The following is a 55,820-nucleotide window of genomic DNA, read 5'->3' on the forward strand; positions in this document are numbered from 1 at the left end:
CGGTGGGGACGGCGCGGCGCGCCTTTGGTCAGCGTTCGACGGTGCGGTTCCAACGCGCGTTGAAGGCGGGACGGGTGGCGTTGATCTGGTCCCAGTCCAGGATCTTGGCGTTGGCCATGTAGCCCTGGAAGCGCGTGAGCGCTTCTTCGTTGCCGGCCGGCGGCTGAACGTTCTTATTGGACGGGAAATGGCCGCCCATTTCCAGTGCCTTGGCCTGGGCCTGGGCAGACAGCAGGTACAGGGCCAGTTTCTGGGACAGTTCGGGTTCGCTGTTCTTGGCGATGACGCATTCGCCGACCATCAGGATGACCGAGCCTTCTTTGGGCTGGACGTATTCCACGGGAATGTCGCGCTTTTTGAGGCGGGCGATGGCGGTGGGGGTCAGCGGGAAGATGGCGGCTTCGTTGGACTGGATCATTTCGGCCAGCTTGGCCGAGTTGGGGATGTACTCCAGCACGTTGGGGCCGATGGTGGCGGGCCACTGCTTGAAGCCGGGTTCGGTGTTCTGGTCGGTGCCGCCCTGGATGCGGTTGAACATCAGGAAGCCGTGCAGGCCGAAGGTGCTGCCGGACGCAGACTGGAAGACGACCTTGCCCTTGTATTTGGGGTCGGCCAGGTCCATCCACGAGGTGGGCGGGGCCCAGCCTTTGTCGGCGAACAGCCTGGTGTTGTAGCCCAGGCCGGTCATGCCGATGTCGATGCCGGCGGCCATGCGGTCTTTCATGACGGCGGTGGGGTACAGCTCTTTGAGCTCCGGGTCGTCGTTGAGCTGTTCGCACAGGCCCATGGAGATGGCGCGCGCCATGATGCCGTCGTCCAGGAACATGACGTGCATCTGCGGCTTGTCCTTGAAGGCCTGGGCCTTGGCCAGCACGTCGGTGGACGTGCCGGGCACGACGACGATCTTGACGTTGTTGGCCTTCTCGAAATCGGGGAATACGTACTGGGTGAAGGCGCGCTCCATGTCGCCGCCGTTCATGCCGACGTACAACGTCTTTTGCTGCGCCATGGCGCCGACCGACAACGCGGCCAATGCAGCGCCCAGCAGCCACTTCCCCTTGTGCAGGCGGCCCTTGCCGCCCTGTTTCTTGTCCATCATGGTGACTCCAGCGTTTGCTCACGAACAGGCCCCAACCGAGGCACGGCGCCGTGAGCGGCCCCCGTGTATCGTCCAATGCCGAAGGCATCGATGGGAATGGAAGACCGGCCGTGCACGACCAGTTCGGAAAGCACTTCGCCCACGGCGGGGCCGATCTGAAAGCCCGCGCCCGACAGGCCGAAGGCATGGAACAGGCCCGGCACGGTGGCACTGGGGCCCAGCACCGGGTTGTGGTCGGGCATGTTGCCTTCGACGCCGGTCCAGAAGCGGATGACCTGGGCGCCGCGCAGTGCGGGTAACAGGCGCTGCGCGTTGGCCAGGAGCGGGCCGGTGGCGTCGCGGCCGGGCCGGGCGTAGTCGGGGCCGGACGCGACCGCGCGGCCCCCGCCGATGACGCAGTTGCCGCGCGCCACCTGGCGTGCATAGATGCCGCCGCCCTGCATGCCCAGGCTGACGTCCATGAAGAGGGGCAGGGGCTCGGTCACCATCATGAGCGGATGGATCGAGGTTTCGGGCACGGTTTCGCCAAAGCCCTGGGCGAAGCGGCCGGCCCAGGCACCCGCGCAGTTCAGGAGAAAGCGCGCGCGCACTTCCAGTTCACCCGCGCGCAGCACGAAGCGGTCGCCATCATGAATGGCTTCGATGACGGCGGCGCCTTCGCGCACGTCCGCCCCCAGCGCGCGCGCCGCGCGGCCAAAGGCCGGCGACACCAGCCGCGGATTGGCGTGGCCGTCGTCGGGGCAGAGCGAGCCGCCCACGACCTGTTCACCCAGCCAGCCGAAGCGGCGCGCCAGCGCACGCCGGTCCAGCATCTGCAGGTTCATGCCAAAGCCGCGGGTCTGTTCGCGATAGGCGTGCAGGGCTTGCAGGTCGGCCTCGGAACAGGCGAGCTTCAAATGACCGGAGCGCACGTATTCGCCATCGATGCCGATCAGTTGCGGTAACTGGCCCCAGAGTTCGTGCGCGCGGCGGGCCAGGGGCATCTGTTCCAGCCCGCGGCCCTGGCGGCGCACGCCGCCGTAGTTCACGCCGCTGGCGCGGGCGCCGCACAGCGCGGCTTCCAGCAGCACCACTGGCAGGCCCAGGCGGCGCAGGAACAGCGCGGCGCTGCCGCCGACGATGCCGCCGCCGATGATGGCGACTTCGGTGTCGATGCGTTCGATCATGGCGCGGCCCGTCCGGAACGATCCAGGCAGACGATGTCCACCGGGATGGGCTTGACGGGCGGCTGGTTGCGCAAGCGGCCCACGCCGTCGGGCGGCGCGCCGCAGGCATGCGCCAGCACTTCGACGGCGCCCGCGCCGCACATGCGGCCCTGGCAGCGGCCCATGCCTACGCGGGTCAGCGCTTTCAGACGGTTCAATTCGCGCGCGCCGGTGGTGTGGATGGCGGCACGCATCGTGCCCGCGGTGATTTCCTCGCAGCGGCACACCACCGTGTCATCGGCGATGTCGGCCGCCCAGTCGTCGGGAAACGGAAACGCGCGTTCCAGCGCATCGCGCACGCGGCCGTTGGCGGCCAGGCGGGCTTCGAGTTGGCGCGCGCGGCCGCCGGGCTGTGGATAACCCGCATCCTCCAGCAATGCCAGCGCGGCGCGTTCGCCGGCCAGCTCGGCCGCGTCGGCGCCGCTGATGCCCGCGCCATCGCCCGCGACGTAGACGCCGGCAACGCTGCTGCGCCCGGCGGCATCGCGCCGCGGCGTCCAGTTGCGGTCGCGGGCGTGGAAGTCGAACTGGCAGCCCGCCAGGCTGGCCAGTTGCGTTTCGGACCGCAGGGACAAGCCGTAGCCCACCGCATCACAGTCGATACGGTGCTGATGTTCACCCTGTCGATAGACCAGGCCGGTGACCCGCGCGTCGCCTTCGGCCCGTACCGGCCGCACGCCGCTTTTCAACGGCACGCCATGCGCGCGCAACCACGCCAGGTAATACAGCCCCTTGGCCAACAGGTCTGGCGCGCGCAGCAGGCCGGGCAGGGCAGCCAGGCGGTCCGCAAAGCGCGAGGTATCGAGCACCGCGGCCACCTTCGCGCCGGCCTTGGCGTATTGGTAGGCCACCAGATACAGCAGCGGGCCGGTGCCCAGGAACACGACGCGCGAGCCGATGGCGCAGCCCTGGTGCTTCAGCGCCACCTGCGAGCCGCCCAGGGTATAGACGCCCGGCGTCAGCCAGCCGGGAAAGGGCAGCACGCGGTCGGTGGCGCCGGTAGCCAGGATCAGGTGCGTGTAGGGCACCGGCGCGCTGGCGCCGTCTTGCAGCACATCCAGCACCTTGCCTTCGGCGTTCCAGACCAGGCTGCCGGGCCGGTAGTCGATGCGCGGCAGCAGTTCGTCCATCTGGCGGTGCAGGGCATCGGCCTTGCGGTGTTCGAAGCCGTACAGCGCCTTCTTGGGCCGCGTAAAGCCCGGCGGCGGCTGGCGGTAGATCTGGCCGCCGGCGCGCGGCGCCTCGTCCAGCACCACGGGCCGCAAGCCCTGCGCGACCAGCGCCTGGGCCGCGCGCACGCCGGCCGGGCCGGCCCCCACGATCACGGGCAGGATGATGCTCATGGCGCGTCGCCCTCGGGCCAGGCCGCGGCCAGCGTGCCCGGCACCGCGGCCGGCAGCAGCGCGCTGCTGCGCAGGCGCATGTCCGGTTCGATATAGGTGGAGCAGGCGCGCAGGCGGGTGCCGTCTTCACGCTGCATCCAGCAATCCTGGCAGGCGCCCATCATGCAGAACCCGGCGCGCGGCGCGCCGCCGAATTCCGACAAGCGCAGGCGCTCGGCCTGGGTCAGCACCGCCGTCAGCACCGTGTCGCCGGCCAGAGCCACGCAAGGCTTGCCGTCCAGCGTGAACGCCACGGGGGGCCGGGCCGTCTCGGCCAGCCGTTTCAGTATTGCCATGGTTCCCGGGCCTCCCGTCCCGCGTCCGGCCTGGAATTCATTTCTGCCCCACCAGCACCCGGTCCAGCCCGTAGGCGCGATCCAGCAGCAGCATGGTCACCGCGGTCAGGCCGATGACCAGGGCCGACACGGCGGCCATCATCGGGTCGATCGATTCGGTGGCATACATGTACATGCGCACGGGCAGCGTGATGGTCGACGGCGCGGTGATGAACACCGACATGGTCAGTTCGTCGAAGCTGTTGATGAACGCCAGCAGCCAGCCGCCGGACACGCCGGGGATGATGAGCGGCAGCGTCACCTGGAAAAACACCGTGGCGCGGCTGGCGCCCAGCGACAGCGCCGCGTGCTCGATCGAACGGTCAAAGCCCACCAGCGCGCCGATCACCAGCCGCATCACGTAGGGCGTGATGACCACGACGTGGCTGAACACCAGCCACGGAAAACTGCCCGTCATGCCCAGCAGCGCAAAAAAGCGCAGCAGCGCCACGCCCAGCACCAGGTGTGGAATCATCAGCGGCGACAGGAACAGTCCATTGAGCGCATCGCGCCCCGGAAAGCGGTAGCGCGTGATGGCAATCGCCGCCGGCACCGCCAGGCACACGGCGATGCTGGCCGACAGGAACGCCAGCCACAGGCTGTTCTGGAAAGCCTGCATGAAATTGGGGTGCTCGAACACTGCGCGGAACCAGCGCAGCGAGAACTGCGTGGTCGGCACCGTCAGCGTCGACTCGGGCGTGAACGCCACCAGGCACACGATGACCAGCGGCGCCAGCACGAACGCCACCACCAGGAAATTGAACGCCAGCGCGATGGGACCGTTCTTCTGCATGATCGTGTCCCCTTCAGCCCAGGCTGCGGCGGTAAGAGCGTTCCACCACGCGGTTGTACGCCATCATGATGATCACGTTGACCACCAGCAGCACGATCGCGATGGCCGCGCCCAGCGGCCAGTTCAGCTCGGTCAGGAACTCGTCGTACACCACCGTGGCCACCATCTTCAGGCGGCGTCCGCCCAGCAGCGCGGGAATCGCGAACGAACTGGCCGACAGGCCGAACACGATCAGGCTGCCCGACAGAATGCCGGGCATCGCCTGCGGCAGCACGATGCGCAGCAGCGTCTGAAAGCGCGAGGCATTGAGCGACAGCGCGGCGTGTTCGACGGCCGGATCCAGCTTCTGCAACGACGTCCACACCGGAATCACCATGAACGGCAGCATCACGTGCACCAGGCCGATGATGACGGCAGTGGGCGTGTACAGCAGCGGCCCCAGGCCCACCGCCGCCGCCGCGCGGCCGATCACGCCGCCCGGCCCCAGCAGCATGCTCCAGCCGAACGCGCGCACCACCAGCGAGATCAGCAAAGGCGACAGCACCACCAACAGGAAGATCGAGCGCCACGGCTTGCCCATGCGCGACAGGATGTAGGCTTCGGGCGCGCCGATCAGCACGCAGATCAAGGTGGTGACGCCCGCGATCCAGAACGTGCGCCAGAAGATCTCAAGGAAATAGCTGTCGGTCACCACCGCCAGGTAGTGCTCGAACGTGTGCCCGGGCAGGATGCCCGCGCCGTAGTCGAACGGCCGGAACGACAGCACGAACGTCAGCGCCAGCGGGGTCAAGACCAGCGTCAGGAACACGATCGCCAGCGGAATCGAGCCCAGGATGGCCAGGAGACCATCGGTGCGCGGCTTGGGCGCGCTGGCGGCGCCGGGTTGGGTCAGCGTCGTCATGTCAGGCCTCTTCGGGCACGGCCGGCGCGCGCAGCACACGCAACACACCCTCGGCCCAGTCCAGCCCGATGGCGTCGCCATCTTCGTGCGGCCGGCGGCCGTCGTTGGGCGTCAGCACCGTCAGCGCCCCCACCGGCGAATCCAGGTCATACATCCACTGGCTGCCCAGGAAATAGCGCGTGCTGACCACACAGGCCAGCTTGCCTTGGCCGGCCGCCACGGGAACCAGCTTTTCGGGCCGCAACGACAGCTGCACGCTGTCGCCATGACGCAGGCCCGTGCCATCGACCAGCACACGCAGCGCGCCGGTTTCCACTTCGGCCTGCTCGCCGCATCGCGTCACGCGGCCCGGCAGCAGATTGGTCTTGCCCACGAAGCGCGAGATGAATTCGGTCTGCGGATGCTCATACATGCGGTACGGCGCATCCACCTGCGTCGCGCGGCCATCCTGCATCACCACCACCCGGTCGCTGATCGACAGGGCCTCGGCCTGGTCGTGCGTCACCATCACCGTGGTCGTGCCGATTTTCTTCTGAATACTGCGCAGCTCGAACTGCATGTCTTCGCGCAGCTTGGCGTCCAGGTTGGACAGCGGCTCGTCCAGCAGCAGCACCGGCGGGCGGATCACCAGCGCACGCGCCAGCGCCACCCGCTGACGCTGGCCGCCCGACAATTCGCGCGGAAAGCGGTCCGCGTGCTTGTCCAGCTTGACCAGGGCCAGCGCATCGCGCACCCGCTCCAGGCGCTCGGCGCGCTCCACCTTGCGCATCTTCAACCCGAAGGCCACGTTGTCCGCCACCGTCAGGTGCGGAAACAGCGCATAGCTCTGGAACACGATGCCCAGGCCGCGCGTGTTGGGCTTGGCATGCGTGATGTCGCGGCCATCCAGCGTGATCGCGCCCCGCGTCACGTCGGCAAAGCCCGCGATCATCTGCAGCGTGGTCGTCTTGCCGCAGCCCGACGGCCCCAGCAACGACACGAATTCCCCTTTCTCGACCGCCAGGTTCAGATCCGACACGACCCGCAGGTCGCCGTAATTCTTCGAGACGTTATCCAACCGCAAAAATGACATAGTCCAACCCCGTGGCCCGATATGGAGCGGTGCGCGGACCCGCCGGCCCAGCCGGACACCACCGCGCATTCGATGAGGCAGTCTAGGAGTCGCCGAAAAGGGCGGTCAATTAGGGTTTTCCGAAGAATCGAATTTTCTTAAAGTTATTTCCGTCTAACCGAATTTACTGATAAAAATACAGCTATATATTTTGATTATCGGAATTGGATAATGAAGAAATCAGAAACCAGCGAAGACGCCGGCGGCCAGGGCGTCCTGCAACGCGCCTTTGCCGTCCTGCGCGTACTGGCCGACGCCAAGGGCGAAAAACTGCGCCTGACCGACATCGCGGCCCGCACCGGCCAAGCCCAGGCCACCGTCCACCGCGTGCTGCAAGGGCTGGTGCAGGAAGGCATGGTCGAGCAACCCGCCCAAAGCAAGGGCTACCAACTCACCGTCGCCTTCTTCTCGCTGGCCGCCGCCGCCGGCAACCACCAGTCCACCCTGCGCTCGATCTACCGCCCCGCCATGCTGCGCCTGTGCGGCATGCTCAACGACACCGTCTTCCTGCTGGTACGCAGCGGCTTTGACGCCGTCTGCCTGGACCGCATCGACGGCGCCTTCCCGGTGCGTTCACATACCGGCGACATCGGCGGCCGCGTGCCCCTGGGCCTGGGCCAGGGCGGCCTCGTCCTGCTCGCCAACCTGCCCCCCGCCGAACGCGAAGAAGTCCTGCGCTTCAACATCCCGCGCCTGCACCACCTGGGCTTTGTCGACGAAATCTCGATGCGCGTCGGCATCAAGGAATGCCTGGAACTCCAATACGCCCGCAGCAAAGGGCAGGGCGTCTTCCCCAACATCGCCGGCCTCGCCGTCCCGGTCCACGACCCCAACGGCGTCACCGTCGCCGCCCTCAGCGTCGCCGCCCCCGTCGAACGCATCAGCGACGAACGCCTCCCCCTGATCGTAGAAATCCTGCGCCGCGAAGCCGCCGGCATCAGCGCCCAACTCAACCCCTTCGACCCCGCGCTACGCCGCCCCAGCCAGTTCCTGGGCACGGGCAACCGCGAATGAGGGCAAGCGAAGCAACGCCCCGCAAGCGCGCAGCGAACCGCGCCAGGACCCAGCACACTGCGTAAGCTCAGACCCGGCCGCCCGCGCGGCCGGTCTGAGCGGGCGACGCAACCCTCTCCCCCCCCGGCCTCGCAGCGCCCCATTTCTCCGCACCGGGCGGCCTACGAAGCAATCCCCGCCAGCAAAAAACAAAGGCCGAGCAAGTCGCGCTCAGCGACTCCCCCGGCCTAGACAGCCCAAAAGAACTCAGACCGGATAGGTCCCAGGCAGCAAGATGCTCCGATCCCCGACATCGATGCTGCGACGCCCGCACAGCGCCATCGTCGTATCCATTTCCTTGTACAGGATCTCAAGCACCCGACGCACGCCGTCCTGCCCATAGGCGCCCAGGCCGTACAGGAACGCCCGCCCGATCATCGCCCCCCGCGCGCCCAGCGCCACGGCCTTCAGGATGTCCTGGCCGGAACGCACCCCGCCATCCATCCAGACTTCGATCTTCGAGCCCACCGCATCCGCAATACCCGGCAATGCCGCGATCGACGACATCGCGCCGTCCAGCTGACGCCCGCCATGGTTGCTGACGATCAGCGCATCGGCCCCGCTGTTGGCCGCCAACTGCGCATCCTCGACATCAAGGATGCCCTTGATGATCAGCTTGCCGCCCCAGCGCTGCTTGATCCATTCCACATCGTCCCAGCTCAGGCGCGGATCGAACTGCTCGGCCGTCCAGGCCGACAGCGACGACAGGTCGCTCACGCCCTTGGCATGGCCCACGATGTTGCCGAACGTGCGGCGCTTGGTGCCCAGCATGCCCATGCACCAGCGCGGCTTGGTCGCCAGGTTGATCAGGTTGCGGATCGTGGGTTTGGGCGGCGTCGACAGCCCGTTCTTGATGTCCTTGTGGCGCTGCCCCAGGATCTGGAGGTCCAGCGTCAGCACCAGCGCCGTGCAGCCGGCCGCCTTGGCGCGGTCGATCAGGTTGGCCACGAACTCGCGGTCGCGCATCACGTAGAGCTGGAACCAGAACGGCTTGCCGGTGGCCGCGGCCACGTCTTCGAGCGAACAGATGCTCATCGTCGACAACGTGAACGGCACGCCGAATTCCGCCGCAGCCTTGGCCGCCAGGATCTCGCCGTCGGCATGCTGCATGCCCGTCAGGCCCGTCGGCGAAATGGCCAGCGGCATCACCACGTCGTGTCCCACCAGCGTCGTGCGCAGCGAGCGGCCTTCCATGTTCACGGCCACGCGCTGACGCAGCTTGATCTTCTGGAAATCGCTTTCGTTGGCACGGTACGTACCTTCCGTCCAGGCGCCCGAATCGGCGTAGTCGTAGAACATGCGCGGCACGCGCTTTTGCGCAATCGCGCGCAGGTCTTCGATGCAGGTGATCGTGGAGAGATTAGCGGTCATGGTTATTTTTCTGGGAGAAGAGGGACGCATTCCCAGAGCGGCCGGCCTGCTGCGCGAACGCCCCGCGCGCCAATGCGCATTCGCCGTTCGCGCAAGGCGGCGACGCCCTGCGGCGCCGCCCAGTATACGCGCCGGGGCCGGCAAGCGCCCCTTGCCGGCCCCGGTTTCCCCCTGCGTACGGGCCTCGCCCGGGCCCTGCTGCACGCTCGCCGCTAGCGCGGCCAGACCTTGCTGACCGCGCGGATCGTGGCCCATGCCACCCACCGCGGGCTGGTCAGGCGCGCCCCCGGCAGGCGCCGCAGCACATCCACCGCCAGGCCGCCCCGGCGGTGCCATTCCTTCTTGCGGGTCTGGCTGTCGGTCCAGCGCCCCTCCAGCCACGGGAATTCACGCCGTCCGGGCTTGTAGACCGGCGGCGTGTTGTAGATGAGGATGTACGCCAACCGCGGCTGGGGCGAGGTGTTGGCCCCCGTGAAATGCAGCGTGCGCGCATCGTGCACCGTGCAGCCGCCCGGCTGCAGCGGTTCGGCCACGGCCTGGTCGCGCGGAAAGTCGGCGCAGCATTCCAGCGGATGCAGGGTCTTGTCGCCGCCCGGTGAACGATGCTCCAGCACCTCCCCCTTGTTCGACCCGGGAATGAACTGCATGCAGCCGTTTTCCAGCGTGGCCGGCTGCAAGGCCAGCCAGATGCTCAGTTCGTTGTAGACGAAGTCGGGCGAGCGGAACGCCTCGTCCTGGTGCCACGGCGTTTCGGGACCATTCAGCGCCGGCTTGAGCAGCGCATGTTCGCCGTACAGCGCGGCATCCTCGCCCAGCAACTGGCGCGCCAGTTCCAGCGTGCGCTCGTGATAGCTGGTCTTCAGCAGCCCCGGGGCATAATGGCGCGGATCGTGCAAACTGGGAAACTTGGCCGGCTTGGATGGGTCATCACGGCTGATGAAGTCGTATTGAGCCCCCTCGTTGTATCCGGTCTTGTTCGCGAACAGTTCCAGCAGCGTACGCCGGATATATCCCACCTCGTCGGGTGGGCACATGTCCGGCAGGGCTAGGTAGCCCTGGCTTCGATAACGCGCTGTTTCTGCTTCCGACAACAAACTGGTCTCTTCCATAATGGCTTCTCCAAGCTTTGCTTGCGGGTGATCCCGTTGGCACGTTTTGACATGTGCTCTAACGTATCGCTTCGATGCCCAGAGGGCCTATCGACCATCCGCTGTAGCCGGAAGCGCCTAATGCTCCGGTGCGCCGCGGCGCATCATCCGAAGGAAATTTCCATGCAAGACCCTCATTCCGACAGCCATATCGAAACCGTCCACGTCACCGTCAGCGGCACCGTCCAGGGCGTGGGCTACCGCCATGCCGCGGTGCGGCGCGCGCACCTGCTGGGCGCCCGGGGATGGGTGCAGAACATGCTGGATGGCACGGTGCAAGCCCTGGTCCAGGGCACGCCCGACCAGGTGGATCACATGCTGGAATGGCTGCGCCGGGGCCCGCCGGGCGCCTATGTGGCCGAGATCATCACGCGCCGGGAATTCACCGACAAGCGCTACGCCCATTTCGAACAGCTGTAGACGCTGCCCGGCCGACGGCCCCGCCGTCATCCGAAAGCGGGGTGGAGAACGCGGGGAAAAAGGATGAGTCCGGCACGAGAGCCGCACCGGGACGGCGGCAAACGTGGGCGGTCAGCGATTGCGCAGCCAGCGCCCGCCAATCTGGTTGATGATCAGCCCCGCCAGCACGCCGCCCGCCCCCAGCCATTGCAGGGGTTGCAGTTGCTCGCCAAAGGCCGCCGACGCTGCCCACAGGCCCACCACCGGCACCAGCAACGAGAACGGCGCGATCTTGGCCGCAGGGTGGCGCGTCAGCAGTTGCGTCCATAGCGTGTAGGCCAGCAGCGTCGCCAACACCGCCAGGTACAGCACGGAAAGCGCCTCGCTCCAGCCGATGCCGGTGATCATGCCGACCACCGGTTCCCAGCCATCCGCCCATACCGCCAGCGCCAGGAAGGGCAGCACCGGCGCGGCGCTGCTCCAGGCAATGAAGGCAAAGGGGTCGTAGCCCGGCGACTTGCGGCTGGCCAGCCGCACGATCATGTTCGACACGGCCCACATGAAGGCGCCCCCCAGCGTCAGGGTGAAGCCCAGCATGGTCATCTGGCCCGGCCCCTCGCCACGGCCGGCGGCAATGACGGCCAGCCCCAGCGCGGCCACGCCCAGCCCGATCCAGTGGTGGCGCCGTGCGCGCTCGTGCAGCACGGGCGCGGCCAGCAGCAGGGTGAAGAACGCCTGGGTCTGGATCACCAGCGAGGCCATGCCCGCCGGCATGCCGAATTCAAGTGCCGTGAACAGCAGGCCGAACTGGCCCAGCCCCTGCACCAGCCCGTAGGCCGCGATCCAGTGCCACGGCAGGCGCGGCGGCCGCACGAACAACACCAGGGGAAATGCCGCCAGCGCAAACCGCAGCGCGCCGAGCATCATGGGAGAAAGGCCTTTCAGGCCGAACTTCATGACGACGAAGTTCAGGCCCCAGATCACCACTACCGCCAAAGCGCAGAGATAATCTTTCCTGGAGAGGTGGGTCGCGGACATGCGTCATTATCGCATCGCCGGCCCCCTCCCAAGGCCATTTCAACGGCTGGAAAGCACCTTTTTGAACGCCTCGATCGCAGCATCGATGCCCGCGTCATCGATGTGCCGGTGGGTCACGCAGCGCAGCCGCGTGCGGCCCCACGGACGGGTCAACAGGCCCGCCGCTTCCAGCGCCGTCACCCAGTGCGCGTTGGTCATCCCGGTATCGGCCGTCTCGACCTGCACGATGTTGGTCTGCGGCACCGTCGCCGACAGCACCGGGTCCAGCCGGTTCAGCCCGTCGCTCAAGCGGCGCGCGCGAGCATGGTCTTCGCCCAGACGGGCGCCCATGTGCTGCACGCCTTCCAGCCCGGCCGCGGCCATGATGCCGGCCTGGCGCTGCGTGCCGCCCAACATGCGGCGCAGCGTGCGTGCCCGCGTCATCACCGCGCGCGGCCCCGACAGCACCGCGCCCACCGGTGCGCTCAGGCCCTTGGACAGGCACAGCGACACCGTGTCGGCATGGCGCGCGATCTCGATGGGTTCTACGCCCAGCGCCACCGCGGCGTTGAAAAGGCGTGCGCCGTCCAGGTGCACCGCGATGCCACCCGCGTGCGCCAGGCCATGGACGGCCTGCATGTGGTCCAGCGGCAGCACCGTGCCGCCGGCGTTGTTGTGCGAAGTCTCCATCGCCACCAGCGAGGTCTTGAGCTTGTGGCCGCCGGACAGCAGCGCGTCCTCCAGGCGGTTCAGGTCCATGGCGCCGTCGGTGCCGGGCACGCCCTGGTAGAACAGGCCGGTGAAGGTCGCCGCGCCTCGCTCCGACGTATACATGTGCGCGGCCGATTCCAGCACCACCTGTTCATTGCGCTGCGTCTGCGCAAGCACGGCCAGCAGGTTGGCCATGGTGCAGCTGGGCACGAACAGGCCGGCTTCCTTGCCCAGGCACGCTGCGACATGGGCTTCCAGCGCACGCACGCTGGGGTCACCATCCAGCCCGTCGTCGCCGATGGGCGCCGTACGCATGCGCTCGTACATCTCGGCGGTGGGCTGGGTCACCGTGTCGCTGCGCAGGTCGACAAGTGCGCGGGAAGGGTCGACGGAGATCCGCTGGGTCATGACGATCAGTGCTGCAAAATTTTGGAAAGGAATTGGCGCGTGCGGGGTGCGCGCGCATCGACGTTGCCAAAGAACTCGTCCTTGACGCAGTCTTCGACGATCTTGCCGCCGTCCATGAAGATCACACGGTCGGCGACGCGGCGGGCAAAGCCCATTTCGTGGGTCACCACCATCATCGTCATGCCGTCGCCGGCCAGGTCGGTCATCACGTCCAGCACTTCGTTGACCATCTCGGGGTCCAGCGCCGAGGTCGGTTCGTCGAACAGCATCACGACCGGGTCCATCGACAGCGCGCGGGCAATCGCCACGCGCTGCTGCTGGCCGCCCGACAGTTCGCCGGGGTGCTTGTCCTTGTGCGCCGACAGGCCCACGCGTTCAAGCAACGTCAGCGCCCGCGCGCGGGCCTCGTCCTTGCCGCGCTTCAAGACCTTGACCTGGCCCAGGCACAGGTTTTCCGTCACCGTCAGGTGCGGGAACAGCTCGAAGTGCTGGAACACCATGCCGGCCACCGAACGCAGCTTGGGCAGGTTGGTGCGGGGATCGCCCACCGCAATGCCGTTGACGACGATCTCGCCCTTCTCGAAGGGTTCCAGCGCGTTCACGGTCTTGATCAGGGTGGACTTGCCCGAGCCCGACGGGCCGCACACCACCACGACTTCACCGCGGCCGACGGTGGTGGTGCAGTCGTCCAGCACCTGGAAGGCGCCATACCATTTGCTGACCTGGCGGATCTCGATCATCGGGGGTTTCGAAGAGAGTTGCATCGTTGGACCTGTGGATAACCCGGGGCGCCTAGCGCAGCACCCGGACGCGCTTTTCCAGCCGTTTGACCAGGCGGGATGCCGTGAAGCAGATCACGAAATACACCACCGCCACGAAGAGATAGAGTTCCACCAGCCGGCCGTCGCGCTGTCCGATCTTGGACGCCGCGCCCAGGAAGTCCGTCAGCGACAGCACATATACCAGCGAGGTGTCCTGGAACAGGATGATGACGCGCGTGAGCAGCGCCGGCACCATGTTGCGCACGGCCTGCGGCAGGATCACGTAGCGCATCCCCTGCCAGTGGTTCAGGCCCAGCGCCATGCTGGCCGATACCTGGCCGCGCGCAATCGACTGGATGCCGGCGCGCATGATTTCGCAGAAGTACGCGGCCTCGAACAGCGTGAACGTGACCACTGCCGAATTGAACGCCCCCACGCGCAGCGGCGTGGGCGAACCGACGATCCAGGCCGCGATGTACGGCACCAGGAAGTAGAACCAGAAGATCACCAGCAAGAGGGGTACCGAACGCATCACGTTCACGTAGATGCCCGCCGGCACCGACAGGATCCTGTAGCGGGACAGCCGCATCATCGCCAGCAGGGTGCCCAGCGCCAGCCCCATCACCGCTGCCAGCAGCGTGAGGGTCAGCGTGAAGGTCATGCCGGTCTGGAACAGGTACGGCAGCGCGCTGCCGATGACGTCGAAATCGAATTTGCCCATGGCTGCTCCTAGCGCCCGTTCTTGGCCGCCGCGCCGATCAGGCCGGGGACCGCCACGTGGCGTTCAAGCATGCGCATGCCAAGCACGACAATGCCGTTCAGGATCAGGTAGATAACCGTCGCGGCCGAGAAGGCCTCGAAGATATGGAAGCTGAATTCCGCCATGGAACGGGACTGGCCCGTCAGCTCCAGCAGGCCGATGGTCAGCGCCACCGACGAATACTTGATCGTGCCCATGAACTCGGACGTCAGCGGAGGCAGCACGATGCGGTAGGCCTCGGGCAAGATGATGTAGCGGTACACCTGCACTTCGGTCAAGCCCAGCGCCGTGCCGGCCTGGAACTGGCCGCGCGGCAGCGACTGGATGCCGGCGCGCAACTGTTCGGCCACCCGCGCCGAACCGTAGAAGCCCAGGCACAGCACCGCCGGCACGAACTGCCCCCAGGGCTGCGGCATCTGCTTCATCGCCAGCCCCCAGGCGTGCGGCAGCAGCTCGGGCAGCACGAAATACCACAGGAACATCTGCACCAGCAGCGGCACGTTGCGGAAAACCTCGACATAGGTCGCGCCCACGGCATTGGCCAGGCGCGACGACGCGGTGCGCAGCACGCCCAGACAGGAACCGAGCAGCAGGGAGAACACCCATGCCGTCAGCGCCAGCGCCAGGGTCCAGCCCACGCCGATCAGGATGGTCTGCAGGAAGGTATGCACGCCGTCAGGCGACATCTCCAGGAAGACGCTCCAGCTCCAGTTGTAATTCATGCTTTCGGACCTGTAGAACTGAAAGGAGGCGCCGGCGGACGGCGCCTTGCCCGCACATCGCCGCGATGCCCGACAGGGCATCCGCGGCGTTGCCGGCTTACTCGTAGGCCTTGGGGTCGCCCGAGTCGGTCGGATGAGCCAGGGCGCGCTTGAGCGCGTCGCTCATCGGGTACTTCAGGTTGATCTGCTTGGGCGGGATCGGCGAATTGAAGTACTTGTCGTAGATCGCCGCGACGCGACCGGTCTTGATCAGGTCCAGCACGGCATCGTCCACCACTTTCTTGAAGGCGGCGTCGTCCTTGGGCTGCATGATGCCGTAGGGTGCCAGTTCCAGGCCCTTGGTGCCGATCACGAACACGTCCGGATTCTTGGCCGAGGCCACGGCGCCGTAGGCGATGCCGTCGTCATTGGCCGAACCGGCGGCGCGGCCCGACTCCACCATCAGCAGCGTTTCCGCCGTATCCTTGGTGGGCGCCATGGTGATGCCCAGGTTGCCTTCGGCGTTCAGGCGCGAGATCAGCTTGAACGTCTGGCCGCCGGCCTGCGCCGCGATCGACTTGCCGCGGAACGAGGCCAGGTTGTTCGGGTCCACGCCGCCGTCCTTGCGCGCCACCAGCACGACCTGCGCCACGAACGTGGTGGGCGCGAACGACACCAGCTTGTGGCGTTCCAGGTTGTTGGTGGTGTTGCCGCATTCCAGGTCGATGGTGCCGTTGGCCAGCAACGGGATCCGGGTGGCGGAGGTGGTGGGGTTGTAACGCACGTCCAGCTTGGGCAGCTTGAGCGCGGTTTTGACGTATTGGGCGATTTCCTGGCAGATCTCGACCGTATAGCCCACCGGCTTCTGGTTGCCATCGAGGTAGGCGAACGGCACCGAGGTCTCGGGGTGGCCGATGGTGATCACGCCGGTTTCGCGGATCTTGTCCAGGCGGCTGGGGCCTTCGGCGTGGGCGGTGGCGCTGCCGAGCAGGGCGGCGGCGACCGAGATCGCGGCAAGTGCTTTCATCGTATTCCCTTGGCGCCATGCGAGCGGCGCGTGTTTATGTTCACGAACAGCGGTACCAGACTGCATGCATACCGCCGCGTCCCGCGATGAGCCCCGCGGCTGGCAAAAAGTATCAACTAGCGTTATGGTTTTATCCAGTTCCAATCGGGTATTCCTCTATACGGATTTGATATGGCCATTACACGAATGGGCTTACGGCACATCGAGGCTTTCCGGGCCGTCATGATGACCGGCTCCATGACCGCGGCCGCCAGGCGAGTACACACCTCGCAGCCGCACGTTAGCCGCTTAATCGCGCAATTGGAAGCAATCACCCAGTTTCCCCTGTTCGACCGCAACGGCAGCCGCCTGACCCCTACCCAGGACGGTTCGCGCTTCTTTCAAGAGGTGGAAAAGACCTTCATCGGCCTGGCCGGCCTGGAATCGGCGGCGGCCAGCATCCGCTCGTTCAGCGCCAGCCGCCTGAGCGTGGCGGCCATGCCGCGGCTGGCCGGCGGCCTGCTGGCGCGCATCGTGGCCGCCTTCAAGACCGAATACCCGGATGTGATGGTGTCGATCCACTCGGGCAACGCCAGCGCGGTGCACAACTGGATCAGTTCGGGGTTCTGCGACACCGGGCTGGCCATGCTGTCGGGCGATTCACCCGGCATCCAGGTCGAACCCGTGCTGACGATGAATTGCGTGGCGGTGCTGCCCAAGGGCCACCGGCTGACCAAGCTGAAAAAGCTGAAACCCGCCGATTTCGCGGGCGAGCCCTTCATTGCCTTTCCCAGCGCCACGCCGCTGCGGGAAAAGATCGACGCGGTCTTCAAGGCCGCCAAGGTCGAACGCCAGACGGTGGCCGAGGCCGGCCTGGGCTCGTCCGTCTGCGCGCTGGTCGGCGCCGGGCTGGGCGTGGCGCTGATCAACCCGCTGGCAGCGCGCGAGGAATACGAGGCCAACGGGGTGGAAGTGCGCCCCTTCAGCCCCGCCGTGCCGGTCACGGTCGCGCTGCTGTACCCGCCGTACCACACCCGCACCCGCCTGGTCAGCGTGTTCTCGCGCTACGCTCACCAGTTGATGCAGGAAGAGATGGCCGACCTGAAGGCGCGGCCGGCGCGCTAAATGCCGCAGGCCAACCCGGACGGGAAGCCGGCGGCCGCGCTCGCCATCAAGCAGGTGTGCGCGGCGCCCCAGGCGGCGTAGCCAAGGCTGTCTGCGGCGCGCGCAAGTCCAGCCAGGCCACCAGCAGCAGGCCGCCCGCCAGCCCCAGGTGCTCGAAGAAGGCATTGGCGGCCATGAAGCGGTCTTGCCCGATGGGCATTTCCCAGAACCGCAACGCCAACCCGGTGGCCGCCAACGTGAAACCGGCCAGCGCAACCGCCCCCAGCCAACGCAGCCGGCCGGTCAGGATCATGGCCGACGCCGCCAGTTCCAGCACAATCACCAGCACCGCGAAGAGCGGCTCGGGCGACAGGCCGAAATGCGCCATCTCGCGCAGGGCGCCAGGAAAGTCCGTGAGCTTGACCCATCCACCTTGCAGATAGGCCGCGCACAGGCCCAGATACGCCAGGAACCGCACGACGGCGGAACCGAACAGCGGCCGGGCGAGACTGGCCAGCCGCTGTTCCCAGGAAGCCGTTGCGAACATGGTCAGGCTCCTCAAACCGCCCAGCACGCACAACCCAGCGCGCCGAAAAAGCCCTGCAGGTCACCGCTGGGCGCCTTCGAGGCCCACGCCTTGGCATGGTCGTGGCCGTGCACGCCGCAGGCGCTGGCGCAGCCGCAGGCGGCCATATTGCGGTAGCCCAGCGAATTGCGGCCTACGCCCTCGGGGTCGCCCCAGGCGGCGTAGCCGCCGAACAGGCGCGTGGGCGACCAGTCCGGCATGGCGGGCGGCAACGGGTTCTCGTCCAGCGGCCCGAAATCACCCCCGCCGTAGACCACCCGCCCCCCCACGACGGTCAGGTCCGACGTCAGGAACGAGATGTCGTCTTCGGCGCAGCTGAAATAGTCTTTGCTGGGCACGATGAAGTCGGCCAGCTGGCCGGCCTGGATGCGGCCGCGCTTGCCTTCCTCGTTCGAGAACCAGGCGACGTTCTCGGTCCACATGCGCAGCGCCGTCTCGCGGTCCAGGCAGTTGCGCGCGGGATAGAGGCGGGTGCCGCCCACGGTCTTGCCGGTGATCATCCAGGACAGCGATACCCAGGGGTTGTAGGACGCAACGCGCGTGGCGTCGGTGCCTGCCGACACCTTCACGCCCCGCTGCAGGATCTTGGCCACGGGCGGCGAGGCCTCGGCGGCGGCCGCGCCGTAGCGTTCGATGAAATACTCGCCCTGGTAAGCCATGCGGTGCTGCACGGCAATGCCGCCACCCAGCGCGGCGATGCGGTCGATCGACTTGTCGGAAATGGTTTCGGCGTGGTCGAAGAACCAGTTCAGGCCGGTCAGCGGCGTGTCCTGGTGCACTTTCTCGAACACGTCCAGCGCGCGCGAGATGGTCTCGTCATAGGTGGCATGCAGGCGCCACGGCCAGCGGTTCTGCGCCAGCACCCGCACCACCTCTTCCAGCTCGCCTTCCATTTCCGCCGGCATGTCGGGACGCTCGACGCGGAAGTCCTCGAAGTCGGCCGCCGAGAACACCAGCATTTCCCCCGCGCCGTTGTGACGGAAGTAATCGGTGCCTTGCTTGTACTTCACGCTGGAGGTCCACTTCAGGAAGTCTTCCTTTTCCTGCTTGGGCTTCTGGGTGAACAGGTTGTAGGCCAGCCGTACCGTCATCTGGCCGTCGTCGGCCAGCTTCTGGATGACGGCGTAGTCGTCGGGATAATTCTGGAAGCCGCCACCGGCGTCGATCACGCCGGTCACGCCCAGGCGGTTCAGTTCGCGCATGAAATGGCGCGTGGAATTGAGCTGGTAATCAAACGGCAGCTTGGGGCCCTTGGCCAGCGTGGCGTACAGGATGGTCGCGTTGGGCTTGGCCAGCAGCAGCCCGGTGGGGTTGCCCTGGCCGTCGCGGATGATCTCGCCGCCGGGCGGGTTGGGCGTCGTCTTGGTATAGCCGACGGCACGCAGTGCGGCGCCATTGAGCAGGGCGCGGTCGTACAGGTGCAGGATGAACACCGGCGTGTCAGGCGCGATGGCGTTGATCTCCTCGATGGTGGGCAGGCGCTTCTCGGCAAACTGATGCTCGGTAAAGCCGCCCACGATCCGCACCCACTGCGGGGCCGGCGTGATGGCCACCTGGCGCTTGAGCATGCCCATGGCATCGGCCAGCGAACGCACGCCGTCCCAGCGCAGTTCCATGTTGTAGTTCAGGCCGCCGCGCACCACGTGCGTGTGATTGTCGAACAGCCCCGGCAGCACGCCACGGCCTTTCAGGTCGATGCGCCGGGCGGTGGAGCCGGCCAGCGCCATGACCTCGGCATCGGTGCCGACGGCGACGAAGCGGCCGTCCTTGATCGCCACCGCGCTGGCCTGCGGTCGGGTGCGGTCCAGCGTGGTGATGCGGCCGTTGTAGAAGACGACATCCGGGGTGGTGTTTGAAGTACTTGGCATGGGGGAATCTCCTTGGGATCGGGCAATGGCGTGGGTGCCCAGCAAGCTGTTGAGCGCCAGTGTAGAAGCAACACCAATGAGGTCGCGGCGGGTAGGCATACGAAATTCCTTGGGTGCGTGGACGGGATCAGCCTTCGGCCTTGTCCCCGGGATGGTGCTTTGCCTGGCGGCCGGGCAATTGCCCGAGGACATGGCTCACCGCCTGCTCCTTGTCGCAGGCCGCGACAAACGCGGTGCCGCTGAGCAACTGCTTGCCCACCGGCACGATCTGCTCGCCCACCAGGATGCCGAGCAGACCGATCAACGCCACCAGCGGCGGCGCGGGCGAGCGCACCTGCAGCAGGCTGTACACCACGCCGACCAGCAGGCCGGCGCCAAGGGAAAGCAGATAGATCTTCATGGGTGTCCTTGCGGGATGGGTAGGATCAGGCATGCGTATCGGCCAACAGGACTTCTGCATCGTCCAGGGCCATGATGCGCAAGTCGGTTTCATCGTGGATGGCGACGCCATCGCCGCCATCCACGGGCATGTCATTGACGGTCAAGCGCCCCTTGGCAGCCACCAGGTAACCACGACGCGCGCCTTCGGCGAAACGGTAGGTGGCCGCTTGCCCGGCCTTCAGCGCAACCGCCAGCACGCGTGCGTCGCTGCGGATCGGCAACGCATCGTCGTCGCCTTCCATGCCGCTGGCCAGCGTGATGAACTGGCCGTTGCAGGCCTCGCCGGCAAAGCTCTTGCGGCCCCAGCTGGGCGGCACGCCGCGGCGGTCCGGCTCGATCCAGATCTGGAACACCCGCGCCGGTCCGCCTTCCATGTTGAACTCGGCGTGCGTCACGCCGCTGCCCGCGCTCATCACCTGCACATCGCCGACCCGGGTACGGCCGCGGTTGCCCAGGTCGTCTTCGTGGGTCAGCGCGCCTTCGCGCACGCAGGTGATGATTTCCATGTCCGTCTGCAGCAGGGGAGGAAAGCCCGCCCCCGCCGCGATCGTCTCATCGTTCCAGGCGCGCAGCGCCCCCCAGCGCATCCGCTTGGGGTCCTGGTAGCCCGCGAACGAGAAATGGTGTTTGGCATCGAGCCAGCCGCGGCGGGCGTGGCCCAGGGTTTCAAGCGGTCGGCGCTCAATCATGGCTGGCCTCTTTGGATATCAGTGTTTCAACGTCAGGAAGTGATGCACTTCCGGTTTGCCGGGCCCCGCATGAAAGCGCAGCGCTTCGGCCTGCAGGTCGGCATCGGCATGCGACACCCGGTGATGCTGGCGCAGGTGTTCGGCCCACGACTCCACGAAGAACCACTCCACCACGCGCTGCGGATCGTTCGTGTGTTCGACCACGCCCCAGGCATAGGCCCCATCACGCAACCGCTCCTGCGACAGGCGCTTCATTGCATCCAGAAACGCCGCACGGTCTTCCTGGCGGATTCGGTATTCCACCTGCACCAGCACCGGCCCGCGGTCGTTGGTCACCGACTCCGCAACCAGCGGCTCGGGCCAGTGGTTGGACGCCTGCAGATCCGCTTCGCCCACCGGCAGGCGGACACGGTGGAACAGCAGCGCCACCACGACCAGCCCGGCGGCGCTGACCGCCAAGGCGTAGGGCACGCCGATCTCGCGGGCCACCAGGCCCCAGCCCAGGCTGCCGGCCGCCATCGCGCCGTTGAACACCATCAGGTACACGGCCAGCCCGCGGCCACGTACCCAGTTCGGCAGAATCGCCTGGGCCACGCTGTTGAAGGTCGTGAGCGCGGTGATCCAGCCCATGCCCAGCAACACCAGCAGCGGCACGGCCAGCCACTTGGGCGGCGCAAACACCAGCATCGCCATGACGGCCGCACTGACCACCGAGGCCAGCAGCACCAGCCCGTCCGTATCCAGGTGCGCGCTCACCCGGGGCATCACCAGCGCGCCGATGATGGCGCCGGCGCCCACCGCCCCCAGCAACACGCCATAGAAACCGGCGGTGCCGCCCAGCATCTGCCGGGCCACCAGGGGCAGCAGGGCCCACACGGCGCTGGCGAACAGGAAGAACACAGCGGCGCGCAGCAGCACGCGGTGCAGCTCCTTGCTGGCCCGCGTATAGCGCAGGCCGGCGCGGAAGGCCCCCAGGAAGTTCTCCGACAGGGCGCTGTCGGTAGCGGCCGGGCGCTTCCACCACAGCAGCGCGGCAATGACAAAGACGTAGCTCAGCACATCCATGCCGTAGGTCACCGCGGCGCCGAAGCTGGCCAATATCAGGCCGCCCGCGGCCGGGCCGATGGCGCGGGCAATGTTGATGCCCAGCGAGTTCAGCGCCACCGCGCCCTTGAGGTTATCGCGTGGCACCAGTTCAGGCACGATGGACTGCCAGGTCGGCCCCATCAGCGCCGCACCGATACCGCCCACGAAGGTCAGTGCAATCAGGTAATCCACCGTCAATGCGCCGAAGTGCGACAGCACCAGCAGCGTACCGCTGACCGAGGCCAGCAGCAGCTGCACGAATATCAGGAAACGCCGCCGGTCCAGAATGTCCGACAGCACGCCAGCCGGAATCGCCAACAGAAAGATCGGCAGCGTCGCCGCCGTCTGGATCAGGGCAACGGCGGTCGGGCTGGCGGACAGGTCCGTCACCAGCCAGGAGCTGGCCACGTCGCGCATGAAGCTGCCGACGTTGCCCAGCACCGTGGCCGCCCACAACACGGCAAACACGGGCTGGCGCAGCGCCACGAAGCTGCCTCCCGCGGATGGGTTCTTCTGGTCTGGCACGGTGCGCTCCTGGATCCGGATTTACTTGGCGGGGTTGGGGCCGATGCGTTCGCCGTGCTGCACGCGCTCGGCCAGCTTGTGGACGTGGGTCACGGCGTAGTCGATGCCCATGCCGTACGCGCCGGAGTGTTCCTTGACGATGGCGGTCACGGCGTCATAGGTCTCCTTGCGGGCCCAGTCACGCTGCCATTCCAGCAACACTTGCTGCCAGGTCACCGGCACCACGCCGGCCTGGATCATGCGGTCCATGGCGTACTTGTGCGCATCGGCCGAGGTGCCGCCCGAGGCGTCGGCCACCATGTAGATTTCGTAGTCGCCTTCCAGCATGGCGCACAGGGCGAACGTGGTGTTGCAGACTTCCGTCCACAGGCCCGCCACGATGACCTTCTTGCGGCCGTTGGCGGCCAGCGCGTCACGCACGTTCTGGTCGTCCCACGAATTCATCGAGGTACGCTCCAGGATCTTGTTGTCCGGAAACACGGCCAGCAGTTCGGGGAAGGTATTGCCCGAGAAGCTCTCGGTTTCCACCGTGGTGATAGTGGTGGGAATGTTGAAGGTGCGCGCGGCCTTGGCCAGGCCCACCACGTTGTTCTTCAGCGTCTGGCGGTCGATCGACTGCACGCCGAATGCCATCTGCGGCTGCTGATCGATGAAGATGATCTGGCTGTTTTCGGGGGTCAGGACTTCGAGGTATTTGCGGTTCGACATGGTGGGGCTCTCTTTCAAGGAATCGGTCAATAAAGGCGGCAAAGTGAATTCGGAGTACTGGCTGGCCATCCGGGCCTGCGCCGCTTGGGCGGTAGCGGAAGTGCCGTTTGAAGCTTCCGTTTGCGTCGTCAGTCGGTAGAGACATATTAGGGATCCGCACGTCTGCTGAGAATCCGCAACATGGAATTGCATCCATTCCATTTTTTGCATGATCCCTCTGGCAGCCCACCAATGCGTGACGCTTTGCAAGGCGTTCTTGTATGGGCAATAGCCAGCCGCTATCATCGGCGCGAACTGATACATGAGAGTGCACGATGAATAAATTGCCCGATCTGGAAGGGTGGGCGATCTTCGCCAAGGTTGCCGAGACCGGGTCGTTCGCCAAGGCCGCCGCCGAGCTTTCTATCGCCCAGGCCACGGTTTCCAAGACCATCACCCGGCTGGAAGCCCGGATGAAGACCACGCTGTTCCATCGCACCTCACGCAGCATGACCCTGACCGAATCCGGCTACGCGGCGCTGGAGCGGGCCGCCCGCATCCTCGAGGAGGGCGAAGCGGTCGAAGCCGAGGTCACGGAAAAATCCACCAGCCTGCACGGCAAGATCCGCCTGGCCGCGCCCATGTCATTCGGCGTCACGCACCTGGCGCCGATGCTGCCGCCCTTCATGCAGGCGCATCCCGACGTGGGCCTGGAGATCGAATTCAACGACAAGCAGGCCGACCTGGTGTCCGAACGCTTCGACCTGGCGCTGCGCATCTCCAACCTGGTGGATTCCACCTTGCTGGCGCGGCGCCTGTGCTCGGTGCGCATCCTGCTGGTGGGCGCGCCTGGCTACTTCAAGCGCGCAGGCAAACCCAAGCACCCGCGCGACCTGGCGCAGCACACCGCGCTGCAATACATGTACGCCCGCAACGGCGCCAGCTGGCGCTTTCGCCACGAGAAGCACGGCGAGTTCTCGCAAGCCTTGCCGGTGCACCTGAACGTGAACAACGCCGAAGCCCTGGCGCCCGCGCTGCGGGCCGGCATGGGCCTGGCGCTGCAGCCCGAATTCCTGGCCTGGGAAGACCTGCAATCCGGCGCCCTGGAAATCGCCATGGAAGACTGGCAGGTGGATCCCATCGCCCTGCACATCGTCACGCCACCGGGGCGCCGTCGGCCGGCCCGGGTGCAGGCGCTGATCGAATACCTGGCGCAGCGCCTGACGGCCGAGCCGTGGGCGAATGACGTGCAGGGGTAGTCGTCCCGCAGGACCTGATCAATGAAAAGAGGGGCCGCACCTGCGGCCCCTCGATGACATGGCATATGAACTACTTGGAACGCTTGAGTTCGGCTGGCAGATCAAGTCCCAAGAAGTGGTCAAACCCCATCCAACCGTACGTGATGACGATGGCCCAGACCAAACTGAACAGAGAACCGACCAGAAAATATTCCGCGTCGAGCTTCTGATCCAGTTCCTTGAAGCGAGCCACTGTCTTCAGCGCAATGACCGCAACCAGAATTTCCCACGCCCCCACCAACACACCTGCGGCGATAAGCAGTCGCTCAAGGCTGCCTATCAAGTGACCCACCCTGGGATGACTGATCAATGGCGACGCCGCGGGCACCTCACCAGCAGGACCGGAATTCGCCTGCTGGAGCTTGTTCTTCATGGCGGTGATCAGCCCGCTCCACTCGAGCATCCGCTTGCAAATTCTGTTGCCGGCGGCAGTCAGCAGAAATACCGCGACAATCATTGAAGCGATCGATAGTACCCACTCGCAGGTCATAGTAGTCCGTAATGCCTGTCCAGCGCCGCGGCGCTTTCCGTCAACGCACGCCACTCGTGTTCATAGAGTTCGAAACGGCCGGCTCGTCGAATCTTGTAGTAGGTGGCCGTAGACATTCCGAGCTGAGTCACCAGATCTCCGACCGCCTTTCGCTCCGACAACAAAATGACCTGCCTTTGGCGATCGGTCCAATCACTCTCGATATCTGTCACCGCAGCGCCCACACCGTCCATCAGAATCTGTACGGTTGGTTGATCCGGCAATACAAAACGGTATGCGTTGCCGTCTCGCTTGTCAGCAAGGCGTTTGCGACTCGCTGCAAGACCCGGCCCCATCATGTTCCATGCCCGATCGTTGTTGATGGGTGTTTCCAAAGAGATGACACCCAACACAAACCGGCATTCGAGCAGCTTGAGCAGCATGCCTGCCCTGAGCTTTCGCAACAGCGCCAGACCATCGGACAGATTCGCACAAATGCCTTGGAATTCGTCACCCAGTGTGATCGTGAGCGGCGAGACGAGCTTGCGCTGATCGTCTTCATTGACCTGATCGATCACCTCATTGAATACGCGATGCAAGTCGGGCACTGAGGGCGAGCGCTCACTGGATACGAGGTCTCCCATGACAACGGTGTGCGAATATCGAGATGTCATCGTTGGCTGACCTTGCATTCATCGTGGGTCATTGAATTCACAATGCACCTCCTTCCATTACAAGAGCCATTCTCCGAAAAATGACTACGTCCGACCAGCCATGGCGCAAAGTAGAAGACGAAGTTACTGGCCAAGTGTGGCCTGGAGGCATATGCCATGAGAACCCAAAAAAAGTTACATAATTAACCCATATTTGGGCTATTTTTGTAATGTAGCCCATTTTTGGTACTCCTGATCGAATCTATCGGCAGGGCGAGAACAGACCAAACCCGACAAAAAAAAGGGGCTGCCTGAGCAGCCCCTTCTTATGTCATCCCGCAGCCCGGGCGGGCCGCTCGATGATGGTCTGACCGCCAGCGATCAAACGTCGATATTGCCCGCCGAAAGCGCGTGCGCTTCGATGAAGTTGCGGCGCGGTTCGACGTCGTCGCCCATCAGCGTGGTGAAGACTTCGTCCGCCGCGATGGCGTCTTCGATCTGCACGCGCAGCAGGCGGCGCACCTTCGGGTCCATCGTGGTTTCCCACAGCTGTTCCGGGTTCATTTCGCCCAGGCCCTTGTAGCGCTGCTTGGAGATGCTGCGATCGGCTTCGCTGCGCAGCCACTGCATGGCTTCGCGGAAGTCGGACACAACCTGTTCCTTGCGCTTGTCGCCTTCGCCACGAGCGGCCAGGGAGCGCGGGCCGACCTTGCCCGAGAAGCTCTTGGCGGCCTTGGACAGGATGGCGTAGTCGCTGCCGTTGACGAAGTCGGCGTCGATGATGCTGACGCGCACGTTGCCGTGGTGCATGCGCTGCACCGACAGGCGGTGGCGTTCGGTGGCTTCGTCGAACTCGGGCACGACGTCCACGCCGTTGCCGCTGACCGGGTCACGCATGGCATCGGCCAGGCGCTTGGCCGAATCGGCGGCGGCTTCGGCCGAATCCAGGTTGATCTCGACGCCCTCGGCCATGGCCGACAACGCCGCCACGTCGAACACGCGCGCCAGGCGGGCCATCACGCCATCAGCCGCCACGTACTGGCGGGCCAGGTCGCTGAGCTCTTCGCCGCGGATGATGTTGCCGCCCGAGATGATCTCGGCGTCTTTCAGGGCCAGCTGCAGCATGAACTGCGCTTCCTCCTGGGCATCCTTCAGATAGCGTTCTTCACGGCCAACCTTGACCTTGTACAGAGGCGGCTGCGCGATGTAGACGTAGCCGCGCTGCACCAGCTCGGGCATCTGGCGGTACAGCAGCGTCAGGAGCAGGGTGCGGATGTGCGCGCCGTCCACGTCCGCGTCGGTCATGATGATCAGGCGGTGGTAGCGCAGCTTGTCGACGTTGAAGTCGGGGCCGATGCTGGTGCCCAGCGCGGTGATCAGGGTGGCGATCTGTTCGCTGGCGATCAGGCGGTCAAAGCGCGCCTTTTCCACGTTCAGCACCTTGCCGCGCAGCGGCAGGATGGCCTGGAACTTGCGGTCGCGGCCTTGCTTGGCCGAGCCACCTGCGGAGTCACCCTCGACGATGTACAGCTCGCACAGCGCCGGATCTTTTTCCTGGCAGTCAGCCAACTTGCCGGGCAGGCCGGCGCCTTCCAGCACGCTCTTGCGACGCGTCATTTCGCGCGCCTTGCGGGCGGCTTCGCGGGCACGAGCGGCTTCGACGATCTTGTTGCACAGGGCCTTGGCGTCGTTCGGGTGTTCGAGCAGCCAGGTTTCCAGCGTGCGCGCCACGGCTTCTTCGACGGCCGGACGCACTTCGCTGGACACCAGCTTGTCCTTGGTCTGGCTGCTGAACTTGGGCTCGGGCACCTTCACCGACAGCACGCAGGCCAGGCCTTCGCGCATGTCGTCGCCGGACGTCTCGACCTTGGCCTTCTTGGCCAGCTCGTTGTCGGTGATGTACTTGTTGATGATGCGGGTCATCGCCGCGCGCAGGCCGGTCAGGTGCGAGCCGCCGTCGCGCTGCGGAATGTTGTTGGTGAAGCACAGCACGCTTTCGCTGTAGCTGTCGTTCCACTGCATCGCCACTTCCACGCCCACCGACACGCCGCCCGCGGCGGACTCGGTGCTGACCGAGAACACGTTCGGGTGCAGCACGGTCTTGGCGCGGTTGATGTATTCGACAAAGCCCTTCACGCCGCCCGAGAAGGCGAAGTTCTCTTCCTTGCCCTGGCGCTGGTCGATCAGGCGGATCTTGACGCCGTTGTTCAGGAACGAGAGCTCGCGCAGGCGCTTGGAGAGAATCTCGTAGTGGTATTCGATGTTGTTGAAGATGATCGGGTCGGCCAGGAAGCGCACTTCGGTGCCGCGCTTGTCGGTCGTGCCGGTCACGGCCAGGGGCGCAACGCGCTCGCCCTGGCGGAATTCCATCTGGTGCACTTCGCCGTTGCGGCGGATGGTCAGGCGCAGCCATTCGGACAAGGCGTTCACGCAAGACACGCCCACGCCGTGCAGGCCACCGGACACCTTGTACGAGTTCTGGTCGAACTTGCCGCCCGCGTGCAGCTCGGTCATGACGATTTCCGCCGCGCTGCGGTGGAATTCATCGTCCTTGTGGATATCCGTGGGGATGCCGCGGCCGTTGTCGGTGACCGAGATCGAATTGTCGGTGTGGATCGTGACGACGATATCGTCGCAATAGCCGGCCAGCGCTTCGTCAATGGCGTTGTCGACGACTTCGAACACCATGTGGTGCAAGCCGGTGCCGTCGGACGTGTCCCCGATGTACATGCCGGGGCGCTTGCGCACGGCCTCCAGCCCCTTGAGCATCTTGATCGAGTCGGCGCCGTAGCCGCCGTTCTCGGGAGTGGTGTTCTGCTGATCTGACATGTCTGTATCGATAACGCTTTAAAGAACGGCCTGGCGGCCGGACCGCCGACGAGCCATCAGGCCCGTGGCGGCACAAACCCACATGAGCGCGGACTTAGATCCGCATGGGCATGACGACGTACTTGAACTGGTCGTCTTCGGGCAAGGTGATGAGCGCCGACGCGTTGGCATCGGGCATGACCGACCACTGGATGTTGTCCACTTTGACGTTGGCCAGCACGTCGAGCAGATAGCCGACGTTGAAACCCACGTCCAGCGGCTCGTGGCCGTAGTCGATGTCGATTTCTTCCTGGGCCTCTTCCTGCTCGGCGTTCGAGGACGAGATCTTCATCTGGTTCTGCGCCAGCTGCAGGCGCACGCCCTTGAACTTGTCGGTGGTGAGAATGGCCGCGCGCTGCAGGCTGCCCTGCAGGGCTTCGCGGCCCACCAGGAAGTGCCGCGTGTAATTCGTGGGAATCACACGCGTGAAATCGGGGAACTTGCCTTCGACCAGCTTGGACACCAGCTCGACGTCGCCGAAACGGAAACGGATCTGGCCCGGCGCCACGTCGATCGACACGACTTCGTCGGAGTCTTCGAGCAGGCGCTGCATTTCAAGCACGGTCTTGCGCGGCACGATCACTTCGTGGCGTTCGCTGATGCCGTCTGCTTCGGTGGAGCAGTGGGCCAGGCGGTGGCCGTCGGTGGCAACCGCGCGCACGCGACCCGGTTCAAACACCAGCAGCATGCCGTTCAGGTAGTAGCGGATGTCCTGCTGGGCCATGGCGAAGTGCACCATGTTGAACAGGTGGCGCAGCGTGCGCTGCGGCATGGTCAGCGACACGTCCCATTGTTCGGGCTGGGCCACGGTGGGGAATTCGCTGGCGGCCAGCGTCTGCAGGGCAAAGCGGCTCTTGGCCGACTGCACCGACAGCTTGTTGCTGGCCAGCGCCAGGCGCACGTCGCCCGTATCGGGCAGGGCCTTCAGGATGTCGAGCAGCTTGCGCGCCGCAACGGTGGTGGACTCGTTGTCGTGGCCCACGCCGAAGTCGGCATGCGTGGTGATCTGTACTTCGAGGTCGGTCGCAATGAAGGCAACCTTGTTGCCTTCCTTGCGCATCAGGATGTTCGCCAGGATGGGCAGGGTATGGCGTCTTTCGACGATGCCCGCCACGGTCGACAGCGGTTTCAGCAATGCATCGCGTGTGGTTTGTACGAGTTGCATGGTCATCCTTTTAGAGTTTGTTCCAACACGTGCAGGGTATGGTTGAGCTCCGCTTGCTTTGCGCGGGCGTCGGAAATCTTGCGTACGGCGTGCAGGACGGTGGTGTGATCACGACCACCGAACAGGTCACCGATTTCCGGCAGGCTTTTCTGGGTCAGCTCCTTCGCCAGGTACATGGCGACCTGGCGCGGCAACGCGATATTGGCCGGCCGGCGTTTCGAATACATGTCGGCCACTTTGATCTTGTAGAAGTCCGCCACCGTCTTCTGGATGTTTTCCACGGTGATCTGCCCATTGGACACGGACAGCAGATCCTTCAGGGCTTCCTTGCAGACGTCCACCGTCAGCACGTCGCGACCATGGAAGCGGGCGTAGGCCAGCACCTTGCGCAGCGCGCCTTCAAGTTCGCGCACATTGCTGCGCAAGTGCTTGGCGATGAAGAACGCCACTTCCTCGGGCATGGGCACGCCTTCGGACTCGGCCTTGCGCAGCAGGATCGCCACGCGCATCTCGAGCTCGGGCGGCTCGATCGCGACCGTCAGGCCGGAATCGAAGCGCGAGATCAGGCGGCTGTCGATGCCCGACAGTTCCTTCGGGTACGTGTCGCTGGTGATGATGATCTGCTTGCGCTGCGCGACCATCGCCTCGAACGCATAGAAGAATTCTTCCTGCGTGCGGTTCTTGCCGGAGAAGAACTGGATGTCGTCGATCAGCAGCAGGTCCAGCGAGTGGTAGTAGCGCTTGAAATCGTCGAACGCCTTGCGCTGGTATGCCTTGACCACGTCGGACACGTATTGGTCGGCATGCACGTAGCGCACGCGAACGCCGGTACCCGCCGCCACCATGGCGTTGCCGATGGCGTGGATCAAGTGGGTCTTGCCCAGGCCCACGCCGCCATACAGGAACAGCGGGTTGTACGACGTGCCCGGGTTCTCGGCCACCTGCAGTGCGGCAGCGCGCGCCAGCTGGTTCGCCTTACCCGTCACGAAGTTCTCGAACGTCAGGTCGGTGTTCAGGCGCGAGCGCTCGTACACGATGTTCGCGGCATCCGCATTGACGGCAGCCGCGCCCGCACTGGGGGCGGGGGCTGCCGGGGCGGCGGGCTGCGCGGCCATGCCGGGCGGTGCGCCGCCTGACGGCGTGGCACCGGACAGTGGCGTTTGCGCGGGCTGCTGGGCGCGCACGGGCGCGACAGGCATGCGCGGCGTCGCGCCCTGCGAGGGCAACTCGAACAAAACCTGTACCGGACGCTCGAACCACTCCGCGGCCAACGCTTCGATCTGGTGGGAGAAATTCTTGCGCACCCAGTCCAGCTTGAACCGGTTGGGGGCGGCAACGCGCAGCACCGCCTGCGTCTCGTCATACGCAAGCGGGACCAGCGGTCGTATCCACGCGCTGATTTGTTGGGGGGGGAGTTCCTGCTCAAGACGACTGACGCAGGTCTGCCAGAATTCTTTCATGTCGCTCTTATTCAAACCTCGATTCTACCTTGCCTGGGCATGGGTTATCCACAGGGTAGGGCATAAGCCTGCACATGCCGCCCCCTTAACTGTTTGACAAGACAGGGAAAACTTGCTGAAATGGTGGGCTTTTCCGAATTCTGTCTGTCAGAAGGTTTCGCAGAAGGCCCGGTATCACCGCGAGCGCTACACTGGCGTTCGCCTGGAATCCTGGCCTTGCTGAATAGGTCGCCCGGGGAATCCCCGGCCCCAAGCCCCGTCTACAAGTCTGTTTTTGCTGGCGTTTTTGCACTTCACGTGCCATGACGCGGCAGAATCGCTTACTAGATACCCGCTTTGGATCTGCGACCAGGAACCCTCCGGGCAGGTCCCTTCTGACTTTTGTTCTTTTTGTGGATCGTCCATGAAACGTACCTACCAACCTTCCGTTACCCGCCGCAAGCGCACCCATGGCTTTCGCGTGCGCATGAAAACCCGCGCTGGCCGCGCCATCCTGAGCGCCCGCCGCGCCAAGGGCCGCAAGCGTCTGGCCGTCTAAGTCCCGCGTTTCCGGTCTTTTGCCGGAAGCCTGACTTTTTTGCACGGACCGGCCATATTGCAAGACCTCTCGCAATCCCGTCCCGGTTCCGCGCAAACGCCTGACCCGCAGTCCATGCCGCGCTCCACGCTTCCCCCGGAGGCGCGGCTGCATCGCCCCTCCGAGTTCGCCGCCGCCCTCAAAGGCCGGCGTCTTGCCCGAGGGGCGTTTTTCGTTGTGAGCGCCGCTCCCAACGATCTGCCTCCCGGCCAGGACGCCTGTGCCCGCCTGGGCCTGGTGATCGCCAAGCGGTTCGCCGCCCACGCCACCACGCGCAATGCCTTGAAGCGGGTCATCCGCGAGGCGTTCCGTCACCGGCGCCTGGCGCTTCCGGCAAAAGACTACGTCGTGCGGCTGCACTGCAAGGTGGCGCCCGCCACGCTCACCGCGCTCAAACGTGCGGCCAGGGCCGAAGCGGACGCTCACTTCGAGCGGATCGCGCGATGAACGGCCCATCCCCCCGGCAGGCAAGCCGTCCGCGACGCGGGCGATCCGTGGGGGCCGCAATACTCATTGCCCCGATCCGGTTCTACAGGTTCTTCCTGAGCCCCTGGATCGGCCGGCAGTGCCGCTTTACCCCGACCTGCTCGGCGTACGCGATCGAGGCGATCGAACGCCACGGTCCCTGGCGCGGCTTCTGGCTGATGGTCCGGCGCATCGGCCGGTGCCATCCCTGGACGCCCGGTGGCTGGGACCCGGTTCCGCCGGCCAAGGGAACCAACGGCGGCGCTTGCTGCTCCCATGGCCACCGCACCGAGCACGATTGACGCTAAACTGGCGGGCTTTGCTGGCCCGTATTCACTTCAGTAGGCACCATGGATATCCGACGAACCGTCCTCTGGATGATTTTTTCCTTCTCGCTGTTGCTCCTTTGGAACAACTGGCAGATCCATAACGGCAAGCCGTCGTTGTTCGGGGGCCCCACGCCCGCGGCCAGCACGAGCGCCAACGGCACGCCGGCCGCCGCGAACAACGCGACGCCTTCGGTGCCCAATGCGCCCACCGCCGCCAGCGCTCCCGCGCCTTCGGCCGTGCCGGGCGCCGCCACGCCGGCCCCAACGCGCTCGGAAGAAGTCGTCATCACCACCGACGTGCTGCGCCTGACATTCGACACGCTGGGCGCCCAACTGGTGCGCGCCGAGCTGCTGAAGTACCCGGCCACCGGCCAACCCGACAAGCCCACCGTGCTGCTGGATCGCGCCGCAGGCCTGAACTACGTCGCGCAGACCGGCGTGGTCGGCGCAAGCAACGGCCAGAGCTTCCCGACGCACCAGACGCCTTTCCGCGTCGTCTCCACCGATCGCCAGCTCACCGGCGACAACCTGGACGTGACGTTCGAAGCCGAATCCGGCGGCGTCAAGGTCACCAAGACCTTCACCCTGCATCGCGGCCGCTACGACATCGACGTGCGCCACGACCTGGCCAACGTCGGCGCCGCCCCCGTGACGCCCGCGCTGTACCTGCAGCTCGAGCGCGACGGCAACGACCCGGCCGACACCTCCAGCTTCTATCACACGTTCACCGGCATCGCCGTCTACTCGGAACAGGACAAGTTCCAGAAGATGACCTTCGCCGACATCGAAAAGAAGAAGGCCAACTACATCAAGCAGACGGACAACGGCTGGATCGCCGTGGTCCAGCACTACTTCGCCACCGCCTGGGTGCCGCCGCAAGGCAAGCCGCGCAGCAACGAAGTGCTGGAAGTGCAGAAGAACCTGTACGCCGCCCGCACCATCGAAGCCGTTGGCGAAATCGCCCCGGGCGCCGCTGCCCGCGTCGATTCGCACCTGTGGGTCGGCCCGCAAGACCAGAAGGCCATGGCGGCACTCGCCCCCGGCCTGGAACTCGTGGTCGACTACGGCTGGCTGACCATCATCGCCAAGCCGCTGTTCACGCTGATGACCTGGCTGCACTCCATCCTGGGCAACTGGGGCTGGACCATCGTCGCCCTGACCGTGCTGATCAAGGCCCTGTTCTACCCCCTGGCCGCCGCCAGCTATCGCTCGATGGCCCGCATGAAGCAGGTCGCCCCGCGCCTGCAGGCCCTGAAGGAAAAGTACGGCGACGACAAGCAGAAGCTCAATGCGGCCATGATGGAGATGTACCGCACCGAAAAGATCAACCCGCTGGGCGGCTGCTTGCCGATGGTGGTGCAGATCCCGGTGTTCATCTCGCTGTACTGGGTGCTGCTGGCCAGCGTGGAAATGCGCGGCGCGCCCTGGATCCTGTGGGTTCATGACCTGTCGATCCGCGACCCGTTCTTCATTCTGCCCGCCATCATGATGGCCACCATGTTCCTGCAGATCAAGCTGAACCCGACGCCCCCGGACCCCGTCCAGGCCAAGGTCATGATGATCATGCCGCTGGTGTTCGGCGGGATGATGTTCTTCTTCCCGGCCGGCCTGGTGCTCTACTGGTGCGTCAACAACACCCTGTCTATCGCCCAGCAGTGGTCCATTACCCGCGCCATGCAGCGCAAGGCAGAAGCCGCGGCCAGCCGCTGATCGCTTCGCGCCACGAAAAACCGGCCTCCTGAGGCCGGTTTTTTTTCGCCTGCGTTCAGGCGGCGACGGGGTGCATGCCGCACCAACGATAGTTATTTTCAATCAAATTTACTAGTTCAATCAACTTCACAGTGGAAACATAGACCCCTATGATGTGTCGGAGATATTCCCCGGCCGGCTATGTCCGGGGCGGTATCCATCACGTTGCGCGCGCCGGCCCAGTCGCCGCGCATTCCAGGAATTACGTAGGGAGTTGCCATGACCGACAAGAAGCCTCTGACCACCGCCTCTGGCGCCCCGGTGGCCGACAACAACAACACGCTGACCGCGGGCCCACGGGGCCCCGCGCTGCTGCAAGACTTCTGGCTGATCGAAAAGCTCGCCCATTTCGACCGGGAACGCATCCCGGAACGCGTCGTGCACGCCAAGGGTTCGGGCGCCTACGGTACCTTTACCGTCACCCACGACATCTCGCGCTACACCCGCGCCAGCATCTTCTCGAAGGTGGGCAAGCAAACCCCGCTGTTCCTGCGCTTTTCGACCGTGGCCGGTGAACGCGGCGCGGCCGACGCCGAACGCGACGTGCGCGGCTTCGCCATCAAGTTCTATACCGACGAGGGCAACTGGGACCTGGTGGGCAACAACACGCCGGTATTCTTCATCCGCGACCCGCTCAAGTTCCCCGATTTCATCCACACCCAGAAACGCGACCCCAAGACCAATCTGCGCAGCGCCACCGCCGCCTGGGACTTCTGGTCGCTCAGCCCCGAATCGCTGCACCAGGTCACCATCCTGATGAGCGACCGCGGCATTCCCGCCAACCTGCGCCAGCAGCATGGCTTCGGCTCGCACACCTTCAGCTTCGTCAACGCCAACGGCGAACGCTTCTACGTGAAGTTCCACTTCAAGTCGCAGCAAGGCATTGCCTGTCTGAGCGACGAGCAAGCCGCGCAAGTGGTGGCCCACGACCGCGAAAGCTCGCAGCGCGACCTGTTCAACAACATCGAACAGGGCAATTTCCCGAAGTGGACGCTGAAGGTGCAGATCATGCCCGAGGCCGAAGCCGAGACCTACCACATCAACCCGTTCGATCTCACCAAGGTGTGGCCGCATGGCGACTACCCGCTGATCGACGTGGGCGTGCTGGAACTGAACAAGAACCCCGAAAACTACTTCGCCGAAGTCGAGCAGGCCGCCTTCACGCCGGCCAACGTGGTGCCGGGCATCGACTTCTCGCCGGACAAGATGCTGCAGGGCCGTCTGTTCTCGTATGGCGACACGCATCGCTACCGCCTGGGCATCAACCACCACCAGATTCCGGTGAACGCGCCGCGCTGCCCGTTCCACAGCTACCACCGCGATGGCGCATCGCGCGTGGACGGCAATGCCGGCGGCACGCTGAACTACGAGCCCAACAGCGCCGGTGAATGGAAGGAAACCCCGTCCGCGGGCGAACCGCCGCTGGCGCTGGACGGCCAGGCCGCGGCCCGTTGGAACCACCGCGTGGACGACGACTACTACTCGCAGCCGGGCGCCTTGTTCCGCCTGATGACGCCGGCGCAACAGGAACTGCTGTTCGGCAACATCGGCCGCCACATGGCGGACGTGCCCGAGGAAATCCAGCGCCGTCAGCTGGAGCACTTCCGCAAGGCCGACCCGGCATATGCCGCGGGCGTGGCCAAGGCGCTGGGCCTGAAGCTGTAACGCACCAGCACGGATGCCGCGCGGTGTTGACTGCGTGGCCCTGGCGGGCGGCCTTCGGGCCGCCCGTTTTCATTGCTGCCTTGCCGTTTGGCGCCGAAAGACTCCGAAAATCCCTGCCAGCGACTTATCCCCAGAGGGTGGGGTGGAAAGTTATTCTTTTTTATCCACAAGCCTTTCACAGGCAATCCACAGGACTTTCACAGGGATATCCACAGCTTCGGCCAACATTGACCCGATCTTGCGTTGAATCGGGTATCCCAGGCCTAATACTTCAAGCCGGTGTCGCACAACACGGTAGCCACCGTCGCGTCCGGCCGCAGCCGTCCGGACTGCAACAGCTTCACCGCCGCGCACACGTTGGCCGCGGCCGAAAACCCCACGTACAGCCCCTCGCGCACGGCCAGCAGGCGGCGCCAGTCCTCGGCCTCGTCATCGGTTACTGCCAGGCTCAGGTCCATCAGCGTGGCATCCCAGTGGGGCGGCACGGCGCCGTAGCTGGTGCCCTGGATCACGTGGCGAGCCTTCATGACGGGCGCGCCGGCCAGCACTTCGCTGCCCTGCGGCTCGACCGCCGCGCACACGGTCGCCGGATTGGCCGCCTTCAATGCGCGCGCCACGCCCATGAACGTGCAACCCGTGCCTACGGCTGCGACCCAGCCATCCGGCGCACTACCCAATTGATCCAGGATTTCCCGGCCCGTGCCCGCTTCGTGCGCCGCAATGCATTCGACGGCGTTGAACTGGTCCACATAGAAGCCGCCGCGTTCGGCCGCGATGCGAGCCGCGACATCAGCGGCGGCCTGCACGTCGGCACCGGTGACCTGCCCGGGGGCGCCATCCACTTGCGCCACCAGCACCACCTCGGCGCCCAGGCCTTCCAGCATGCGGGCGCGGGCAGGGCTGTTGCCGGCAGACATCGTCACCACCAGCGGATGCCCCAGCGCGGCGCAGGCCACGGCCAGACCCGCCCCCATGTTGCCACTGGTCATTTCCACCACCGGCATCCCCGGCTGAAGCCGGCCATCCGACCGCGCGGCCAGCAGAATGGCGCGGGCAGCACGGTCTTTGACGCTGCCGCCGGGCTGCAGGAATTCCGCCTTGGCGACGATGCGCCCAGGGCCGTCGTGAATGCGGCCCAGGGTTACCAGCGGGGTATTGCCGATCAGGTCGATCGAGGAAGTGGCAAGCAGCATATCGGTCCCGGAAAGCTCGCGCGGCTGGCTCCGCGGTGGCACGGGCCAGGATCGCGAGCGACGAGACCTATTGTAGAGAGGCGGACACCGCGGGCAGATCGGCCTGACCCGCTTGGGCGGCGCTTGCCGGCGTAGGTGAGGCGAGGGCGACAAGGGCGAGCGCCAACGCCAGGCCGGCGCCGGTCGCGGTGCGGACGAGCCGTTCACGTAGATCAGGAGAGAGACGCATGGCGGTCCTTGTGGATAAGCAGGGTGGCGAAAAACGGTCCGATGTCAGACCGGCACATCGCCTTCGATGGTGGTGCGGTACAGCTTGCGGCGCAGATGGTCGGGCGTGCCGCCGGCCAGGTGGATCAGCGAACGGTTGTCCCAGAACACCAGGTCATGCGGCTGCCAGCGGTGGCGGTACAGATGTTCCGGCCGGATGCTGTGCGCAAACAGTTCGTCCAGCAGTTGCCGGCTTTCGTCTTCCGGCAGGCCTTCGATGCGGGTCGTGAAGCCTTCGCTGACGAACAGCGCACGGCGTCCGTTCTCCGGGTGCGTGCGCACGACCGGATGCACCACTTCCTGCACCTGCGCCACCTGCTGCGCGCTCAGGTTGGGGCGCCAGTTGCCTTCCTTTTGCAGCTGGCCGTACTTGGCCAGGTAGGAATGCACCGCACGCTTGCCTTCAATGGCGCTGCGCAGCGCCGCGGGCAGCGTGTCGTAGGCCAGGTGCATGTTGGCGAACAGCGTATCGCCGCCTTCAGCCGGCAGCTCCTGCGCATGCAGCAGCGAACCCAGGCTGGGCAGTGCCTTGTACGAGATGTCCGAATGCCAGTACTTGCCGGCATCGCCCAGACCGACAGGCCTGCCGTCTTCGACGATGTTGGACACGATCAGGATTTCAGGGTGTCCGGCCAGATGGAACTGGTGCAGCACGTGAATCATCAGGCGGCCGAAACGGCGGCTGAAATCGATGTGCTGCTGCGGCGTGATGCGCTGGTCGCGAAACACCAGCAGATGATGGTCCAGATGCGCCTGGTGCACCCGCGAAAAATCGGCCGATGTCAGCTCGCGCGACAGGTCCAGGCCGATGATCTCCGCGCCAACCGGGCCCGGCAGGGGCCGCAGCTCGAACGTCTGCGATTGGGCGGCGGCGGGGCTGGCCTCCACACGCCGCAGGGCATTGCTCTGGGACATCGATCGCTCCGGTTCGCAAGGCGGCAATACCGCCCGCGCTGGCTCTGCGATCCGCTCACGGGCGGATCAGGAATGATCGATTATGGAAAGCGCGCCTTGTATCTCAAACGAAGATATCGGCGTTTGAACAAAGCTTCCCGTCATATAGAAAAGCCGCCCGGGGGAAGGTGGGCGGCTTCATGTGCTGCACGCATAAGCTAATAGCGCTTATGGCTGAACGGCAGAGCGAATCCGCCGCCAGGATGCGAGGAAAATCACTTCTGCGCGGGCAGGAAGGCCTCGACCAGCTTGACCCAGTACGTCGCGCCCACCGGCAGCAAGGCATCGTTGAAGTCGTAGTTGGGGTTGTGCAGCTGGCACGGCCCCATGCCGTGATAGCTTTCCATGCGGTGATCGCCGTCGCCGTTGCCCAGGAACAGGTACGTGCCAGGCAGCGCTTCCAGGAAGAAGGAAAAGTCTTCCGCCCCCATGAACGGCGGCATTTCGCGCACCACGTTCTCGGCGCCGAAGGCGTCTTCGGCCACCTGCGCGGCAAACGCGGTTTCTTTTTCCCAGTTCACCAGCGGCGGATAGGCGCGCACGAAATCCAGCGTGCCGGTGCCGCCGTACACCTGCGGCAGCGTCGTGGCAATGCGGCGCATGTCGGCCTCGATCTTGTCCAGCACCGCCACCGAATAGGTGCGCACGGTGCCGCGCAGCACGGCTTCGCCGGGAATGACGTTGTAGGCGTCGCCCGCGTGGATCTGCGTGATCGACAGCACGGCCTGCTCCAGCGGATCCTTGCTGCGCGAGATGACGGTCTGCAGCGCATGCACCATGTCGGCGGCCACGATGATCGGGTCGACCGACGCGTGCGGCTGCGCGGCATGGCCGCCCACGCCCTTGATGACGATGTCCCAGCGGTTGCTGGACGCCATGGTGGGGCCGGAGCGGAAACCGAACTGGTTCACCGGCATGCCCGGCATGTTGTGGATGCCGAACACGGCATCGCACGGAAATCGATCGAACAGCCCGTCCTGCATCATGGCGCGCGCGCCGGCATTGCCGCCTTCTTCGGCGGGCTGGAAGATGAACACCACCGTGCCATCGAAATTGCGATGCTTGGACAAGTACTGGGCCGCACCCAGCAGCATCGTCGTGTGGCCATCGTGGCCACAGCCATGCATGCGGCCGCTGATGGTCGACTTGTGCGCGAAGCGGTTGTGTTCGGGCATGGGCAGCGCATCCATGTCGGCGCGCAGGCCTACCGTCTTGCCGCCGTTGCCGCCACGCAAAACACCCACCACGCCGGTTTTCCCCAGCCCGGTGTGCACCTCCAGCCCCCACTCGCGCAGGCGCTCGGCCACCAGGTTCGACGTGCGCGTTTCCTGGAAGGCCAGTTCGGGATGGGCGTGGATATCACGGCGCAGGGCGGTCAAATCGCCGTGGACGCGTTCGATTTCGGCTAGGGTTTTCATGGCTGTGGATAAGCTGGAGGTGGAATGTCGGTTCGAAAAATGCAACGTCTGTGTAGACACACTATCGCAGAAATTCTCGCGCTGGCCACCCGCCGCGTCCAGCCCTGTTACGGATGAGGGTCAGCTCGCGTCGTTCAGATGGCAGGCGCTGAACTGCCCCAGCGCGATCTCGCGCAGCAGCGGCCGCTCGGCCTTGCAGCGCGCCATCGCCTGTGGACAACGTGGGTGGAACGCACAGCCGCTGGGCGGATCCAGCGGCGACGGGAGTTCGCCCTTGATAGGCTGGTAACTGCGGCGCCCGGGCGTCAAGGTGGGCAGTTCCTTCAGCAGCGCCTGCGTGTACGGATGGTTGGCGCGCTGGAACACCATGTCGGTCGGCGCCAGTTCGACCACGCGGCCCAGGTACATGATGGCGACGCGATCCGAAATATGGCTGACCACGCTCAGGTTGTGGCTGATGAACAGGTACGTCAGGTCCAGGTCGTCGCGCAGTTGTTCGAACAGGTTCAGCACCTGCGCCTGGATGGACACGTCCAGCGCCGCTACCGCCTCGTCGCAGACGATCACCGATGGCTTGAGCGCCAATGCCCGCGCGATGCCGATGCGCTGGCGCTGGCCACCCGAGAATTGATGCGGATAGCGCTGCGCAAAACTGGGGTCCAGCCCCACCTGCCGCATCAGGCCCGCGACGTAGTCGGCCTTGTCGCGGGTCCGTATCAAGCCATGCGCCACCGGCGCCTCGCCGATGATCTCGCGCACCCGCATGCGCGGGTTGAGCGAGGCGTACGGGTCCTGGAAGATCATCTGCACGCCCAGCTCGTAGGCGCGCCGCTGCTGTCCTGTCATGGCCTTCACGGCCTGGCCCTGGTAGTGCACCTCGCCGGAAGAGGGCGGCAAGATGCCGGACACGATGCGGCCCAGCGTCGACTTGCCGCAGCCCGATTCGCCGACGATGCCGATCACCTCGCCCGGCTGCACGTCCAGGTCGACCCCGGCCACGGCGTGCACGACTTGCGTCTTCAGGCCAGCCCCCAACAGGTTGGCGATGCGTCCGGCCAGGTCCACCGGTTGCGTGAATCGCAACTCCACACCGCGCAGGGACAGGATGGGGGCGGCGGCGCCGCGTTCTGCTGCGCTCATTTGATGTCAGGGTCTCCGGCATGCCAGCAGCGCACCCATTGCGCCGGGCGGACTTCAACAGGCTGCGGCTCGACCAGACAGGCGTCGCTCGCACGCGGGCAACGCCCCCGGAACGCACAGCCTTGCGGCAGGTTGAGCAAAGATGGCGTCATGCCGGGAATCGGCACCAGCGGACGGCCACGCGATTCGGGCGTGGGAATCGACGCGATCAGGCCATGTGTGTACGGGTGCATCGGGTGACTGATCACATCCTGCGTGCTGCCGGTTTCCACCACGCGGCCGGCATACATGACCGACACGCGATCGGCCAGGCCCGCCACCACCGCCAGGTCATGCGTGATCCAGATCAGGCCCGTGCCGGTCTCGCGGCACAGCTTCTGCACTTCGAACAGAATCTGCCCTTGTATGGTCACATCCAGCGCCGTGGTGGGCTCATCCGCGATGATCAGGCGCGGTGAATTCAGCAGCGCAATCGCGATCGCCACGCGCTGGCGCATGCCGCCGGACAACTGATGTGGATAAGCGCGCAAACGTTCCTGCGGCGACGGAATGCCGACCATCGTCAAGGTCTGCAACGCCCGGTCGCGGGCCTGGTCGCGCGACACCTTGTGATGCGCCTGCACCGCCTCGATCATCTGCGTATCGACGCGCAGCACCGGGTTCAGCGTCATCATCGGATCCTGGAAGATCATGGCGATCTCCTGGCCGCGCAGCTGGCGCCAGCGCGCCGGCGATGCGCCGCGCAGGTCTTCGCCATTCAAGCGCAATTCACCGTCGACGATGCGGCCCGGCTCGTCCAGCAGGCCCATCAACGAAAAGCCCGTGATGCTCTTGCCCGATCCCGACTCGCCCACCAGCCCCAGGATCTCGCCCTCGGCCAAGGTCAGGTCAACGCCATCCACCGCCTTCACCACGCCGTTACGCGTGAAGAAATGCGTCTTCAGTCCGTGCACCTGCAGCACGGGGCCTGGCGTGGCCAGCGGCTTTTCCACAGCTTGGGTCTGCATCGCGTCCGCCCTCAATTCGCGTGGCGCGGGTTGAGCACATCGCGCAGGTGGTCGCCCACCAGGTTGATGGCGATGATGGCCAGCGCCAGCGCGATGCCGGGAAAGAACGAAATCCAGTATTGACCCGACAGCAGGTATTCGAAGCCGTTGTAGATCAGCATGCCCAACGACGGCTCGGTCACCGGCACCCCCACGCCCAGGAACGACAGCGTGGCTTCCAGCGCGATGGCGTGCGCCAGGTCGATCGTGGCGATCACGATGAGCGGCGGCATACAGTTGGGCAACACATGGCGAAACAGCACCCGGCCCCACGACAGCGACATGCAGCGCGCCGCCTCGACATATTCCTTGCCGCGCTCGACCAGCGCCGCGCCGCGGGCCGCGCGGGCAAAGTAGGCCCACTGCACCACGATCAGCGCGATGATCACCTTATCCACACCTTTGCCCAGGATCGCCAGCAGCATCAACGCCACCAGGATCGCGGGAAACGACAGCTGGATATCCACAATCCGCATCAGCAGCGCGTCGATGCGGCCGCCAAAGTATGCGGCGATCAAGCCCACCGTGGCACCAATGCCGAAGGCCGCCAGCACCGACACCGTTGCCACCATCAGGCTGGTGCGCATGCCGTACAGAATGGCCGACAACAGATCGCGCGCCTGGCCATCGGTGCCCAGCCAATAGCGCATGGCGCCATCGCCGCTTTCGCTGCCGGGCTTGAGCTTGGAATCCATGATGTCCAGCGACGCCAGGTCGTACGGATTCTGCGGTGCGATCCACGGGGCCAGCAGCGCCGCGCCGACGATCACCACCAGCATCACCAGGCCCAGCGTGGCCAGCTTGCTGGCAAAGAAGTCCGCCACGAAGCGGCGCCAGGGCGTCTGCTCCTTGGCCGCGGCGGGCGGCGCGCTTGCGGTCGCGGGCGTATTCATCGGCGGCTATCCAGGCGTACGCGGGGGTCCAGCACCGTATAGATGATGTCCACCACGAGGTTCAGCATGACAAGGAAAAACACGATCAGAAGCAGATATGCCACCACCACCGGGCGGTCCAGGTTGATGATGGAATCGATCAGCAGCTTGCCCATGCCCGGCCACGAAAAGACGGTCTCGGTCACCACGGCAAACGCCATCACCTGCCCGAATTCCAGACCCGCCACCGTGACCACGGGAATCAGGATGTTCTTGAGCAGGTGCACGCCCAGCACGCGCTTTTCCGACAAGCCTTTGGCGCGCGCGAACTTGATGTAGTCCATCGGCAGCGCCTCGCGGGTGGCCGCCCGCGTCACGCGGATGATCATGGCGCACTTGGCGAATGCGATGGTGGCCGCCGGCAAGGCCAGGCTGAGCCAGCCATTGAGCGTCAACACGCTCAACTGCAGCGACCCGATGCTGACCGTCTGGCCGCGACCGCCCGCCGGCACCCAGCCCAGCATCACCGCAAACACCATGATCAGCATCAGGCCGACCCAGAAGTTGGGCAACGAGAAGCCCAGCACCGAACCCGTCATGATGGCGCGCGAACCCGGCGCCTTGGGCTTGAGCCCGGCCAGGATGCCCAGCGGCACGCCGATCAGCACCGACAGCAGCATGGCCACACAGGCCAGCTCGACGGTGGCCGGCATGCGCTCGAGAATCAAGTGCATGGCCGGCTCGCCAGTCAGGAAGCTATTGCCGAAATCGCCGCGCACCGCCTGGCCCATGAAGATCAGGTACTGCCGCCAGAGCGGCAGATCCAGGCCCAGTGACGCGCGAATGGCGGCGCGTTGCGCCTCGGTAGCCTCCGGGCTGGCCAGCATCGATACCGGGTCGCCCACCATATAGATGCCGGCGAACACCAACGCCGACATCACCAGCATGACGACGATGGTTTGCAGCAGCCTTCGTACGATTGTCGCTAACACGGGAACCTGCCCAACGACTGCATTACTTCTTCAGCGTCGCGAACTGCGCCAGCGTCACCTGGTCAGGACGGCCCTGGTAGCGGATGTCGTTCTTCATCGCCCACACCGACAGTTCGAAGTGCACCGGCAGCATCGCGTAGTCGTCCATCGCGATATTGCTGGCCTGCGACAACAGTTCCGCACGCTTGGCGTCATCCATCGTGGACGAAGCTTCCTTCACCAGCTCGTCCATCTTCGGATTCGAATAGCGGCTGCGGTTGGTGGTGCCCAGGCCCGCTTCGGGATTGCGCGTCACCAGCAACGACGTCAACGCATTGGACATCTCGCCGCTGGTCACCGACCAGCCCGCGAGATAGGCCGAGAACGCATAGCTGTCGCGGTTCTTGAAGAAAACCGGCGGCGCCATCGCATCCACGCTGGTCTTCACGCCGATGCGCGTCCACATCGACGCAATGGCCTGCGCCACCTTCGAATCGTTGACGTAGCGGCCCGACGGCGAGCCCAGCGTGATAGAGAAGCCGTTGGGATAACCCGCTTCTTTCAGCAGCGCTTTCGCCTTTTCGACGTCAGCCTTGGGCGCCTTGGAATGTTCCTTGCTCGATCCGAACATGGGGTAGGGCAGCAGGTTGCCGGCCGGCAATGCCACGCCGCCCATCACGCGTTCCACCAGCGCTTCACGGTTGATCGCCAGGGACAGCGCTTCACGCACGCGCTTGTCCTTCATCGGATTCTTGTCGGTGCCCTGGATGCCGGGCGAGGGCTCGGCATACTGATCCAGCGCGACGTACACCACACGTACCGACGGCGTCTCTTCGACGTACAGCTTCTTGTCGCCCTTCAGCTTGGGCAGGTCATCGGTTGGGGGATCCTCGATCATGTCGACGTCGCCGGCCAACAGCGCCGCCACGCGCGCCGCGGCATTGCTGATCGGGCGGTAGATCACCTTGTCCCAGGTCGGCTTCTTGCCCCAGTAGTTCTCATTGCGCGCCAGCACGAATTCCGCGCCGCGTTTCCACGACACGAACTTGTACGGGCCGGTGCCCACCAGGCCATCGCCGCTGTTGAGTTCCGTCGTCGTCTTGCCTTCGGCTGCCGGCCCCGATGCGGCCTTCTTGGACATGATCGGCAATTGCGCCAGGTTCACGAGCAGGTTAGGCGCGACTTCTTTGGTGGTCACGCGCAGCGTCATCGGATCCACGGCTTCCGTCTTGGCGACAGACCCCAGATACAGCGTGAACGGCGACGGGCTGTTCGGCACCTTGGGTACGCGGTCGTACGTGAACACCACGTCTTCGGCGGTGAACGGCGTGCCATCCGAGAATTTCACCCCGGGGCGCAGCTTGAACGTCCACACCTTGCCGTCCACGGTCCAGGACTCGGCCAGCGCCGGCACGGGCTTGAGCTGGGCGTCGGTCGCGACCAACGTATCGAAGATGGTCTGGGAGATCTGCGTATTCGGCGTCAGCGCGTGATACTGCGGATCCATCGACGACGGCTCGGTTTTCAGGGCAATCACCAGATCGCGCGCCAGCGCCGAACTGAAGGTGCCGAAAGCCAGCAACACCGCGGCCGAACCGCAGGCCAACGCACGCGAAAACCGATATGCCATCGTGATCTCCCTGAGCTGTTTTGGGTTTTAAACCTCGGGGCCACCTTAACCAGCAAACAAGCCGCCGCGCAACAGTTATATTCCCCTATTGTTCTCGCTTAGCCTTGTCCCTGATATGTCTGTCCACGCCCCCATCGCCGCCATTGCAACCGCCCCCGGAAGAGGCGGCATCGGCGTCGTGCGCGTTTCTGGTGCGGACCTGTCCGAATTGGTGCGCCGCCTGTTCCAACGCGATCTCACGCCGCGTCATGCCCATTACCTGCCATTCAAATCGCAGGACGGCGAACTGCTCGACGAAGGCATTGCGCTGTACTTCCGCGCGCCGCACTCCTATACCGGCGAAGACGTGCTGGAACTGCAGGGCCACGGCGGCCCCGCCGTGCTGCGCCGCGTGCTGGAAAGCTGCCTGGCCGCGGGCCGCGACCTGGGCGCTCGCCTGGCCGAACCCGGTGAATTCACGCGCCGCGCATTCCTCAACGACCGCATGGACCTGGCCCAGGCCGAAGCCGTCGCCGATCTGATCGAAGCCTCGTCGGTGGCGGCTGCCCGCGGCGCCATGGCCTCGCTGTCCGGCGAATTCTCGGCCCACGTCAACGATCTGTCCGAGCGCATCATTCACCTGCGCATGCTGGTCGAGGCCACGCTGGATTTTCCCGAAGAAGAAATCGACTTCCTCGAGAAATACCAGGCCCGTCCCACGCTGGAAAAACTGGCCGACGACCTGAACCGCCTGATCGCCCAAGCCCGCCAGGGCGTCATCCTGCGCGAAGGCCTGCACGTCGTGTTGGCCGGCCAGCCCAACGTCGGCAAGTCCAGCCTGCTCAACGCCCTGGCCGGCGACGACATCGCCATCGTCACGCCCATTGCCGGCACCACGCGCGACAAAGTGGTGCAGCAGATCCATATCGACGGCGTGCCGCTGCACATCGTCGACACCGCCGGCCTGCGCGAAACCGACGACACCGTCGAAAGCATCGGCATCGCCCGCACCTGGCAGGAAATCGAACGCGCCGACGTCATCCTGCACCTGCAGGACGCCACCGCCCCCGGCGACGAACTCGACGCCCAGATCACTGCACGCCTGCCGCCGCGCACGCCTGTGCTGAAGGTGTTCAACAAGGTCGACCTGTTATCCACAGCCTTCACGCCCGGCCCCGGCGAACTTGGCATCTCCGCCAAGCGCGGCGCCGGCCTGGACGCGCTGCGCGCCGAACTGCTGCAGATCGCCGGCTGGAACCCCGGCGCCGAATCCCCCTGGCTGGCCCGCGAACGCCACCTGCACGCCCTGCAGGACGCCGCCGAACACCTGGCCCTGGCCGCGGAACACGCGGAACAGGACGACCGAGTGCTGGACCTGTTCGCGGAAGAACTGCGGCTGGCGCATGACAGCCTGTCGAGCATCACGGGGAAATTCACCAGCGACGATCTGCTGGGGGAGATCTTTTCCAGCTTCTGCATCGGGAAATAGCCTATTCATGATTTCGGCCACGCCCCACCGCATCCGCCACGCCACCGCCGACGACCTGGCCGTCATCGAACGCATCGTCCACGACGCGTATCGCCCGTACATCGGCCGCATCGGCGCGACGCCGGGCCCGATGCGTGACGACTACCGCCAACGCATCTCGCAAGGCCAGACGCAAGTGCTGGAAGACGACACCGGCGTGCAGGCCGTGCTGGTGTTGGTGCGCGAGCCGGACTGCTTGCTGCTCGACAACGTGGCCGTGTCTCCGGCCGCGCAAGGCAAGGGGTATGGACGCGAACTGATGCAGTGGGCCGAGATTCAGGCGCGCCAGGCGGGCTATCGGCAGATACGGCTTTACACGCAGGAATCGATGACCGAGAACATCGGTATCTATCAACGCTATGGCTACGTTGAAACGCATCGCGCCGAAGAGATAGGCTTGAAGCGCGTGTTCATGAGCAAGTCGTTGCGATGAGACCCCTCTCAATAAATGAGTGATTACTCATTTACTTGAAGATCATAAGCGCGCATGAATCATGCGCGCTTATGATCTTCAACTCTTAACGCCAAGAAAAATAGCGATGGATTCGACGATATCGCTTTCATCATTTCTCGGGCCATCATAACAATATGAGCTTTTACTCATAAAAAAACAAAAGGGGATTCCTTATGCAGAACCCCTTTATTCAAGTACTTTTATCAAGATTCCCCAAGCTTGTCGGCACGCAGTGACGGCGCTGCACGGATCTGTTCCCGAGCGATCCGATTGCTGGCCAACGACTTGGCATACACCGAATCCGGCCGAATTTTCTGCGCAATGACAAAGCCCGTAATGCAGGCGAGCATCAACGGCAGCATGACCTCGTAGCTCAACGTCATCTCGAAGATCATCAGTATCGACATCAGCGGCGCATACGTCGTGGCTGCGAGCAGCGCCCCCATGCCCACCACGGCATAACTCGACACGGCAGACAGGTCACCCGCGGGAAACAGCGCATGCAACCCGCTGCCATAGAGGGCGCCGACCGCCGCCCCCACGAACAGCGTCGGCGTGAACACGCCACCGATTGCCCCCGAGCCCACGCTGGCGCCGGTGGCCACGATCTTGAACAGCAGCACCGCCGCCACCGCCTGCCAGGCCCACTCGCTGTGCAGCATGCTGTTCACCACGCTGTAACCGTTGCCCCAGACTTCGGGCTTGAACACCGACAACGCCCCCACCACCAGGCCGCCGGCCGCCATGCGGGTCCACAGCGGCAATGGCATACGCCGAAACAGTGCCTTCGACGCATCCAGAAAACGCAGGAATTGCGGCGCCACCAGGCCGGCGATCAGGCCCAGCCCCAGGTAGTTGATGACTTCCCAGCCCGATACGAAGTCGAACGGCGGCATATGGAAAACCGCGTCGTAGTGCAGGATCTGGCGGGTCACGATGTTGGCGACCACCGACGACACCACCAGCGGAACCAGGGTGGCCGACGAAATCGCGCCGTAGACGATTTCGGAAATGAACAAGGCGCCGGCAATCGGCGCGTTGTACGCCGCGGTGATCCCGGCCGTGGCGCCGCAGGCCACCAGCAGGCGCAGATGGCGCGGCGGCAGCACCAGGTAGCGGCCGGACAATGAAGAGAACATCGCAGCCAGCTGCACCATGGGGCCTTCACGGCCGATCGATGCCCCGGAACCGATTGAAAACAAAGAAGAAATGCTGCGCGCCACGGTCTGCCGAAAACCGATGACACCGCGGCCGATGGAGATCGCTTCCATATAGTCAGCGGCGCCGCGCCTGGGCAGCCGGCTGGCCGCCCATTGCAGGATCAGCCCGGCAATCGCCCCGCCCACCGCCGGCAGCAGGAATCGTTGCCAGGTGGACAAGCCTCGGGCCAGCGAGACCATGCCGTGCGGTTCGTCCACGCCGCCCAGCAGCATCTGGATGCCGCCCAGCAATTCTCGAAATATCACGGTGGCCAGTGCGCCCGCCAGTCCCATCAATGCCGCCGCGCACAGTGTGGCGGGCAAGTTGTCGGCCAGCAAACGGCCTCTCAGCCAGGTCGCCCAGGCCGGTTTCTTGATTCGAATTTGTCGTGGCATGGCCGGATTCTACGGCGGAAAGCTGCTCACTTTGTGTTCAGGCAACCGTCAACCACTGAAGGGACTCCTCCCCTGGCGAGGCCGATTTCCCAAGCGCTTCCAGGGCCCTTTCCGAGGCTGGAAAGGGGCGAAAACCAGGGTAGGCAATGGGCTGTTTTTCGGGGTAAAAGTGCCGCTTCCGGCCCGGGCTTTCAGAAAAGGGCCTGTGGATAACTCCTAAGGCGGCAGGTTGTGCACATTGTGTGGAGGCAAGTTGAACAAGCGGGGGTTTTGGGCCGGGCCCGAAATCTTGTCCAACTTCAACTTTTTTCCCACACAGAGTTCTTGCACAGCCAAAAACGCTCGCAAGCTCATGAAAAAGAAAGGGTTTCCAAGGTTAAGGTAGTTATCCACAGGCCTTATTAATCATTAGTCTTTATATAAAGAGAAATACAGGGAAAAGACAAACATGCTTTCTCCTAGCTCCCAGCCACGCCCCCCCGGACTCCGTCCATGCGCATCCTCCTGATAGAAGACGAAGCTGAACTTGCTCGCTGGTTGGCCAGAAGCCTGGCCCGACATGCGGGTTTCGTGGTCGAGTGGGCAGATGACGGCCTGGTTGCCGAAAGAAGGTTGGCCGTCGAAGAATTCGATGCGGTCGTGCTGGACTTGGGATTGCCAGGCATGGATGGCCACACTTTGCTGGCGAAGATTCGCGCGCGGGACGACCGTACGCCGGTGCTGGTCCTGACCGCGCGCGATTCATTGGCCGAAAAAATCGGGACGCTTCACCAGGGCGCAGACGATTTCCTGCCGAAACCGTTTGTTGTGGAAGAGTTGGAAGCGCGTTTGATCGCGTTGGTACGACGTAGCCGAGGTCGCGAACATCCGCGACTTGCCCTGGGAAACCTGGTTTTCGAGACTTCCGCGCAAAAATTTTCGGTCTCGGGACAGACTTTGCAGTTATCCCCACGTGAACACGCGGTCCTTCGGGTCCTGATCCAGAAAAGCGGCGAACCCATCAACAAGCAACAGATCCTGGATCGGATCGTGACCGACGATGCCGACATCAACCTCGAGGCCATCGAAGTACTTGTGCACAGGTTGCGCAAAAAATTGGCGGAAACAGGCGTGCAGATCACGACCATGCGCGGCATGGGCTATTGCCTGGAGAACGCTGTTGACAACTAGTTTTCCGGAAAAAACCCGGTTTTCCAGGAAAAAAGGCCGTACCCGGACCCTGAAGACCCAGCTTCTCTGGTGGCTGATTCCCACACTGGTTTTCGTAATGATGGGTGCCTTGTGGCTGTCGAACCACCAGCTGCGCAACCAGGTCGACATTGCCTACGATCGCTCGCTGGCTGGCGCGCTGCGCGCGATCGACCACAACATATCCACAGCCAGCGGTGGATTAGCCATGGAGCAGCCATACCTGATGCTGGAATTTTTCGAGCTGACGGCCAATGGCAGCGTGTTCTACCGGGTGGCGACCGAAGACGGGCTGGCCGAAATCGGCCATCCCGGGCTGCCCATGCCCATGCAGCCGCTGATTTCCGGGGAACCGCAGTTTTTCTATGCGTCGTATCTGGGCACCCCGGTCCGGGTCGCCGCGCTGGCGCGGGCGATGGATCCGCCGCTCTACGCCAACAAAGGGGGACGGGTTATCGTCCAGGTCGCCGAAGGCCTGGAAAGCCGCCAGGCGTTCCTGCATCAGGTGCTGCTGCGGTCGGTAGAGCGTGACCTGGCGGTGATCCTGATCAGCGTCCTGGTGATCGTCCTGGGCGTTTTCATGGCGTTGCGCCCCCTGGCACGGCTGAGGCAAGAACTGGAAAGGCGTCCTGCAGACGATTTAAGCCCCGTCAGCGCTTCCGACCTGCCAGGTGAGGTCCTGCCCCTGGTGGGCGCCGTAAACCTCCACATGGCCCGCTACGCGGCCCAGGCGAGGGTCCAGAGTCAGTTCCTGGACGACGCCTCGCACCAATTGCGCACGCCGCTGTCGGTTTTGCGTACCCAGACCGCCTATGCCTTGCGGGAAACATGCCCCCAGGAGGTCCGTACAGCCCTTCTGGCGATGCAGGAGGGGTTGGACAGGGCAGTACGCACCACCAACCAGATGCTGGCGCTGGCGCGCGCTAAAGACGCTTCCCTGGCCGAAGGGGGCTTTTCGCTGGAACCGGTCGACCTGGCCGAGCTGGCGGATGGGGTGATCCGCACCTTGCTGCCGACCGCCCGGGCGCGGCAGTTGGACATCGGCCTGGAGGCCGAACCAGGCCCCGTGGTGGTCAGCGGCGCCGACTGGCTGCTGCGCGAAGCGGTCAGCAACCTGGTTGACAACGCCATCCGCTACACCGCGCCCGGCGGAATGGTCACCGTTTTGGTTCGCAGGCAGGCCAACCAGGCCCACTTGGCGGTGGAAGACAGCGGCCCGGGCATGTCGGCCGAAGATATCGCCCGAGCCGGCGTCCGCTTTCGCCGCGGCGTGGCGGGCAAGAACAAGCCCGGCGCGGGATTGGGGTTGGCCATTGTCGTCACCATCGCCCAGGTTCTGGGAGCCCGCCTGGTGCTGGAGAACCGTGCCCCCTTGCCGGGACTGCGCGCGTCCCTGGTGTTTTCCCTGGAATCCGACGCCGATGTTGCGTCGCATCAGGAAAATGGCGGTTTTTGAAAGGTGTTAGAAAGCTTCGGTTCTGTACGGTTGCATCCGCTGGACCCGCCTTGCCGCACGTCGCCGGGGTAGCCAGCCATACCTAGACCTATAAATCACGGAGACGCAAGAATGCAGACCAGCCTGAAGCTGCGCCTGGCCGCCGTTGCGGCGCTTGGCGCGATTACCCTGTCCCTGGGAGCCGCCCATGCGGCCGACGAGCCCCGCCGCCCGGAATGCATCGCACCGGCCCAGCCCGGCGGTGGTTTCGACCTGACCTGCCGCCTGGCCACCGAAGGCTTGAAGCAAAGCGGCGCGCTCAAGAGCGCCATGCGCATCGTCTACATGCCCGGCGGCATTGGCGCGGTGGCCTACAACAACATCGTGGCGCAGCACCCCAACGAGCCCGGCACCATCGTGGCCTTCTCGGGCGGCTCGCTGCTGAACCTGGCGCAGGGCAAGTTCGGCAAGTACAACGTCAACGACGTGCGCTGGCTCGCGGCCATCGGCACCGACTACGGAGTGGCCGTGGTGCGCAACGATTCGCCCTATACCGACCTGAAGGGCCTGATGGACGCGTTCAAGCAGGACCCGACCAAGATCGTGCTGGGCGCCGGCGGTACGGTGGGCAGCCAGGACTGGATGAAGGCGGCATTGACCGCCAAGGCGGCCGGCGTCGATTTCAAGAAGATGCGCTTCGTGGCCTTTGAAGGCGGCGGCGAGGCCGTCACGGCCTTGCGGGGCGGCCACATCCAGGCCTACATGGGCGATGCGGCCGAAGCCTTCACCATGCTCGAGGGTGGCGCGCCCATTCGCGTGCTGGCCGTGTTCAACGACCAGCGCCTGCCGGGTAAGCTGGGCACCGTGCCCACCGCCAAGGAACAGGGCTACGACATCGTCTGGCCGATCATCCGCGGCTTCTATGTGGGGCCCAAGGTGTCGGATGCCGACTACCAGTTCTGGGTGACCGCGTTCAATCGTGTCACCAGCGCCCCCGAGTTCTCCAAGCTGCGCGAACAGCAGGGCCTGTTCCCCTTCAACAAGACGGGCGCCGACCTGGATGCCTACGTGAAGCAGCAGGTCAAGCAGTACGCCGAACTGGCCGACTCCTTCGGCCTGGTCAAGAAATAAGCCGCAAGGCATTCCTTACGACCGCGCCTGCAGGCGCACCCCGCTGCCGCCGGCCCTGCCAGCGGCCGGGGCGGGCTTGCGCCGCGCGGTCCTGCTACCAACGGAAAACTGATCATGAACGATCACATCCTGGGCATCGCCGCGCTTGCGCTGGCGGCCTTCATGACGTGGGCGGGGTGGGGCATTGAGGCGCCGTTCGCCTACGAACCGGTGGGGCCGCGCGCGTTCCCGCTGCTCTTGGCATTGATCATCGGCCTGTGTGGCCTGCGACTGGCCTACAAGGGCGGCAACCCCGTCGAGGCCAACCCGGCCGGCGCCAATGTGCGCATCGTGATGATGGTGCTGTTCGCCACGGCGTACGCGTTTCTCTTCCAGTGGCTCGGCTTCATCATCGCCACGGCGTTGATGACCGTGTTTGTCGGCCGCCTGTTCGGCGGCGGCTGGGTCAAGTGCGCCATCGGCGGCATCGTCATGAGCGCTTTCTTTTTCGTGCTGTTCGACAAGGTGCTGGACGTGGTCCTGCCCGGCGGGCTGCTGGAGAACCTGATATGAGCGGAATTCTTGATCACCTGTCGATGGGCTTTGGTGTTGCGTTCTCTTGGACCAACATCCTGGTGGCGGCCATTGGCTCGTTCTTCGGCACCATGGTGGGCGTGTTGCCCGGCCTGGGGCCGATCAACGGCGTGGCGATGCTGATCCCCATTGCGTTTGCGATGAACCTGCCACCCGAGACCGCGCTGATCCTGCTGGCGGCGGTGTATGTCGGCGCGGAATATGGCGGCCGCATCACCTCGATCCTGATCAACGTGCCGGGCGAGGCCAGCGCCATCATGACGACGCTGGACGGTTATCCGCTGGCACGCCAGGGCCTGGCCAACGTGGCCTTGTCGCTGTCGGCATGGTCGGCGTTCTTTGGGGCGTTGGTGTCGGTGGTGGGCGTGGTCCTGCTGGCGCCGACCTTGGCCAAATGGGCGTTGGCATTCGGCCCTGCCGAATACTTCGTGCTGATGATCTTCGCGTTCTGCTGCCTGACCAGCCTGCTCGGCAAGCAGCCCGTGAAGGGCGTGCTGGCCGCGATGATCGGGCTGTCGATATCGGTGATCGGCGTGGACGCGAACTCGGGGGTATACCGCTATACCTTCGAATCCGTGCACCTGGCCGACGGCATCGATTTCGTGGTGGTGGTGATTGCCTTGTTCGCGGTCAGCGAAATGTTGGAGATGCTGGAAAAGGTAATGGCCGGGCATAGCGTCGAAGTCAAGTCCAGCGGCCGCAAGATCTTCAATCTGAAAGAGATGGCTTTCACCTGGTGGAGCGTCGTGCGCAGCGCCTTTGTGGGCTTCGGCGTGGGCGTGCTGCCCGGCGCTGGCGCCAGCGTGGCGGCCGCCGTGGCGTACTCGCAAGAGAAGCGCATCATCGAGGCCAAGGACCCGGACGCCAAGTTTGGGCGCGGCGACATGCGCGGCCTGGTGGCGCCGGAAGCGGCCGCCACCGCATCGGCCATCGGTTCGTTCGTACCGATGCTGACGTTGGGCGTGCCGGGATCCGGCACCACCGCGGTGATGATGGGCGCGCTGACGCTCTACAACATCACGCCGGGTCCGGTGTTGTTCGAATCCAAGCCCGAACTGGTGTGGGGGCTGATTGCTTCGCTGTTCGTGGCCAACGTGCTGCTGTTCATCATGAACGTGCCGCTGGTGCGTGTGTTCTCGAAGGTGCTGTCGGTGCCGGGCTGGCTGATGGTGCCGGGCATCCTGTGCATCAGCTACATCGGGGTGTATGCCATCAATGCCGGGACGTTCGACCTGGTGCTGGTCGCGGCCATCGGCACGCTGGGCTACCTGTTGCGAAAATTCGGTGTGCCGATGGCGCCGTTGGTGCTGGGCGTGGTGCTGGGCAACATGATGGAACAGAACCTGCGCCGCGCCTTGTCGATGACCGACGGCAACGTGTCGGTGCTGTTCTCCAGCCCCGTCGCGATTGCGTTGTGGGTGGCTGCCGGTGCTGTGGTGGTGGTGCCGCAAGTCATGCGCCGCGTGCGACGGGCCAGGAAGAATGCTGCCGAGCCGGTGTGAGGTGTGCGGCGAGAAGTGCTGCGCGAATGAAAAAGCCCCTTGCGGGGCTTTTTCTGCATGACATCGAGCGTGATCAGACTTGCGCCAGGCGGTCCAGCGCGGCATCCAGCGTGGCGTCCTTCTTGGCGAAGCAGAAGCGCACGATGCGGTGGTTGGATTCGGGCGCATCGGGCTTTTGGTAGAAAGCCGAAACCGGAATCACCGTTACGCCATGACGCACCGTCAGGTCGCGCGCGAAATCGGCTTCGCTTTGCTTGGAGATGTCGCTGTAATCGGCCAGCATAAAGAACGTGCCGGGGCTGGGCAGCGGCTTGAAGCGCGTCTTGGCCAGGCCTTGCGCCAGGCGGTCGCGCTTGGCTTGATAGAAGGCGGGCAGGTCCAGGTAAGGCTTGGGATCGCGCATGAATTCGGCCAGGGCGAATTGCATCGGCGAGGGCACGGTGAACACCATGAACTGGTGCACCTTGCGCAGTTCGGCGCTCAACTGGCGCGGCGCGCAGCAATAGCCGATCTTCCAGCCGGTGGTGTGGTACGTCTTGCCGAATGAGGAAATGACGAAGGCATGTTCGGCCAGCAGCGGACGACGCGCCACGCTGGCGTGCGGTTTGCCGTCGAACACGATGTGTTCGTAGACCTCGTCGGACACCAGCAGCACGCCGGTGTCGCGAACGATGGCTTCCAGCGCGTCCAGGTCGCTTTCGTCCAGCACTGCACCGGTGGGGTTGTGCGGGAAGTTCAGCATCAACAGGCGCGTCCTGGACGTGATGGCGTCGCGCACACGCTGCCAGTCGATGCGGTAGTAGGGGTCGTCAGTGGTGGGGGCGCGTAGCGGCACCGGCACGGCCGTGCCGCCGGCCAGGCGAATGGCGGGCAGGTACGAGTCGTAGCAGGGTTCGATGACCACGACTTCGTCGCCACTGTTCACGGCGGCCAGCACCGTGGCCATGAGCGCCTCGGTGGCGCCGCTGGTCACGGTGATCTCGGTTTCGGGATCGTAGGCGCGGCCATACAAGGCCTGTGTCTTCGCGGCAATGGCTTCGCGCAGCGGTGCCACACCGGGCATGTAGGGATATTGGTTATGGCCGTTGGCCATGGCCTT

52 protein-coding genes (1 of these 52 running past the window's edge) are annotated in these 55,820 nt (G+C 65.0%); 16 read left to right on the forward strand and 36 right to left on the reverse strand.

Going from position 1 to position 55,820, the window contains the following annotated elements:
- Positions 1-28 precede the first annotated feature (28 nt).
- From AC6LJ2_RS12120 to AC6LJ2_RS12150, 7 genes are read right to left on the reverse strand one after another with little or no spacing between them, the layout of a single operon-like run.
- A complete protein-coding gene (locus AC6LJ2_RS12120; RefSeq protein WP_498151431.1) occupies positions 29-1,099 on the reverse strand; it encodes an ABC transporter substrate-binding protein in 1,071 nt (356 codons plus the stop codon).
- Positions 1,096-2,265: an NAD(P)/FAD-dependent oxidoreductase gene (locus tag AC6LJ2_RS12125; protein ID WP_498151432.1), complete on the reverse strand. Its 1,170-nt coding sequence runs from the start codon at positions 2,263-2,265 to the stop codon at positions 1,096-1,098. The genes AC6LJ2_RS12120 and AC6LJ2_RS12125 overlap by 4 nt, the downstream gene beginning before the upstream one ends.
- Complete coding sequence (locus AC6LJ2_RS12130; RefSeq protein WP_498151433.1) at positions 2,262-3,647, reverse strand: FAD/NAD(P)-dependent oxidoreductase; 1,386 nt, start codon at positions 3,645-3,647, stop codon at positions 2,262-2,264. Before AC6LJ2_RS12130 ends, AC6LJ2_RS12125 begins: the two co-directional genes overlap by 4 nt.
- Positions 3,644-3,982, reverse strand: coding sequence for a (2Fe-2S)-binding protein (locus tag AC6LJ2_RS12135; protein ID WP_263915338.1), 339 nt, complete (start codon positions 3,980-3,982; stop codon positions 3,644-3,646). Before AC6LJ2_RS12135 ends, AC6LJ2_RS12130 begins: the two co-directional genes overlap by 4 nt.
- A gap of 37 nt (positions 3,983-4,019) precedes the next feature.
- Positions 4,020-4,814: an ABC transporter permease gene (locus tag AC6LJ2_RS12140; protein WP_025140432.1), complete on the reverse strand. Its 795-nt coding sequence runs from the start codon at positions 4,812-4,814 to the stop codon at positions 4,020-4,022.
- 13 nt (positions 4,815-4,827) lie between these two features.
- The gene (locus AC6LJ2_RS12145; RefSeq protein ID WP_263915336.1) at positions 4,828-5,715 is read right to left on the reverse strand and encodes an ABC transporter permease; all 888 of its coding nucleotides are present in this window, start codon (positions 5,713-5,715) and stop codon (positions 4,828-4,830) included.
- Between the two features lies 1 nt (position 5,716).
- Positions 5,717-6,787, reverse strand: coding sequence for an ABC transporter ATP-binding protein (locus tag AC6LJ2_RS12150; RefSeq protein ID WP_498151434.1), 1,071 nt, complete (start codon positions 6,785-6,787; stop codon positions 5,717-5,719).
- 210 nt (positions 6,788-6,997) lie between these two features.
- Here AC6LJ2_RS12150 and AC6LJ2_RS12155 point away from each other — a divergent pair, with 210 nt between their 5' ends.
- Entirely contained in the window at positions 6,998-7,840 is an 843-nt protein-coding gene (locus AC6LJ2_RS12155; protein WP_263915334.1) for an IclR family transcriptional regulator, read from the forward strand.
- Positions 7,841-8,086: 246 nt separating this feature from the next.
- Here the strand turns inward: AC6LJ2_RS12155 and AC6LJ2_RS12160 are convergent, their stop codons facing one another.
- Complete coding sequence (locus AC6LJ2_RS12160; protein WP_263915333.1) at positions 8,087-9,250, reverse strand: alpha-hydroxy acid oxidase; 1,164 nt, start codon at positions 9,248-9,250, stop codon at positions 8,087-8,089.
- A gap of 212 nt (positions 9,251-9,462) precedes the next feature.
- Positions 9,463-10,359, reverse strand: coding sequence for a phytanoyl-CoA dioxygenase family protein (locus tag AC6LJ2_RS12165; protein WP_263915332.1), 897 nt, complete (start codon positions 10,357-10,359; stop codon positions 9,463-9,465).
- A 162-nt stretch (positions 10,360-10,521) separates the two neighbouring features.
- Here AC6LJ2_RS12165 and AC6LJ2_RS12170 point away from each other — a divergent pair, with 162 nt between their 5' ends.
- Positions 10,522-10,818 (forward strand): acylphosphatase, encoded by a 297-nt coding sequence (locus AC6LJ2_RS12170; protein WP_263915331.1) that lies wholly within the window; start codon positions 10,522-10,524, stop codon positions 10,816-10,818.
- 111 nt (positions 10,819-10,929) lie between these two features.
- On the opposite strand, the gene AC6LJ2_RS12175 is transcribed toward AC6LJ2_RS12170, so the two are convergent.
- The 6 genes from AC6LJ2_RS12175 to AC6LJ2_RS12200 form a co-directional block, all read right to left on the reverse strand.
- Entirely contained in the window at positions 10,930-11,835 is a 906-nt protein-coding gene (locus AC6LJ2_RS12175; protein WP_263915330.1) for an EamA family transporter, read from the reverse strand.
- 39 nt (positions 11,836-11,874) lie between these two features.
- Complete coding sequence (locus AC6LJ2_RS12180; protein WP_263915329.1) at positions 11,875-12,933, reverse strand: threonine aldolase family protein; 1,059 nt, start codon at positions 12,931-12,933, stop codon at positions 11,875-11,877.
- A 5-nt stretch (positions 12,934-12,938) separates the two neighbouring features.
- Positions 12,939-13,673, reverse strand: coding sequence for an amino acid ABC transporter ATP-binding protein (locus AC6LJ2_RS12185; protein ID WP_263915345.1), 735 nt, complete (start codon positions 13,671-13,673; stop codon positions 12,939-12,941).
- A gap of 52 nt (positions 13,674-13,725) precedes the next feature.
- A complete protein-coding gene (locus AC6LJ2_RS12190; protein WP_263915328.1) occupies positions 13,726-14,415 on the reverse strand; it encodes an amino acid ABC transporter permease in 690 nt (229 codons plus the stop codon).
- A gap of 8 nt (positions 14,416-14,423) precedes the next feature.
- Positions 14,424-15,176 (reverse strand): amino acid ABC transporter permease, encoded by a 753-nt coding sequence (locus tag AC6LJ2_RS12195; protein ID WP_263915327.1) that lies wholly within the window; start codon positions 15,174-15,176, stop codon positions 14,424-14,426.
- A 97-nt stretch (positions 15,177-15,273) separates the two neighbouring features.
- A complete protein-coding gene (locus AC6LJ2_RS12200) occupies positions 15,274-16,182 on the reverse strand; it encodes an amino acid ABC transporter substrate-binding protein (RefSeq protein WP_445657881.1) in 909 nt (302 codons plus the stop codon).
- Between the two features lie 171 nt (positions 16,183-16,353).
- Between AC6LJ2_RS12200 and AC6LJ2_RS12205 the strand changes: the two genes are divergently transcribed.
- Positions 16,354-17,286: a LysR substrate-binding domain-containing protein gene (locus AC6LJ2_RS12205; RefSeq protein ID WP_025140419.1), complete on the forward strand. Its 933-nt coding sequence runs from the start codon at positions 16,354-16,356 to the stop codon at positions 17,284-17,286.
- Positions 17,287-17,332: 46 nt separating this feature from the next.
- Here the strand turns inward: AC6LJ2_RS12205 and AC6LJ2_RS12210 are convergent, their stop codons facing one another.
- The 6 genes from AC6LJ2_RS12210 to AC6LJ2_RS12235 all read right to left on the reverse strand — a co-directional run bounded on the left by AC6LJ2_RS12210 (position 17,333) and on the right by AC6LJ2_RS12235 (position 23,168).
- Complete coding sequence (locus tag AC6LJ2_RS12210) at positions 17,333-17,812, reverse strand: DoxX family membrane protein (RefSeq protein WP_263915325.1); 480 nt, start codon at positions 17,810-17,812, stop codon at positions 17,333-17,335.
- Positions 17,813-17,823: 11 nt separating this feature from the next.
- Entirely contained in the window at positions 17,824-19,719 is a 1,896-nt protein-coding gene (locus AC6LJ2_RS12215) for an amidohydrolase (protein WP_498151435.1), read from the reverse strand.
- 127 nt (positions 19,720-19,846) lie between these two features.
- Complete coding sequence (locus AC6LJ2_RS12220; RefSeq protein WP_263915323.1) at positions 19,847-20,119, reverse strand: XapX domain-containing protein; 273 nt, start codon at positions 20,117-20,119, stop codon at positions 19,847-19,849.
- Positions 20,120-20,144: 25 nt separating this feature from the next.
- On the reverse strand, positions 20,145-20,849 hold the full coding sequence (locus AC6LJ2_RS12225) for a pirin family protein (RefSeq protein ID WP_263915322.1): 705 nt from the start codon (positions 20,847-20,849) through the stop codon (positions 20,145-20,147).
- Between the two features lie 18 nt (positions 20,850-20,867).
- Entirely contained in the window at positions 20,868-22,460 is a 1,593-nt protein-coding gene (locus AC6LJ2_RS12230) for an MFS transporter (protein WP_498151436.1), read from the reverse strand.
- A 21-nt stretch (positions 22,461-22,481) separates the two neighbouring features.
- On the reverse strand, positions 22,482-23,168 hold the full coding sequence (locus AC6LJ2_RS12235) for a hydrolase (protein WP_175192292.1): 687 nt from the start codon (positions 23,166-23,168) through the stop codon (positions 22,482-22,484).
- Positions 23,169-23,482: 314 nt separating this feature from the next.
- On the opposite strand from AC6LJ2_RS12235, the gene AC6LJ2_RS12240 reads away from it, so the two are divergent.
- Positions 23,483-24,406 carry a LysR family transcriptional regulator gene (locus AC6LJ2_RS12240; RefSeq protein WP_263915319.1) on the forward strand — a complete coding sequence of 308 codons (924 nt, stop codon included), beginning with the start codon at positions 23,483-23,485 and terminating at the stop codon, positions 24,404-24,406.
- Positions 24,407-24,476: 70 nt separating this feature from the next.
- Here AC6LJ2_RS12240 and AC6LJ2_RS12245 read toward each other — a convergent pair whose 3' ends face one another.
- The 5 genes from AC6LJ2_RS12245 to dnaA all read right to left on the reverse strand — a co-directional run bounded on the left by AC6LJ2_RS12245 (position 24,477) and on the right by dnaA (position 31,060).
- The gene (locus tag AC6LJ2_RS12245; RefSeq protein ID WP_445657877.1) at positions 24,477-24,902 is read right to left on the reverse strand and encodes a hypothetical protein; all 426 of its coding nucleotides are present in this window, start codon (positions 24,900-24,902) and stop codon (positions 24,477-24,479) included.
- Positions 24,903-24,931: 29 nt separating this feature from the next.
- Positions 24,932-25,558 carry a SatD family protein gene (locus tag AC6LJ2_RS12250; RefSeq protein ID WP_498151437.1) on the reverse strand — a complete coding sequence of 209 codons (627 nt, stop codon included), beginning with the start codon at positions 25,556-25,558 and terminating at the stop codon, positions 24,932-24,934.
- A gap of 390 nt (positions 25,559-25,948) precedes the next feature.
- A complete protein-coding gene (gene gyrB, locus AC6LJ2_RS12255) occupies positions 25,949-28,396 on the reverse strand; it encodes a DNA topoisomerase (ATP-hydrolyzing) subunit B (RefSeq protein WP_263915316.1) in 2,448 nt (815 codons plus the stop codon).
- Between the two features lie 94 nt (positions 28,397-28,490).
- Positions 28,491-29,600: a DNA polymerase III subunit beta gene (gene dnaN, locus AC6LJ2_RS12260; RefSeq protein WP_263915315.1), complete on the reverse strand. Its 1,110-nt coding sequence runs from the start codon at positions 29,598-29,600 to the stop codon at positions 28,491-28,493.
- 2 nt (positions 29,601-29,602) lie between these two features.
- Positions 29,603-31,060: a chromosomal replication initiator protein DnaA gene (gene dnaA / locus AC6LJ2_RS12265; protein WP_263915314.1), complete on the reverse strand. Its 1,458-nt coding sequence runs from the start codon at positions 31,058-31,060 to the stop codon at positions 29,603-29,605.
- Positions 31,061-31,463: 403 nt separating this feature from the next.
- Between dnaA and rpmH the strand changes: the two genes are divergently transcribed.
- The 5 genes from rpmH to AC6LJ2_RS12290 all read left to right on the forward strand — a co-directional run bounded on the left by rpmH (position 31,464) and on the right by AC6LJ2_RS12290 (position 35,845).
- Entirely contained in the window at positions 31,464-31,598 is a 135-nt protein-coding gene (gene rpmH / locus AC6LJ2_RS12270) for a 50S ribosomal protein L34 (protein ID WP_006228069.1), read from the forward strand.
- Between the two features lie 114 nt (positions 31,599-31,712).
- Entirely contained in the window at positions 31,713-32,084 is a 372-nt protein-coding gene (locus tag AC6LJ2_RS12275; RefSeq protein ID WP_025140407.1) for a ribonuclease P protein component, read from the forward strand.
- Positions 32,081-32,404, forward strand: coding sequence for a membrane protein insertion efficiency factor YidD (yidD, locus tag AC6LJ2_RS12280; protein WP_081821741.1), 324 nt, complete (start codon positions 32,081-32,083; stop codon positions 32,402-32,404). Before AC6LJ2_RS12275 ends, yidD begins: the two co-directional genes overlap by 4 nt.
- A gap of 48 nt (positions 32,405-32,452) precedes the next feature.
- Positions 32,453-34,141 (forward strand): membrane protein insertase YidC, encoded by a 1,689-nt coding sequence (gene yidC, locus AC6LJ2_RS12285; RefSeq protein WP_498151438.1) that lies wholly within the window; start codon positions 32,453-32,455, stop codon positions 34,139-34,141.
- A gap of 258 nt (positions 34,142-34,399) precedes the next feature.
- Positions 34,400-35,845 (forward strand): catalase, encoded by a 1,446-nt coding sequence (locus AC6LJ2_RS12290; protein ID WP_263915311.1) that lies wholly within the window; start codon positions 34,400-34,402, stop codon positions 35,843-35,845.
- 263 nt (positions 35,846-36,108) lie between these two features.
- On the opposite strand, the gene AC6LJ2_RS12295 is transcribed toward AC6LJ2_RS12290, so the two are convergent.
- The 8 genes from AC6LJ2_RS12295 to AC6LJ2_RS12330 form a co-directional block, all read right to left on the reverse strand.
- Positions 36,109-37,038, reverse strand: coding sequence for a PLP-dependent cysteine synthase family protein (locus AC6LJ2_RS12295; protein ID WP_498151439.1), 930 nt, complete (start codon positions 37,036-37,038; stop codon positions 36,109-36,111).
- Positions 37,039-37,311: 273 nt separating this feature from the next.
- Positions 37,312-38,220 carry a TauD/TfdA dioxygenase family protein gene (locus AC6LJ2_RS12300; protein WP_498151440.1) on the reverse strand — a complete coding sequence of 303 codons (909 nt, stop codon included), beginning with the start codon at positions 38,218-38,220 and terminating at the stop codon, positions 37,312-37,314.
- A gap of 254 nt (positions 38,221-38,474) precedes the next feature.
- On the reverse strand, positions 38,475-39,677 hold the full coding sequence (locus AC6LJ2_RS12305) for a M20 aminoacylase family protein (RefSeq protein ID WP_498151441.1): 1,203 nt from the start codon (positions 39,675-39,677) through the stop codon (positions 38,475-38,477).
- A gap of 120 nt (positions 39,678-39,797) precedes the next feature.
- Entirely contained in the window at positions 39,798-40,817 is a 1,020-nt protein-coding gene (locus tag AC6LJ2_RS12310) for an ABC transporter ATP-binding protein (protein ID WP_498151442.1), read from the reverse strand.
- The gene (locus tag AC6LJ2_RS12315) at positions 40,814-41,824 is read right to left on the reverse strand and encodes an ABC transporter ATP-binding protein (RefSeq protein ID WP_498151443.1); all 1,011 of its coding nucleotides are present in this window, start codon (positions 41,822-41,824) and stop codon (positions 40,814-40,816) included. The genes AC6LJ2_RS12310 and AC6LJ2_RS12315 overlap by 4 nt, the downstream gene beginning before the upstream one ends.
- A gap of 11 nt (positions 41,825-41,835) precedes the next feature.
- Positions 41,836-42,756 (reverse strand): ABC transporter permease, encoded by a 921-nt coding sequence (locus AC6LJ2_RS12320; protein WP_025140395.1) that lies wholly within the window; start codon positions 42,754-42,756, stop codon positions 41,836-41,838.
- Complete coding sequence (locus tag AC6LJ2_RS12325; RefSeq protein ID WP_025140394.1) at positions 42,753-43,727, reverse strand: ABC transporter permease; 975 nt, start codon at positions 43,725-43,727, stop codon at positions 42,753-42,755. Before AC6LJ2_RS12325 ends, AC6LJ2_RS12320 begins: the two co-directional genes overlap by 4 nt.
- Before the next feature lie 22 nt (positions 43,728-43,749).
- The gene (locus AC6LJ2_RS12330) at positions 43,750-45,336 is read right to left on the reverse strand and encodes an ABC transporter substrate-binding protein (RefSeq protein ID WP_263915305.1); all 1,587 of its coding nucleotides are present in this window, start codon (positions 45,334-45,336) and stop codon (positions 43,750-43,752) included.
- Between the two features lie 115 nt (positions 45,337-45,451).
- On the opposite strand from AC6LJ2_RS12330, the gene mnmE reads away from it, so the two are divergent.
- Both mnmE and AC6LJ2_RS12340 read left to right on the forward strand, forming a co-directional pair.
- Positions 45,452-46,804: a tRNA uridine-5-carboxymethylaminomethyl(34) synthesis GTPase MnmE gene (gene mnmE, locus AC6LJ2_RS12335; RefSeq protein WP_263915304.1), complete on the forward strand. Its 1,353-nt coding sequence runs from the start codon at positions 45,452-45,454 to the stop codon at positions 46,802-46,804.
- Positions 46,805-46,811: 7 nt separating this feature from the next.
- The gene (locus tag AC6LJ2_RS12340) at positions 46,812-47,276 is read left to right on the forward strand and encodes a GNAT family N-acetyltransferase (protein ID WP_498151444.1); all 465 of its coding nucleotides are present in this window, start codon (positions 46,812-46,814) and stop codon (positions 47,274-47,276) included.
- A 224-nt stretch (positions 47,277-47,500) separates the two neighbouring features.
- Here AC6LJ2_RS12340 and AC6LJ2_RS12345 read toward each other — a convergent pair whose 3' ends face one another.
- Positions 47,501-48,892 carry a ClcB-like voltage-gated chloride channel protein gene (locus tag AC6LJ2_RS12345; RefSeq protein ID WP_498151445.1) on the reverse strand — a complete coding sequence of 464 codons (1,392 nt, stop codon included), beginning with the start codon at positions 48,890-48,892 and terminating at the stop codon, positions 47,501-47,503.
- A 492-nt stretch (positions 48,893-49,384) separates the two neighbouring features.
- Between AC6LJ2_RS12345 and AC6LJ2_RS12350 the strand changes: the two genes are divergently transcribed.
- The 5 genes from AC6LJ2_RS12350 to AC6LJ2_RS12370 all read left to right on the forward strand — a co-directional run bounded on the left by AC6LJ2_RS12350 (position 49,385) and on the right by AC6LJ2_RS12370 (position 54,721).
- Positions 49,385-50,062: a response regulator gene (locus AC6LJ2_RS12350; RefSeq protein WP_263915301.1), complete on the forward strand. Its 678-nt coding sequence runs from the start codon at positions 49,385-49,387 to the stop codon at positions 50,060-50,062.
- Positions 50,063-50,159: 97 nt separating this feature from the next.
- Complete coding sequence (locus AC6LJ2_RS12355) at positions 50,160-51,536, forward strand: sensor histidine kinase N-terminal domain-containing protein (RefSeq protein WP_263915344.1); 1,377 nt, start codon at positions 50,160-50,162, stop codon at positions 51,534-51,536.
- A gap of 111 nt (positions 51,537-51,647) precedes the next feature.
- Positions 51,648-52,646 (forward strand): Bug family tripartite tricarboxylate transporter substrate binding protein, encoded by a 999-nt coding sequence (locus tag AC6LJ2_RS12360; RefSeq protein ID WP_445657871.1) that lies wholly within the window; start codon positions 51,648-51,650, stop codon positions 52,644-52,646.
- Positions 52,647-52,760: 114 nt separating this feature from the next.
- A complete protein-coding gene (locus AC6LJ2_RS12365) occupies positions 52,761-53,198 on the forward strand; it encodes a tripartite tricarboxylate transporter TctB family protein (RefSeq protein ID WP_498151446.1) in 438 nt (145 codons plus the stop codon).
- The gene (locus tag AC6LJ2_RS12370; protein WP_263915298.1) at positions 53,195-54,721 is read left to right on the forward strand and encodes a tripartite tricarboxylate transporter permease; all 1,527 of its coding nucleotides are present in this window, start codon (positions 53,195-53,197) and stop codon (positions 54,719-54,721) included. Before AC6LJ2_RS12365 ends, AC6LJ2_RS12370 begins: the two co-directional genes overlap by 4 nt.
- Positions 54,722-54,794: 73 nt before the next feature.
- Here the strand turns inward: AC6LJ2_RS12370 and AC6LJ2_RS12375 are convergent, their stop codons facing one another.
- Positions 54,795-55,820 carry the 3' portion of a pyridoxal phosphate-dependent aminotransferase gene (locus AC6LJ2_RS12375; RefSeq protein WP_498151447.1) on the reverse strand. It continues 141 nt past the right edge of the window, so the window shows 1,026 of its 1,167 coding nt (coding positions 142-1,167); the start codon falls outside the window, past its right edge; its stop codon occupies positions 54,795-54,797.

The organism is Achromobacter sp. 1014246743 (assembly GCF_059760725.1).

Excerpts from the sequence above, each read along its gene's own strand:
- AC6LJ2_RS12120 (WP_498151431.1), bottom strand. The coding sequence starts at position 1,099 with ATGATGGACAAGAAACAGGGCGGCAAGGGCCGCCTGCACAAGGGGAAG.
- AC6LJ2_RS12125 (WP_498151432.1), bottom strand. The coding sequence starts at position 2,265 with ATGATCGAACGCATCGACACCGAAGTCGCCATCATCGGCGGCGGCATC.
- AC6LJ2_RS12130 (WP_498151433.1), bottom strand. The coding sequence starts at position 3,647 with ATGAGCATCATCCTGCCCGTGATCGTGGGGGCCGGCCCGGCCGGCGTG.
- AC6LJ2_RS12135 (WP_263915338.1), bottom strand. The coding sequence starts at position 3,982 with ATGGCAATACTGAAACGGCTGGCCGAGACGGCCCGGCCCCCCGTGGCG.
- AC6LJ2_RS12140 (WP_025140432.1), bottom strand. The coding sequence starts at position 4,814 with ATGCAGAAGAACGGTCCCATCGCGCTGGCGTTCAATTTCCTGGTGGTG.
- AC6LJ2_RS12145 (WP_263915336.1), bottom strand. The coding sequence starts at position 5,715 with ATGACGACGCTGACCCAACCCGGCGCCGCCAGCGCGCCCAAGCCGCGC.
- AC6LJ2_RS12150 (WP_498151434.1), bottom strand. The coding sequence starts at position 6,787 with ATGTCATTTTTGCGGTTGGATAACGTCTCGAAGAATTACGGCGACCTG.
- AC6LJ2_RS12155 (WP_263915334.1), top strand. The coding sequence starts at position 6,998 with ATGAAGAAATCAGAAACCAGCGAAGACGCCGGCGGCCAGGGCGTCCTG.
- AC6LJ2_RS12160 (WP_263915333.1), bottom strand. The coding sequence starts at position 9,250 with ATGACCGCTAATCTCTCCACGATCACCTGCATCGAAGACCTGCGCGCG.
- AC6LJ2_RS12165 (WP_263915332.1), bottom strand. The coding sequence starts at position 10,359 with ATGGAAGAGACCAGTTTGTTGTCGGAAGCAGAAACAGCGCGTTATCGA.
- AC6LJ2_RS12170 (WP_263915331.1), top strand. The coding sequence starts at position 10,522 with ATGCAAGACCCTCATTCCGACAGCCATATCGAAACCGTCCACGTCACC.
- AC6LJ2_RS12175 (WP_263915330.1), bottom strand. The coding sequence starts at position 11,835 with ATGTCCGCGACCCACCTCTCCAGGAAAGATTATCTCTGCGCTTTGGCG.
- AC6LJ2_RS12180 (WP_263915329.1), bottom strand. The coding sequence starts at position 12,933 with ATGACCCAGCGGATCTCCGTCGACCCTTCCCGCGCACTTGTCGACCTG.
- AC6LJ2_RS12185 (WP_263915345.1), bottom strand. The coding sequence starts at position 13,673 with ATGATCGAGATCCGCCAGGTCAGCAAATGGTATGGCGCCTTCCAGGTG.
- AC6LJ2_RS12190 (WP_263915328.1), bottom strand. The coding sequence starts at position 14,415 with ATGGGCAAATTCGATTTCGACGTCATCGGCAGCGCGCTGCCGTACCTG.
- AC6LJ2_RS12195 (WP_263915327.1), bottom strand. The coding sequence starts at position 15,176 with ATGAATTACAACTGGAGCTGGAGCGTCTTCCTGGAGATGTCGCCTGAC.
- AC6LJ2_RS12200 (WP_445657881.1), bottom strand. The coding sequence starts at position 16,182 with ATGAAAGCACTTGCCGCGATCTCGGTCGCCGCCGCCCTGCTCGGCAGC.
- AC6LJ2_RS12205 (WP_025140419.1), top strand. The coding sequence starts at position 16,354 with ATGGCCATTACACGAATGGGCTTACGGCACATCGAGGCTTTCCGGGCC.
- AC6LJ2_RS12210 (WP_263915325.1), bottom strand. The coding sequence starts at position 17,812 with ATGTTCGCAACGGCTTCCTGGGAACAGCGGCTGGCCAGTCTCGCCCGG.
- AC6LJ2_RS12215 (WP_498151435.1), bottom strand. The coding sequence starts at position 19,719 with ATGCCAAGTACTTCAAACACCACCCCGGATGTCGTCTTCTACAACGGC.
- AC6LJ2_RS12220 (WP_263915323.1), bottom strand. The coding sequence starts at position 20,119 with ATGAAGATCTATCTGCTTTCCCTTGGCGCCGGCCTGCTGGTCGGCGTG.
- AC6LJ2_RS12225 (WP_263915322.1), bottom strand. The coding sequence starts at position 20,849 with ATGATTGAGCGCCGACCGCTTGAAACCCTGGGCCACGCCCGCCGCGGC.
- AC6LJ2_RS12235 (WP_175192292.1), bottom strand. The coding sequence starts at position 23,168 with ATGTCGAACCGCAAATACCTCGAAGTCCTGACCCCCGAAAACAGCCAG.
- AC6LJ2_RS12240 (WP_263915319.1), top strand. The coding sequence starts at position 23,483 with ATGAATAAATTGCCCGATCTGGAAGGGTGGGCGATCTTCGCCAAGGTT.
- AC6LJ2_RS12245 (WP_445657877.1), bottom strand. The coding sequence starts at position 24,902 with ATGATTGTCGCGGTATTTCTGCTGACTGCCGCCGGCAACAGAATTTGC.
- AC6LJ2_RS12250 (WP_498151437.1), bottom strand. The coding sequence starts at position 25,558 with ATGGGAGACCTCGTATCCAGTGAGCGCTCGCCCTCAGTGCCCGACTTG.
- gyrB (WP_263915316.1), bottom strand. The coding sequence starts at position 28,396 with ATGTCAGATCAGCAGAACACCACTCCCGAGAACGGCGGCTACGGCGCC.
- dnaN (WP_263915315.1), bottom strand. The coding sequence starts at position 29,600 with ATGCAACTCGTACAAACCACACGCGATGCATTGCTGAAACCGCTGTCG.
- dnaA (WP_263915314.1), bottom strand. The coding sequence starts at position 31,060 with ATGAAAGAATTCTGGCAGACCTGCGTCAGTCGTCTTGAGCAGGAACTC.
- rpmH (WP_006228069.1), top strand. The coding sequence starts at position 31,464 with ATGAAACGTACCTACCAACCTTCCGTTACCCGCCGCAAGCGCACCCAT.
- AC6LJ2_RS12275 (WP_025140407.1), top strand. The coding sequence starts at position 31,713 with ATGCCGCGCTCCACGCTTCCCCCGGAGGCGCGGCTGCATCGCCCCTCC.
- yidD (WP_081821741.1), top strand. The coding sequence starts at position 32,081 with ATGAACGGCCCATCCCCCCGGCAGGCAAGCCGTCCGCGACGCGGGCGA.
- yidC (WP_498151438.1), top strand. The coding sequence starts at position 32,453 with ATGGATATCCGACGAACCGTCCTCTGGATGATTTTTTCCTTCTCGCTG.
- AC6LJ2_RS12290 (WP_263915311.1), top strand. The coding sequence starts at position 34,400 with ATGACCGACAAGAAGCCTCTGACCACCGCCTCTGGCGCCCCGGTGGCC.
- AC6LJ2_RS12295 (WP_498151439.1), bottom strand. The coding sequence starts at position 37,038 with ATGCTGCTTGCCACTTCCTCGATCGACCTGATCGGCAATACCCCGCTG.
- AC6LJ2_RS12300 (WP_498151440.1), bottom strand. The coding sequence starts at position 38,220 with ATGTCCCAGAGCAATGCCCTGCGGCGTGTGGAGGCCAGCCCCGCCGCC.
- AC6LJ2_RS12305 (WP_498151441.1), bottom strand. The coding sequence starts at position 39,677 with ATGAAAACCCTAGCCGAAATCGAACGCGTCCACGGCGATTTGACCGCC.
- AC6LJ2_RS12310 (WP_498151442.1), bottom strand. The coding sequence starts at position 40,817 with ATGAGCGCAGCAGAACGCGGCGCCGCCGCCCCCATCCTGTCCCTGCGC.
- AC6LJ2_RS12315 (WP_498151443.1), bottom strand. The coding sequence starts at position 41,824 with ATGCAGACCCAAGCTGTGGAAAAGCCGCTGGCCACGCCAGGCCCCGTG.
- AC6LJ2_RS12320 (WP_025140395.1), bottom strand. The coding sequence starts at position 42,756 with ATGAATACGCCCGCGACCGCAAGCGCGCCGCCCGCCGCGGCCAAGGAG.
- AC6LJ2_RS12330 (WP_263915305.1), bottom strand. The coding sequence starts at position 45,336 with ATGGCATATCGGTTTTCGCGTGCGTTGGCCTGCGGTTCGGCCGCGGTG.
- mnmE (WP_263915304.1), top strand. The coding sequence starts at position 45,452 with ATGTCTGTCCACGCCCCCATCGCCGCCATTGCAACCGCCCCCGGAAGA.
- AC6LJ2_RS12340 (WP_498151444.1), top strand. The coding sequence starts at position 46,812 with ATGATTTCGGCCACGCCCCACCGCATCCGCCACGCCACCGCCGACGAC.
- AC6LJ2_RS12345 (WP_498151445.1), bottom strand. The coding sequence starts at position 48,892 with ATGCCACGACAAATTCGAATCAAGAAACCGGCCTGGGCGACCTGGCTG.
- AC6LJ2_RS12350 (WP_263915301.1), top strand. The coding sequence starts at position 49,385 with ATGCGCATCCTCCTGATAGAAGACGAAGCTGAACTTGCTCGCTGGTTG.
- AC6LJ2_RS12355 (WP_263915344.1), top strand. The coding sequence starts at position 50,160 with ATGATGGGTGCCTTGTGGCTGTCGAACCACCAGCTGCGCAACCAGGTC.
- AC6LJ2_RS12360 (WP_445657871.1), top strand. The coding sequence starts at position 51,648 with ATGCAGACCAGCCTGAAGCTGCGCCTGGCCGCCGTTGCGGCGCTTGGC.
- AC6LJ2_RS12365 (WP_498151446.1), top strand. The coding sequence starts at position 52,761 with ATGAACGATCACATCCTGGGCATCGCCGCGCTTGCGCTGGCGGCCTTC.
- AC6LJ2_RS12370 (WP_263915298.1), top strand. The coding sequence starts at position 53,195 with ATGAGCGGAATTCTTGATCACCTGTCGATGGGCTTTGGTGTTGCGTTC.